Genomic DNA, 56,453 nt, shown 5'->3' on the forward strand with positions numbered 1-56,453 from the left:
GGTAACGACGTCCTCACCGGCGGTGGTGGTAACGACGTGATGAGTGGTGTCGTCGGCAACGATACGTTCGTGTTTGCTGCCGCGGGTTTCGGCAACGATACGATCCTGAACTTCGGAGCCAATCCGGCCGGGCAGGACTTGCTCAATATCGCGGCACTGGGGATCACCAGCGCGACGTTCGCTGCCAACGTGACCATAGCGGCTAACGGGGCGGACACGGTGGTAGGGATCGGGGCGGACACGATTCACCTTGTCGGTGTCAGCAGTGCGACCGTTGATCAGACGGACTTCATTCTGGCGGGATAAGGAGGCCTTCTCGACAACGTTGAGCTCAAAGCAATATGAGGTGTGTGGCGGTTGCCACACACCTTTTTTTTGGGGCTTCCACTGGTTTGAGCGTGGGCACGACCCCTTGCAGGAGCCAGCCTGCTGGCGATGGTCGTTAACGATAACGCGTATGAACTGGATAAACGCGGCGCACTTGAGCCCATCGCCAGCAATCGAGCGTCGACCGGCTGCTCCTACAGTTTCCCGGGAATGTGTGAAGAACCTTTTTTTTGTGCGCGTAAAAAACCGGATCAACCGCTGAGGCTCTGTACCAGGCTTTCGAGCGCTTCAATGGTTTTGTCATCCTGCACCGGTTGCGTAACTGCAGCCGCGTTGAGTTGCCGTGCCAGGCGGTATTCGCTGGGTGTGCAGTTGGCGAACTGCTTGAAGGCACGAGCGAAGTAGGAAGGATCCTTGAAGCCGGCCTCATAGCCGATGCTGGTAATCGGCATCTGGCTATTGTCGAGCAGATCTTTGGCGAAGTTCATGCGCTTGTCCAGGATGTAATCCGTGAAGCCAAGCCCATTGGCTTCCTTGAACAGGCGGCTGAAGCGAAATGTCGTCATGCCGCAGCGTTGCGCCAGATCCCGCTGATCGATGCTGTCTCGAAAGTGCTGCTCGATGTACAGCATGACATTGCTCAGCGCCTGGTGTTTCTGGTGTCCTGAGGTCCGCCGGATGCTGTCCGGCAGGGTCGGGGAGTGGTCGATCTGCGATGTCTTGTCCTGGCCGCTGGCATTTCGGCGCAACTCGCAGAGCTGCGCCACCGCTGTCAGGTAACGCTTCTTCTCGGTGGTCGAGAGCGGGAGCACCATGTATTCCCAGACGCTGGAGCGCATGGCCCATACAGCCAGATCCTCCGAGTGCTGCACGGTGAACATGGTGATCGGGATGCTGGGGGTGGTGCGTTTGATCTCCAGCAATAGCCTCAAGCCTGGAGTGTCGGGGCGATCAAAATGGACGCAGATCATGTCTGCCTGTTCCCTGATGGGCAACACGGAGTTTTTCGCCAGTTTGCAGTCGCAGGTACCCACGAACTGCGCGACGAGTTCTTTCGTGGACCGATCATGAGTCAGATCGAACCATAGGAGCGATGGCCTTTTGGTCAAGTTGGACGTCATGTCTCTACTCAGGGGTTCTTGGTGACTCTCTTCGCTAAGGAGTATTGCCAACGTGCCATCACTTTGCAGATTAAATCCTGATAGGAAAAACGATTTTTAGTTCTATTCGCTCTATGGATTGCCTGGAGGGCAGCCCCGGGCGAGTGTTTGTTGGTGTGTTTCGACGAGCCCGGGATTAACCGCTTGTCGCTTGTGAATCATTGACAACCGCCTTTGCCTTGCCGCGCCTGGTTTACCCCTCCCGTTACTTTGCAAAGGCCAATGCCCAGTATTTGGCCGCCCCGCAAAAAAGTCCTAACGATGTGCAAAATCTTCCTAACGCTAATGCCTTGCTCCTGACTAGTGTTGAACTCAGGCAGCGCAGAACGTACTGCCTCAGAAAAAACAACATTCAAGTGAGGTGGGCAAAATGATCATGCAAACAATCAAGGCTTCGGTAGTGAAGTTCATCCAGGACGAAGATGGCCTGACCGTTGTGGAGTACGCGGTAGCCGGCGGGTTGGTTACGGCACTTGTCGTCGGATTGTTCACGGTCCTTGGAACTGAGGTAAAAACCAAAATTCAGGCGCTGTGCGATGCGCTCAAGGGGTCCGCTTGCGTCCCAGCCGCATAGTAATTCCCGCTGGGGGACGCGTCGATGTCCATGGAACAGCCGGTTGCCGCTATTTCTGATAGGGCGCCGGCAACTTTCTTAATGGACATCGCGTGTCCTTGTCAATTTGCTTAGGGAGCGCGAATCACTGCGCTGTTCAAGGCCGCCAACAGCAATATTGCGTGCTAACGATTAATACCCGCAGGGAGACAAGCCATGTCTACGGAACTGCTCTCGATGGTTTTACTGATAGGACTTTTGGGCGTGGCGGTGGTGAGCGATCTGCTTCGCCACCGTATTCCCAACATGCTCGTCCTGGTGGGTCTTGCCTTGGGATTGATCGGTCAAATGCATTCAGGCGGTGTCAGTGGATTGGGTGACAGCCTGCTGGGCACCCTGATCTGTTTTGCGCTGTTTCTGCCGATGTACGCCTTCGGTGGCATGGCTGCCGGTGACGTCAAGTTGATGGCCATGGTCGGCAGTTTTCTACCGTTCCATTACGCATTGTGGGCTGCAATGTTCAGCCTGATGGCCGGTGCTATATGCGGTTTATTGATAGTGCTGTTTCGCGGCCAATTGCGTCAGACCCTGGGGCGCTATTTGCTGATTCTTCGGGCGCAGGCTTATCTGGCGCCAACTTCAGATGAAGTAGCCGGCAAGCCTTTCCCCTATTCGATTGCAATATTGATCGGCACTTTGAACAGCATCTACTGGCAAGTTGCCATTGGATTCGGAGGTTAGACATGCACGTCATCGTCGATAGTGATGCCTACCCCAGCAGTCAGAGCGCGGTGCAACGCCTGGCTCCTCAGCCCTGCACTATCCGTGAAACCGGCCTGACCGACAGTTTTCTCGGCGAGTTGGTGTGCAAGCATTTGTTTGATGCCGGTGTGCTGGACATGTCGCGGCTGGTGGACCGCCTGGCGCTGACCGGCGCGGTACTTGAAGAGGTCCTGGCGTTTCTGCGCAAGGATGGCCGTGTCGAAGTGCTTGGCCAGGTGAGTCAAACGGGCGGGCAGATGCTGCGTTATGGCCTGACCGAACGTGGTCGCAGTGTCGCCCGCGATGCCCTGTCGCGCAGCGGCTATATAGGAGCGGCCCCCTTCCCGGTGAGTACCTACCGGTCCCTGATCAAACTGCAGACCATTCACCATGGTCGCATCAACGCCAACGATATGCGCAATGCCCTGGCTGGCGTAGTGCTCACGGAGGAGATGCTCGATCAGTTGGGTGTGGCGCTGAACTCCGGGCGCGCGATCATGATTTATGGCCCCGCGGGGACCGGCAAGACCTATGTCAGCAGTCGGCTGATCCGTCTGTTCGCCGAGGCCATCTGGGTCCCTCATGCCATCGTCATCAACGAGTCGGTGATCGAGATCTATGACCCGCAGGTGCATCAGCGGCTTGATGAAAATGCTCAACAGAACAATCTGATGCTCAACGAAGGGATCGACCGTCGACTGCTGTGCTGCAAACGCCCGATCGTCATCACGGGCGGTGAGTTGAGCATGGAGCAGCTGGACGTTCGTTATGACCCCTTCACCCGTCAATACCAGGCCGCCTTGCAGCTCAAGGCCAGCAATGGCCTGTTCATCATCGACGACATGGGACGCCAGCGCATGGCACCCGCCGAGCTGTTCAATCGCTGGATCGTGCCGATGGAAGAGAAACGCGATTTCCTCAACCTGGGCGGCGGTCGGCATTGCGAGTTGCCGTTCGATCTGATTCTGGTGTTTTCCACCAACCTCAATCCCCTGGAACTGGCCGATGAGGCCTTCCTTCGCCGGATTGGCTACAAGCTGCAATTCGGTTACCTGAAGCCCGAGCAGTACGAAAAGATCTGGCGTCAGGAAAGCGAGCGTCTGGGCATTTCCTATGACCCGCTGCTGGTGCGTTATGTGCTGCAAAGGCTTTATGCAAGTGAAGGCATGCCCCTGGTGCCTTGCCATCCCCGCGATCTCCTGAACATGGCACTCGATCGCCAGCGTTATATCGGCGGTTCCGGACCACTGTCACCGAAAGAGTTGGAATGGGCCTGGCACAACTACTTCGTCCAGCTCGACTTTCTTTGATACGGAGATACTGACATGAGCTCTCGTACTCTTACCTTGATAGGCGTTTCTCTGGCCATGGGCCTTGGGGCTGCATGGATGGCCGACTCCTGGCTGAGTGCGCGGCTCAATGCCAGCCCGGATGACCACCTTCGAAACGTGGTGGTCGCCACGGTAGAGATTCCATTCGGGCAGATGGTCGAGGCCCAGCAGGTCACGACCGTACGCATGCCTATGGATACGATCCCGGACGATGCCTTCGATGCCAGCGAAAAAACCGTGGGCAAGATCGCAACGTTCGACATTCTGCGCGGCGACATCGTGCGCGGTGCGCGTCTGAGCGAGCACCTGGGTGGCAGCACCCTGGCTTCTTTGATTGCGCCTGACAAACGCGCCATATCGGTACGCGTGGACGATGTGGTCGGCGTGGGCGGATTCCTGTTGCCGGGTAACCGGGTCGATGTACTGGCGACCAAAACCACCAATTCCGGCAGTAACAGCGCCACGTCCAGGACCATCCTCGAGAACTTGCGAGTGTTGGCGGTGGATCAGACCGCGGGTACCGACAAGACCCAACCGGTCGTGGTGCGCGCAGTGACGCTGGAGATGACGACTGCCGAGGCTGAAACCCTTGTCACGGCGCAAACGGAAGGGAAGTTGCAATTGACCTTGCGCAACCCGCTGAACGCCGAGAAAAAAATTGCGGCCGTTGCGCCTGCCACACCGCTCATGGCGGTGGCTACCGCCACAGAGCCAAAACGCGTAGTGCTGCGTGGTAATGGAGAGAGTGGCAGAGCCGTCACCATTATCCGCGGGATCGAGGCCAATGTAGTCAGAATTCGCTGACAGGGCGCAACAGGTGCCCGGGCACCACGGTATTGGCGCAGCCGATCCGGATCGGAATCGGCAATCGAGGGCTTGATGATGAATCTTCGTATTCAGCGGCCGTTCACTTCGACGCCAAGGCGCCAGGACGGATCGGTGAGCGTATTGATGGTGATCGCGTTGGCGGCGATGGCCATGATGGCAGCGTTGGCTTTGGACGGCGGGCATATGCAGCTGAACAAAACGCGCCTGCAGAATGCGGTGGACGCCGCCGCCCTGAGTGGCGCTAAAACCCTGAGTCAGGCGGCGGGGGGCGTCAACAGTGCCAGCACGACGCGGACTGCCGCGCTCAATACGCTAACGCAAAATGCCAATGCTACGGGCAACAACGAATTGGCCACGGCTGTCGGCGGCAACGCCGGCGCATTTGCAGTGGTGGAATTGGCAAGTAGCGTCTATGGCCCGTTCTCCTATCCAGGGCCGGCGAATGCCAAGTATGTTCGGGTATCGGTACCGAGCTATAACCTGACGGGGTTTTTCTGGAACTTCGCACAGGCATTCGGCGCTGGCGGCCCGGGAGCCAAAGCGGTGGCGGCGATCGCCACCGCTGGCCCCAGCCCTACCAGCCCGTGCGATCTCGCACCGTTGATGGTCTGTGGCGACCCGACTAAATACAACCCGGGCGCCGGCCTGTTCTGGGGCTTCCAGTTTGGTGATTTGAATGTATTGAAGACAGCTTCCGGCAACAAGTCGCCCATTGGTCCAGGCAACTTTCAGTTGCTCGATTTTGGCTCGGGCGGCAATGCGGTCAGGGAGGAGATGGCCGGAGGCGGCACGGTCTGCCGCAATGTGGGAGACAACGTCGCGACTGAGCCTGGCAACAAGGTTGGCCCTGCGTCTCAAGGCCTGAATACGCGCTTCGGCATCTATCAGGGGCCGGTCAGTGCTTCGGACTATCCGCCGGACCTGGTGACCACGTCCAGTAACCCCGCAATCACTGACGACGGCACAGGCCCGAAGTACCAGGGGCAAACCATTACCTCGAGCAATGGCAACCTCACAGCGGGTGGCAACGCGATACTGGACTATAACGACTGGCGTGCGAGCGTTGCCGGGTGTGTGGCAGGGGGCAGTGGCTGTCAGAGCAATGGGGTGTTCGAGCGCCGGATACTGAAAATCGTGGTGGGCGACTGCGCCGGGAAAAATAATGGTTCAACCTCGATCCCCGTCCTCGGTTTTGGCTGCTATTTCGTGGTGCAGCCCATGGATGGCGGCGGCGGGGAAGCGGAGATCTTCGGACAGTTCGTGAAGGAGTGCGAAGGCGACAACGTGGCCGGCCCCTCGCCGTCAACCGATTCCGGCCCGCAGATCATTCAGCTCTACAAAACCTATCTCAACGGCAGCGGTACTCCGAGCACTGACTCGTAGGGGGCGTCATGAGACTTCACGGATTTAAACATCCGCAGCGCCAGCAAGGCCTGGCCATGGTGGAATTCACCCTGGTCCTGCCGGTGTTGCTGTTGCTGTTGCTGGCCTTCGGTGAGTTCGGCCGCATGCTCTATCAGTACAACGTGCTGCTGCAGGCCAGCCGCGATGCCGACCGTTTCGTCGCCAACAATGCCTGGAACTCGACGCTGGGTGCGGTCTCTCTGAACAATACGCTACTGACCCAGACGAAAAACGTTGCGGTGTATGGCGTGCCGGCCAACACCGGGACCGCTGTGGTGTCAGGCCTGACGACTGGCAACGTGGACGTTGCCGCGGTGGGCATCGACCATGTGCGGGTCACCATTACTTACACGTTCTGCCCGGTGATTGGCGCTGGCAATTGCACCGGATCGCTTCCCGGTTTTTTTGGCAGTCAGATTGCACTGGGCATTCCGCTGGTCGCCACTACCGTGATGAGGGCCCTGTGATGAACAGAAAACACATGCGCGGCACCTATACGGTGGAGTTCGCCATCGTTGGTCTGCTGGTGTTCACACTGTTGTTCGGCGTGGTGGAAATAGGTCGCTTGAGCTTCACGGTCAATGCGCTCGATGAAGCCGTGCGGCGTGGTACGCGCCTGGCCGCGGTGTGCAATATCAGCGATCCGGTGGTGTTGCGGCGGGCGATCTTCAATGCTGCGACCGACGCAGGTACGAGCCAGCTGATCAGCAATCTGGCCACCACCAACCTGACGCTGACCTATCTGGACGTCAACGGTGCTGTGGTGGCCAATCCCGGCGACCTGGTCAGCGTCAACGGTTTTCGTGCCATCCGTTATGTCCAGTTGAGTCTGCAAAATTTCGTTTTCAACCTGTTTATTCCCGGGTTCGGCGTGCCCATTACCCTGCCCACATTCAGGGCAACCTTGCCACGTGAAAGCCTAGGGCGTCATTCCGATTCCGGGGAGATCACGCCATGCTGAATACCAAGGACACTCCACTCTCCAGTTCGACCGGCAAAGCCGGGCTCAGGTTGCTGATCAGCAGCCGTGATGCCACGTCGTTGCGCGACCTGCAGAGCGTCTGCCAACGCATGCCCAGCCTGGAGGTGAGCACTCGCCTGGTCAGCAATGGGCATGTCGACCCGCTCTACGGCCTGGACCGGATGCCCGATCTGCTGCTGTTGCGCGTCAGCCACCTGTGGCGCGAGGAGCTGGCGGCACTGTTGCAGCGCCCGGCCCATGAGCGTCCGCCGATGTTGGTGTGCGGATTGCTGAGCGAACAGGAAGGCATGCGTCTGGCGATGCAGGCCGGCGCCCGGGACTTACTGCCGGAGCCTGTCGCCGAGACGGAACTGGTCGCCGCCTTGAATCGGCTGATCATGGAGGTTCGGACCGGCAGCGGGACAGTAGGGAAATTGATCGCCGTGATCAGCTCCAAGGGCGGATCCGGCGGCACCATGCTGGCCTGCAACCTGGCTCAGCAGCTCAGCATGAAGGGCGGCAGTACCCTGTTGCTGGACATGGACCTGCAATTTGGCAGCGTGACGCATTACCTGGATGTGGCGCAAACACACAGCCATCTGGAGGTGTTGCATCAGATCGACGGCATGGACAGCGTCGCGTTACGCGGTTTTTGCAGCCACTTCAGCCCGACCTTGCATGTGCTGGGTGGCCGGGCCGGTGAGCTGTGTCTGTCGCAGGATGCCCAACCCGAGCAACTTGACACCCTGATGCAGTTGGCCCGCGCCAGCTTTGACTGGGTAGTGATCGATCTGCCACGGCAAATCGACCACCTCACCGGCTCCGTACTGGAACAGGTGGATCGGGTGTACGTGGTGGTGCAGCAGAGCGTCAGTCATCTGCGCGATGCCAGCTCCCTGGTGCGGATTCTTCGCGAAGACCTCGGCGTGCGTGGGGATCAGTTGCAGATAGTGGTCAACCGCTATGACAAGACGGCAGCGGTCAGCCTCAAGGATATCGGCGAGGCGCTGCGCTGCACGAACCTGTCGAAATTACCCAATGACTTCAACCTGGTCAGCCAGAGTCAGAACACTGGCGTGCCGTTGGAGCTGCATGCGCCGAAGGCGGCGATCACCGTTGCCCTGCGCAACGTGGCCGATGACCTGGTCGGCAATCAGATGGCTGGAAAAAAAGGCGTGTTCAAACGCGCCTTCAACCGTTTTTTCGGGGGGTGACCCATGATCAGCGACTTTCGTAACCGCTTGCGCAAACAGTCCGGTAAACCCGCCCCATCGTCAGCTGGCCAGTCGGGTGACGATCTGCTGGATCCTGTAGAGGAAGTAATGGCGTGGGAGCGTGCAGCGCCGGACATTCTTTATGAAACCAAAAGTCAGGTCACCCCGGTGGAAGCCGAGTGGCGAGAAAAGATCTACCAGCAATTGCTCAAGGTCATGGACCTGTCCCTGCTGGACTCCCTTGAACAGGCAGAAGCCTCGCGGCAGATTCGCGATATTTGCCAGCGCCTGCTCGATGAACACTCGGCACCGGTGAGTACTTCCAGCCGGCAGTTGATCATCAAGCAGATTACTGACGAGGTGCTCGGTCTGGGGCCTCTGGAACCGCTGCTGGCCGATCACAGTGTGTCCGACATTTTGGTCAACCGGCATGACTCAGTGTATGTCGAGCGCTTCGGCAAGCTGCAACGCACCGATGTGCGTTTTCGCGATGATCGGCATTTACTGAACATCATCGACCGCATCGTCTCCAGCCTGGGTCGGCGTATCGACGAGTCTTCGCCGTTGGTGGATGCGCGGCTCAAGGACGGTTCGCGGGTCAACGCGATTATTCCGCCGCTGGCCATCGACGGCCCGAGCATGTCGATTCGGCGCTTTGCGGTGGACCTGCTCAATACCGACAGCCTGATCCAGGTGGGGGCGTTGACCCCGGCCATTGCCCTGCTGCTCAAGGCGATTGTCCGTGGGCGCTTGAACGTGCTGATTTCCGGCGGTACCGGTTGCGGCAAGACCACCATGCTCAATGTGCTTTCCAGTTTCATTCCGCACAACGAGCGGATCGTCACCATCGAAGACTCGGCCGAACTGCAACTGCAGCAACCCCATGTGGTGCGTCTGGAAACCCGGCCTTCGAATATCGAGGGGCGCGGCGAGGTGAGCCAGCGGGAGTTGGTGCGTAACAGCCTGCGGATGCGGCCGGACCGCATCGTGATCGGCGAAGTACGCGGTGCCGAGGCGCTGGACATGTTGACGGCGATGAACACCGGCCACGACGGCTCGTTGACCACGATCCACGCCAACACCGCGCGCGATGCGTTGGGGCGGATCGAGAACATGGTGTCGATGACCGGGGCGACCTTCCCGATCAAGGCCATGCGCCAACAGATCGCTTCGGCCATCGGGGTGGTCATCCAGCTGGAACGCCAGGAGGACGGCAAGCGCCGCCTGGTCAGCGTGCAGGAGATCAACGGCATGGAGGGCGAGATCATCACCATGACCGAAATCTTCTCCTTCGTGCGCCACGGCGTGGGCGAAAACGGCGAAGTACTCGGTGATTTTCGGCCCAGCGGCATGATCCCCGCTTTCCGTGATGTGCTGGCCAAGCGTGGCATCGTGTTGCCGCTTGAGATGTTCAGGCCTGAGTGGATGGAGGCACGGCAGTCATGAGCAATATTCCCGGTGAATTCATTCTGATGTTCCTCGGTATGGTGTTTATCGCCGTTTTTCTCCTGTCCCAGAGCGTTGCAGTGCCGGTGTTTGGCGAGGCCGGCAAAATGCGCAAGCGCATCCGCGGCCGTTTGCATGTACTGGAGAGAGCCAACAATCAGCCCAACATGCAGACGGTATTACGACAAAAATACCTGACGCGTTTGTCGCCTCTGGAGGCCAGGCTTGAACAGCTGCCTTTTATGGAGGCACTGACGCAAATGATTGAGCAGTCCGGGCACGAATACCGGGCCTATCGGGTATTGCTGCTCGGGCTGGTGCTGGGAGGGGCGGCGGGTATCCTGATCTGGATGGTCTCGTCAGTCTGGTGGATGGCGCTGGTCGCGGGCTTCGCGGTCTTCTGGTTACCCATACTGAAAATCTCTCGCGACCGTGGCAAGCGTTTCGCTGAGTTCGAGGAAGGCCTGCCGGATGCGCTGGATGCCATGTGCCGCGCTTTGCGCGCCGGGCATCCATTCAACGAAACCCTGCGCCTGGTGGCCGAGGAGCACAGGGGGCCGGTCGCTCATGAGTTCGGCCTGACCTTTGCCGATATCAACTTTGGCAACGATGTGCGCCGGGCCATGCTCGGCCTGCTGGAGAGGATGCCGAGCATGACGGTGATGATGCTGGTGACCTCGATCCTCATCCATCGCGAGACCGGCGGTAATCTGACCGAAGTTCTGGAGCGTCTGAGTCGACTGATTCGCGGGCGCTTCCGCTTTCAGCGCAAAGTCAAAACCCTGTCGGCGGAAGGGCGCATGTCGGCCTGGGTGCTGGTGGCGGTTCCTTTTGTGCTGGCGATCGTGATCGTGCTCACCACCCCGCAGTACTTGCCGATGCTGATCAATGATCCCATGGGCCGCAAGATGATCATCGGGGCGTTCTTCGCCATGTTGGTCGGGATTTTCTGGATTCGCAAAATCATCCGGATTCAGGTTTAAGCGGTATTCGCTACCGGGAGGTACAGGTCATGGACTTTTTACTCGGGTTGTTCAGCCGGGTCACGGGGAACGAGGAGATGGCGYGCCTGTTGTTCCTTGGCGCGATCGGTTTGAGTACGGTGCTTGCGGTTGTCGCCATGATTTTGCTGATCATGGGGCTTCAGGACCCGGTGCAGCGTCGTCTGGCGCTGATCAAGCGTGGTCATTTGGGCAACACGGCCGGGCAGGAAGCTCCGGGTAACCTGCAACTGTTGCTGGAGCGGGTCGGCCAGCGCTTTGCTTCGAGCGAATCGCCTCAGACGTCCGTCACCCAGACCCTGTTGATACATGCGGGGTACCGCTCCTCGTCGGCGGTGCAGATGTACTGGGCGGTACGCTTGATATTGCCGTTGTTATTGATCGGAATTGCGTTGCTGCTGTTGCCGATGATTCCCAAGGTGTCCCTGACCATGGGGCTGCTGTTGGTGGCCATGGTGGGCGCTATCGGATGGTTGTTGCCAGGGATGTATGTCGCCAAGCGCAAGCAGTTGCGACAACGTCGGCTGCGTGCTGCGTTTCCGGATGCACTGGACCTGATGGTGGTGTGCGTGGAGTCGGGCCTGGCCCTGCCCACGACCATCGAACGGGTGGCTGAGGAGATGTCGGTCAGTCAGGTCGAACTGGCTGAAGAGCTGGCCCTGGTCAATGCGCAAATCCGCGCGGGCATTTCCAGTACCGAGGCGCTCAAGCAACTGGCCTTACGCACTGGCCTGGATGACGTACAAGGACTGGTCAGCCTGTTGGCGCAGAGTATCCGCTTTGGTACCAGCGTGGCCGACACCTTGCGCATCTATGCTGATGAATTCCGTGACCGGCGCACACAAGCCGCCGAAGAGATGGGGGCGAAAGTCGGTACCAAGCTGGTGTTTCCGCTGATTTTCTGTCTATGGCCGAGCTTCTTTCTGGTCGCTATCGGCCCAGCCATGATCGGGGTACTCAGAGCATTCGGTAAGTGAGCAGGAGTGGTTTGCTGTCGAACCAGGTGGCTATGCAGCATAAGAACGCGGTGGAGCAGGCGATTGGAGTGTATTCACTCCAATCGCCTGCTCCACTATTCAGTACCTGGGCTGTATTTTCCTGCACACATGATTGAGCCTGGCTGTTTAGCCAGGCTACTCTGGACTACGCCAGAGGCTGATCACCCATCGATATGCCTCAGTTGCCGATGGTCATTTGTCCCGGTGTACTCTGGTCAAAATACTGCGGAATCGGGTAGTTGAAGCTATTCAGCCAGCGCTGCATGGCCAGGTCACGTTCGGTGGCCGAAGCGGTTTGCACTATACGGGAGGCAACCACACCGCGAATCTGCRGCTGCAACCACTGTTCGGTGCTTTGTTGATACGGCGAAGCGGGGCCCGGCTCAATAGCCCAGGCAGTGGTGGACAGGCAAGCCATGCACACGATCAACAGCCTTTTGGTATTCATCTCGACTCCTCGTACGTTCTACTTGTTCGCACTGGAAGAGGCATCGGCTACCTCAGTCTTGCGATTGCCATCGGCAGCCACCACTTTTTTGGCGGAGGCCTTGAGTTTTTCCGCGCGGGTTTGGGCCTCTACGACTTGCTTGGGGCTCAAGTCGGCACGGGTCACGAGGTCGGCAGCCGCCTTCCAGTTATCCTGGTAGATCAGCAGCGTCACCATATTGAGTGCCGCCAGTGTGTTTGCCTGCTTGAGCTCCATGGCGGTCATGAACTCAAAGCGTGCTTCTGGGATCCGTCGCTGATTGAGGTAGACCACCCCCAGGTCATTGCGCATCCTGTCGTCGGTGGGGGCCATCTTCACCGCACGTTCAAGGTGAGTGGCAGCGCTGGCGTTATCATTTTTGGCGGCGGCCAACTGGCCCAGACCATGCTCCCCTTCAGCCGTCAGACAGGTGCCGAGCAAGCTTTCGTACAACGGCTGCGCGTCGCCGCTACGCCCCATCATGCGCAGCACCCGAGCCTTGCGCAGGCGAACCTGGACCAGGTTGTCGGGTAAACCTTCCAGATTCGCCAGGCTGGCATACAAACGGCCTTCGTCGGCCATGCTGTCGGCCAGGTTCAGGGCCAGTTCCTGCTCCGAATCGGGCTTGGCACAGCTGGCCGGTCGCGCAGACAGGCCATTGCTGGCACAACCTGCGAGCATTAACGTCGCCGCTATTGCAAAGACTGCTTTCATTGAAGGTCCTCTGGCTACAACAGGTTGAACGCCTGGCCAATGGCAATACAGCTGGCCCGGCAAGCGTTCAACGTCACCGTTACGAGTGAGGGCGAGGCACGTCTGGTTCAGGCTTCGGTTCATTGCGAGAGCCCGCTGCGACTGTCGAAGTCGCCATTTTCCAGGAAGAACATGCGGTAGAAGTTCGGGTCGTAATTGCGCAGCTGTTCGCCAGGCAATGACGGTAGTTGTGCATTGGCCGCCAGTGGCTGGACCAGATGCGGGGTAACGATCATCAGCAGTTCGCGCTCTTCACGGTTGATGGTGTTGTCGCGGAAAAACGCACCCAGAACCGGGATATCGCCCAGCCCCGGAAACTTGTTCACCTGGGAATTGTTGCGGGAGCTGATCAGGCCGCTGATGACGAAGCTTTCGCCGTCGGCCAGGGAGATGCTGGTATCGGTACGGCGTACGGTCAGAGCCGGGACTGTCGTGCCGGCGATGCTTACTGCGTTGGTGAAATCCAGTTCACTGACTTCCGGCGCCACCTTCAGCGCGATACGGTTTTTCCCGACGATGGTCGGCGTCAGGGTCAGGCGGATACCGAATTCCTTGTACTCGATAGACACGCTATCGCTGCCTGAACTGGGCACCGGAATCGGTATTTCACCGCCGGCCAGGAAGCTCGCGCTCTGTCCGCTGAGCGCTACCAGGCTTGGCCGCGCCAGGGTGTAGGCGAAACCACTGCCTTCCAGCGCGTTGAGCGCCACCAGGGTATTGCCGGTAGCAAAAGTGAGGTTGAAGTTGTTGTTGTTCACGGGTATCGACGGCGTGACAATGCCGCCGATGGTGGGCAAGGTTCTCGGCGAGCCGAACAGGAAGTTGCCACGGATGCCGAAAATCGAGGCGGAGGCTTCCTTGAGCTTGGTCCGGCTGACTTCAACGAAGCGGATATCGGTCTGCACCTGGCTCGGCAGCAGCGCGTCGTCGGAAAGCACCGACGGCACGCTGGTCAGCGCCGCTGTGGCTCTACCCTTGACGAACACCATGCTTTGGCGTGGCGTTTTCGAACAGGCGGTCCATACCATCAGGCTGGTGGTCCCCGGCGCGATGCCCGTGAGTATGAACGCGTTGCTGCCGCTGGGTTGCACGTCGGCAATTTTCGGGTCACCCACCGCCAGTTGCGTTACCGGAACGGGGCTGCGCAGTTCATTTTGCATCCCCTGACCGACCTCGTACGTTGTCGGCCAATTGTCCAGTTGCGGGCAATTGGCCGGCGCGGCCTGAGCCGCATCCACGCTGAGGCCCATCCAGAACAGGCCATGGATAATTCGCTTGAAAGCGGGCTCGGTACGAAAGCTCATTAAGTACATCCTCACTGGATAGGCCGTCTCTAGGCGGACTGAGTTGTCTCGGATCACTTCACGGGGATCGGGCTATCCCCCATGCGCCAGACCCGTTATCCATGGCCTTGGCGTTACTCCTTGCGTGCGACACACGAGCGGGCGCAATTCGCTGATCTGGCTGGACAGCGAACGACCTTTGCTGAAACGGTTTTTAGTGATCCGGTTACCTGGACTGCCCGCCAGAGCGATACTTGCGGCCATGGACGGCGTTGTCCGACGACCTGGTTCCCCCGGAAAGTAATCGGCAATGCAGGTACAGAGCCGGAAAACGCCTGCCAGGATCATGGTGAGGTAACTCCTTTTGCCAATCCGCTGTCTGATCACTGAAGCTGACGTGGAAAATCGAGCCGTCATGACTTCTTATTGTTTGAAGGTAGTTCAATCAAACCAAAGTGCCATGAGTTAAACGAAAACTATTGGTGCAAAGGCTGGAGACAGGCGGGTGGCAGGGTCGCATAGCAGTGCGTTTGCCTGATGTCGACGGGGTGTGCCGAGGCAAAAAAAGGCCCGCCAGTCTGACTGAGCGGGCCTTTTGCGTTCCGGGCAATGCTGCATAGATAAAATCAGGTGTCTCACCAACGCCCTGTGCTCAGTCGACCAGGTAGTGGACGGACAGCGTGCCTTTCTTTTGCGAAAGGGTGTTTATCGTGACCGCGCCCAAATCTTTCAGGCTACGTACATGGGTGCCGCCGCAACCGTAGGCGGGCAGTTCTCCGAAGCCGATTTCCCGGACGCCTTCGCGCAGCGAGGTCAGGCGCGGCAGGTCGTGGGTGATCCACTGCCCGATGCCATGCTCAATGGTCTGGGCCTCAACGTCCTGTGCGCAATTACCCGGCTTGAATTGCACACGGCCTTCACCCGGCCAGTGATGCGCCTTGATCGGCATCCAGCCCATGGCTTGTACAAAGTGGCCGATCAAATGACCGGCCGAATGCATGCGCGTGTTGAACAACCGGCACTGCTCGTCGACGCGGATTTGCGTCATGCCGGTTTTTACCGGTCGGTCGACAAAATGAATGATTCGCTCGGGATCCTGGATCACGCGCAGCACCTGGCTTTCGCCGATCCAGCCAGTGTCAGAAGGCTGTCCGCCGCCTTGAGGGTGGAACAGGGTCGCTCGCAAGACCACGGCAAACTCGTTTTCGTGGGGTGTGCATTCCAGGACTTCCACGTTGGCCTTGAGCTCATCACTATGGAAAAAAAGGCGCAGCGTCATATTTCAGGCTCGAATTGAATTTCTGTTTTTTATTATAGGAAACCTGTAAATACGTGATAATCAGGCCAAACATCAAAGGACTGTTGCGCTGTGAGCATAAATCTTCTGCTGCCGCTGCTGGGTGAAATGGCGATTTTCGTCAAGGTTGTCGAGATGGGCAGTTTCTCCGAGGCGGCTCGTCAGCTGGGTTCTTCGCCCTCGGCGGTCAGTCGCAGCATTTCGCGTCTGGAGAAGGCGCTCGCCACCCGGCTGCTGCAACGAACCACGCGCAAGTTGCGCCTGAGTGACGGTGGCGAGGAGGTGTTCAAGCGCTGCCAGGAAATGGTCAATGCCGCCCGGACAGTGATGGAAGTCAGTGGTCAGTTCACGGATGAGCCCGAGGGGCTGGTGCGTATCAGCGTGCCGAAAGCAGTAGGCCGAATCGTGATTCACCCGCACATGCCGGAGTTTTTGCGCCGTTATCCCAAGGTGGATGTGGAGCTGTTGCTTGAGGACCGCCAGGTCGATCTGATCGACGATCACGTCGACCTGGCGATTCGTATCACCGACCGGCCGCCTGCGGGGCTGGTGGGACGGCGGTTGCTGACCATCGATCATTTGCTCTGCGCCACTCCGCAGTATCTGGCCGAGCACGGTACGCCGACTCACCCCCATGACTTGCTCAATCACAGTTGCATTTACCTGGGCGAAACCCCGAGCGATGCGCGCTGGAAATTCAAGAAGGGTAGCCAGTCGGTCACCGTCGGTGTGCGTGGGCGATATGCCGCCAATCACACCGGCGTACGTTATGGCGCGGTGTTGCAGCACATCGGGATTGGCAGCCTGCCGTATTTCACGGCGCGCCATGCCCTGGAGAAAGGGCTGATGGTGCRAGTGCTGCCGGACTGGACCTTTCTGGCGTCCTACCACGGAGGTGCCTGGTTGCTGCATTCGCCAACCCGATACCTGCCGCCAAAGCTTCGGGTGTTGATCGATTACCTGGTGGAGTGCCTGGAGAAGGAGCCGACGCTGGGCAAGCCGGGTAAGTCGAATGGTCCGGGTTGGTCCCCATCGGAATATGAACTGCCGGAGAGTGACGGCCTGTTCTGAGCGCAAAAAAAAGGCCCGCATGTTCAACCATGCGGGCCTTTGCATGACCAGTCGAGGATCAGTGCTTGCTGTCCTGGTTCGACATCGCCAGCAGTTGTTTTTCCTGGTTCCAGTCGAAAGGTTCGTCGTTCTGTTCGGCTTCGAAGCGGCGTTCTTCCAGTGCCTGATACAGGTCGATTTCTTCATCGGACAAGTAGTGCAGGCAGTCACCGGCGAAATACCACAGCAGATCCCGCGGAATCAGGTGGGCGATTTGCGGATAACGGGAAATGACTTGAGTCAGGATGTCCTGGCCCAGGTATTGGCTTTCGATCGGATCGATCGGAAGTGACGCAAGCAGTTCGTCGAAGCGCTCAAGGAACAAGGCATGGCTTTCTTCGGGAACCTGCTCGGCCTCACCTACGGCGACCAGGATACTGCGCAGGTGGTCGAGTAAAACGAGATGATCGGCAACGATGTTGGACACGAGATAAGTCCTCAAGAGCAAAACGGGCGCGGGAGTATAAAGCGCCCGCGCCCGTTTTTACATGTCTGGAGGGATCAGCGGACTTTTCCCTTGGCCAGTGCCAAAGCCTTTTTGTCAAAGTCATCGACATCGATCACCTTGCGCCGGGCCGCTTCGGCTTCACGCAGGGTTTGGGCCTCCACCGGCTGCAACACGCCAGCCTCGAGCGCGGTATCGATCACCGACTCACCGGCCAGCGGTTTGACCTGGCCACTCTTGAGTGCCACGTGCAGCTTTTTCTGCAGTGGCTGTGCGGCGCTCAACAGATTGCAAGCGTGTTGCAATGCCCCGACCGGATCGTCGCTCGCTTGTGGGCGATAGCAACCCTGGAGCAATTCCTCCAGAGCAGGGTCGCCCTTGGCGCGGCCAATCAATGCAGCGACTTCGGCACCCAGTTTGTCCGATGGCCCTTTGTGCCGGCGACCGAACGGGAACACGATCACCCGCAACAGGCAACCCACGACTTTGTTCGGGAAGTTGCTCAGCAGTTCATCCATGGCCCGTTCCGCCTGCCCCAGGCTTTCCTCCATGGCCCAGGCCAGCAGCGGCGTCATGTACGGCGGTGAGTCGAGATCGTGGTAGCGCTTGAGTGCGGCCGAGGCCAGGTAAAGGTTGCTCAGCACGTCACCCAGCCGTGCGGACAGACGTTCCCGGCGTTTCAACTCACCACCCAGCAGCATCATGCTGAGGTCGGCGAGCATGGCGAAAGCAGCGGCCTGACGATTGAGTGCGCGGAAGTAACCCTGGCTGAGTTTGTCGCCCGGGGTGTGTTCCAGGTGCCCGAAACCAAGATTCAACACTAGCGTACTGGCGGCGTTGCCCACGGCAAAACCGATGTGCTTGAGCAGCAGGTCATCGAATTCTCTGAGCGCCTGATCCTTGTCTTCACGGCCGGTGAGGGCCATTTCCTTGAGGACGAAGGGATGGCAGCGAATCGCGCCCTGGCCGAAGATCATCAGGTTGCGCGAGAGAATGTTTGCGCCTTCCACGGTGATGAAGATCGGCACGCAGTTCCATTTGCGACCGAGGTAATTATTCGGCCCCTGGATGATCGCCTTGCCGCCGTGCACGTCCATCGCATCGTTGATGCAGTCGCGGCCGCGCTCGGTCAGGTGGTACTTGAGAATCGCCGACAGTACCGACGGTTTCTCGCCCAGGTCGACCGCATTGGCGGTCAGCATGCGGGCGGCGTCCATCATCCAGGTGTTGCCGCCAATGCGCGCCATGGCTTCCTGAATGCCTTCGAAAGCGGCAATCGGCACATTAAACTGCTCGCGAACCTGAGCGTATTGGCCCGTCACCAGGCTGGTGAACTTGGCCATGCCGGTGCCCACCGCCGGCAGGGAAATCGAACGCCCGACCGACAGGCAATTCATCAGCATCATCCAGCCTTTGCCGAGCATCTCCTGGCCGCCGATGAGGAACTCCAGCGGGACGAACACGTCCTTGCCTGAGTTCGGGCCATTCATGAATGCGGCGCCCAACGGCAGATGGCGGCGGCCGATCTCGACGCCTGCGGTGTCGGTCGGAATCAGCACCAGGCTGATGCCCAGGTCTTCCTTGTCGCCCAGCAGGTGATCAGGGTCGTAAGCCTTGAAGGCCAGGCCGAGGAGGGTGGCCACCGGGCCGAGGGTGATGTAACGCTTTTCCCAGTTCAGGCGCAGGCCGAGGACCTCCTGACCCTGCCATTCACCTTGGCAGATCACTCCGGAGTCCGGCATGCCGCCGGCGTCGGAGCCGGCCAGCGGGCCGGTAAGGGCAAAGCACGGGATGTCGTCGCCGCGTGCCAGACGTGGCAGGTAATGATTGCGTTGTTCGTCGGTGCCGTAGTGCAGCAGCAATTCGGCCGGGCCGAGGGAGTTGGGGACCATCACGGTAGTTGCGAGGTCGCCGCTGTGGCTCGCCAGTTTCATCGCCACTTGGGAGTGGGCATAGGCAGAGAAACCTTTGCCGCCAAACTCCTTGGGGATGATCAGGGCGAAAAATCCGTTGTCCTTGATGAATGTCCAGGCTTCGGGCGGCAGGTCCATGGATTGACCGAGCTGCCATTCACTGACCATAGTGCAGAGTGTTTCGGTCGGCCCGTCGATGAAAGCCTGTTCCTCTTCATTCAATTGCGCTTTGGGATAGGACAGCAGTTTGCTCCAGTCCGGACGGCCACTGAACAGTTCGCCGTCCCACCAGACCGTGCCGGCGTCGATGGCATCGCGTTCGGTTTGCGACATGGGCGGCAGGGTTTTCTGGAACCAGTTGAACATCGGCGCGCTGAGCAATTTGCGGCGCAGGTCGGGCAGCAGCAAGGGCGCGGCGACGGCGGCGATCAATACCCAGTAAACCAGCAGCAACCAGCCCGGCGCACGGCTGAAAGCGCCCATTGCCACGACATAGACGGCCACGATGGCCAGGGCGGGCAGCGGAGCGATGCGGCGGTGGGCCAAATAAGCAATCCCGACCAGCAGAACCAGTATCCACAACAGCAGCATATTCATTCCTCCGTGAAACCAGGGCGAACCAGCCCACAGAGCTTAGACCGCATCCGCGAAACAGGCTGGTTGGAGCGATGTGATTGGAATCGTGGGAAACCCCGGATGATTTTCGTTCGACAGATGGGCCGCAAACGTGGAAAAAACGTTCATTGAGCGAGCGGCAAAGCGCCCATGTTTGGCCGAAATGTCGTTATCTCTGTGCTGAAGCTCTCGCTAGACTCGGGGCTTCCCCAGGAGATTATTCTCATGCACGAGTATCTGAGCCCCGGCCGCTTCATTGATAGTGACCATCCGTCCGTGGTGGAGTTCGCTGAAAAACACCGCGGCGCCAGTCGCGATCCGCTTGAACAGGCGATCAGTCTCTATTACGCCGTGCGCGAAGCGGTGCGCTACAACCCGTACACATTCAGTCGCGATCCGCAGACCCTGCGCGGCAGTTATGCATTGGCGGCCGGGGAGAGTTACTGCGTGCCCAAGGCCACGTTGCTGGCCGGTGCCGCGCGGCATTGTGCGATTCCCGCGCGGATCGGCCTGGCGGATGTGCGCAATCATTTGTCGACGCCACGGCTGCTTGAATTGCTCAAGAGCGACATGTTCGCCATGCACGGCTACACCGAGTTTTATTTGCAGGATCGCTGGGTCAAGGCGACACCAGCGTTCAACCGCAAACTCTGCGACCTGTTCAATGTGGCGCCGCTGGAATTCGACGGGATCAACGACAGCGTTTTTCATCCCTTCAACCGCGATGGCGCGAAGCTGATGGAGTACCTCGTCGATCACGGCCAGTTCGCTGACGTACCTGAAGCGTTCTTTTTCGAGCACCTGGAAAAATGCTATCCGCACCTGTTCGGTGAGCAACAGCAACCGCTGTCGGGCGACATGCGGAGCGATTTGAGTCGCGCCTGATCCGGCGTATGCTGCCTRCCCACTTACCGAAAAAGAGGCGGTCATGCTGAAGATCTGGGGTCGGAAAAACTCATCGAATGTCAGAAAGCCATTGTGGGCCGCCGAAGAGCTGGGACTGGCCTACGAGGCTATCGATGCCGGTGGCGCCTTTGGTGTCGTCGATACACCCGAGTACCGCGCGATGAACCCCAACGGTCGGGTGCCGGTGCTGGATGACGATGGTTTTGTGTTGTGGGAATCCAACGCCATCGTGCGTTACCTGATGGCCCGTCACGCCGACGGCACGGCCTGGTATCCGGCGGATCTGCAAGCCCGCGCCAGCGCCGACAAATGGATGGACTGGACCACCTCAAGCTTTGCCGGCCCGTTCCGTACCGTGTTCTGGGGTGTGCTGCGTACCCCGGCAGACCAGCAGGACTGGCCCGCCATCAAGGCGGCGATCAAGGAGTGCGACACGCTGCTGGCGATGGCCGATCAGGCGTTGGCGAGCAAGCCCTATCTGTCCGGAGACGAGATCGGCATGGGCGATATTCCCCTGGGCAGTTTCATTTATGCCTGGTTCGAGATGCCGATCGAGCGTGCGCCACAACCGCATCTGCAGGCCTGGTACGCGCGGTTGAAACAGCGTCCGGCGTATCAAAAGGCGGTCATGACCGCGTTGACTTAATACTCACTATCGACACGCTTGACTGTACTTGTGTGGCGGCGACAAGCACCATTGTGCCAAGTTGTTGCGGTTGTATTGTTCGCCGCCGCCCATACTTATCCTTTTCTTCCCTTCTTGGTGCGTAAATCAGATATGAGTTCCGCTCTGTCCATCCGGCAGCTAACCAAAACCTACGGCAACGGTTTCCAGGCCCTGAGTGGTATCGATCTGGAAGTCGCCGAAGGTGACTTTTTCGCCTTGCTCGGCCCGAACGGTGCCGGCAAATCCACGACCATCGGCATTCTCTCGACCCTGGTGAACAAGACCAGCGGCACGGTGAATATCTTCGGTCACGACCTGGACAGGAATCCTGCGCAGCTCAAACGCTCCATTGGCGTGGTGCCTCAGGAATTCAACTTCAACCAGTTCGAAAAGACCTTCGACATCGTCGTGACCCAGGCCGGCTACTACGGCATCCCGGCGAAAATCGCCAAGGAACGCGCCGAGCAGTACCTGACCCAGCTGGGCCTGTGGGACAAGAAGGACGTGCCGTCGCGTTCACTGTCCGGCGGCATGAAGCGGCGCCTGATGATCGCCCGCGCGCTGGTTCATGAACCGCGCCTGCTGATCCTCGACGAACCGACTGCCGGGGTGGACATCGAGCTGCGTCGCTCGATGTGGAGCTTCCTCACCGAGCTGAACCAGAAAGGCATCACCATCATCCTCACCACCCACTACCTGGAAGAGGCTGAGCAGTTGTGCCGTAACATCGGCATCATCGACCATGGCACCATCGTCGAGAACACCAGCATGCGTCAGTTGCTCAGCCAACTGCATGTCGAAACCTTCCTGCTGGACCTCAAGGGCGTCCTGCCAGCCGCGCCTCAGTTGCTCGGCTACCCGTCCCGGCTGATCGACAGCCACACCCTGGAAGTCCAGGTGGACAAGTCCATGGGCATCACCGCGCTGTTCACCCAGCTGGCGCAGCAGAACATCGAAGTGTTGAGCCTGCGTAACAAAACCAATCGCCTCGAGGAGTTGTTCGTGTCCCTGGTGGAGAAAAATCTGTCGAAGGTGGCGGTATGAGTTCCGAGCTGCGCCCCAACCTCGTTGCCCTCAACACCATCGTTTACCGTGAAGTCCGGCGTTTCACCCGGATCTGGCCGCAGACCTTGCTGCCGCCGGCCATCACCATGGTCCTGTACTTCGTGATCTTCGGTAATCTGATCGGTCGGCAAATCGGTGACATGGGTGGCTTCACTTACATGGAGTACATCGTGCCGGGGCTGATCATGATGTCGGTGATCACCAACTCCTACGGCAACGTGGTGTCGAGTTTCTTCGGCAGCAAGTTCCAGCGGTCCATTGAAGAACTGATGGTCTCGCCGTTGTCGCCGCACACCATTCTGATCGGCTACACCCTGGGCGGCGTACTGCGCGGGTTGATGGTGGGGATCATCGTGACCCTGCTGTCGCTGTTCTTCACCCATTTGCAGGTGCATCACCTGGGCGTGACCATTCTGGTGGTGGTGCTGACCGCGACGATCTTCTCGTTGCTGGGTTTCATCAATGCGGTGTTTGCGCGCAATTTCGATGACATCTCGATCATTCCGACTTTCGTGCTGACGCCACTGACCTACCTGGGCGGGGTCTTCTACTCGATCACCTTGCTGCCGCCGTTCTGGCAGACCGTGTCCCTGGCCAACCCGGTGCTGCACATGGTCAACGCATTCCGCTACGGCATCCTCGGTGTATCGGATATCCGCATCAGCGTGGCGATCGCCTTCATGCTGGTGGCGACCGTGGTGCTGTATCTCGGTTGTGCACGGTTGCTGGTCAGCGGGCGCGGGATGCGTACCTGAGAAATACCGAGTCGTCTGTTTCGCGAGCAAGCCCGCTCCCACACTGGATCTATGTAGCACTGAAGATCCCCGTGGGAGCGGGCTTGCCCGCGAAAGCGTCAGCCCAGACACCACAAAAACGGCCTCCCAAAGTGGAGGCCGTTTTGCATTCTCACATCCGGCTCTTCTTGCGCCGCTTCCATTGCCGGGCCACCCACCAGCGCCAATACGCCATCACCATGAAGTAGGCCAGTGCCCCGAGTACCAGCCCCGTCACGACCGAGCCCAACAGAAACGGCTGCCACAAGGTCGAGATTTCTCCCCTGATCCATTCCCAGGTCAGCGAGTCCGGCAACTGCCGGGCGGGAACGTCCATCAGCCAGGCGCCGGCCTGGTAGGTGCAGAAGAATACGGCGGGCATGGTGATCGGGTTGGTCAGCCAGACCAGGCTCACGGCAATCGGCATGTTGCCGCGCACGATGATGGCGAGGATTGCCGCCAGCAGCATCTGTAGCGGGATCGGCAGGAATGCCGCGAACAGACCCACCGCCATGGCGCGGGCAACGGAGTGGCGGTTGAGGTGCCACAGGTTCGGGTCATGCAACAGCGTGCCGAGAAAGCGTAAGGACTTGTGTTCCCTGATGCTCATCGGGTCTGGCATGTAACGTTTGAATAAGCGCCGGGGCATAAGGCTTCTCGGTCGGTCAAGGCGGCAAGTATGTCTGGATTCTATGAGCTGCCCATTCAGACTTTGTGACAATTATTGACGACGCCCATCCGGCGGGCGGGCTAAGCCTTGTAGGGTACTCTCAAGGACGGGCTTATGCGCACAGGGATGATGGCGCTGGCGTTGGGTCTGCTGACCTTGCGCTTTTTACCGGTATTGCCGCCGGTCTGGTTGTGGCTGGCGATGCCGGTGGCGGGTTTGATGTTGCTGCCGTTCAGGACCTATCCGGCGGCGTTTTTTCTGTTTGGCTTGAGTTGGGCCTGCGCGAATGCGCAGTGGGCGCTGGATGACCGGTTGCCTCCGGCCCTGGACGGAGAAACCCGCTGGGTCGAAGGGCGGGTCACAGGTTTGCCCAGGCATGACGACGGTGTCGTGCGTTTCGAATTGACCGACATCCAGTCCCGACGTACCCGGCTGCCGCGGCAAATGCGTCTGGCCTGGTATGGCGGGCCGCCGGTGAACAGTGGCGAGCGCTGGCGCCTGGCCGTCAAGTTGAAGCGCCCGGTCGGGCTCCTCAATCCGCAGGCCTTCGACTACCAGGCCTGGTTGCTGACACAACATATCGGGGCGACCGGGACGGTCAAGGACGGCGAACGCCTTGCGCCAGCCCAATGGGTCTGGCGTGATGCAATCCGTCAGCGTTTGCTGGCGGTGGATGCCCAAGGGCGAAGCGGCGCGCTGACGGCATTGGTACTCGGGGACGGCGCCGGGCTGAGTCGCGAAGACTGGCAGGTATTGCAGGACACCGGTACGGTGCATCTGTTGGTGATTTCCGGGCAGCACATCGGATTGCTGGCGGGCGTCGTGTATCTGCTGATCGCCGGCCTGGCCCGCTTTGGGCTATGGCCGAACCGTCTGCCATGGTTGCCCTGGGCGTGTGGCCTGGCATTCGCCGCTGCGCTCGGTTACGGGATGCTGGCCGGTTTCGGGGTGCCGGTGCGACGGGCCTGCCTGATGATTGGAATGGTGTTGTTGTGGCGTCTACGGTTCCGTCATCTCGGAGCATGGTGGCCACTGTTGTTGGCACTCAACGGCATTTTGCTGCTGGAGCCGCTGGCGAGTCTTCAGCCTGGTTTCTGGCTGTCTTTCGCGGCCGTGGCCGTCTTGATATTGACCTTTGGCGGCCGGTTGGGGCCGTGGCGTTGGTGGCAGACCTGGACCCGTGCCCAATGGCTGATTGCAATCGGACTGTGCCCGTTGTTGCTGGCAATGGGGTTGCCAATCAGTCTCAGCGGGCCGCTGGCCAATTTGTTCGCGGTGCCCTGGATCAGTCTGGTGGTCCTGCCGCCGGCGTTGCTCGGGACGCTGTTGCTGCCGGTGCCTTATGTGGGGGAGAAACTGCTTTGGCTGGCTGGCGGCCTGATCGACGGGTGGTTCAGGGGATTGGGGCTCGTCTCCGGTCAGGTTCCCGCATGGGTGCCCGCGGCAGTTCCGCTATGGGCCTGGCTAATCGGTGCCATTGGCACCTTTTTGCTCTTGCTGCCGCGGGGCGTACCGATGCGCCCGTTAGGGTGGCCCCTGCTGTTGATGCTGGTTTTTTCGCCCAGGCCGATGTTGCAGGAAGGCATGGCCGAAGTCTGGCAACTGGATGTCGGTCAGGGTCTGGCGATCCTGGTGCGCACTCGGCATCACACGTTGCTGTATGACGCCGGACCGCGTTTCGGTGAGCTCGACCAGGGGGAACGGGTGGTGCTGCCGGCATTGCGCATACTGGGGGTGAAGGGGATCGACCTGATGCTGATCAGTCACGCCCATGCCGATCATGCCGGCGGTGCCCCGGCGATTGCCAAGGGCTTGCCGGTGAAACAGGTGGTCAGTGGTGAACCGTCAGACTTGCCTGTGGAGTTGCAGGCCGAGCGTTGTGAGAGCGGTCGGCAATGGACCTGGGATGAAGTCGACTTCCAGCTGTGGCATTGGCCATTGGCCGGCGACAGCAACCAGAACTCCTGTGTCTTGCTGATCGAGGCCAATGGCGAACGGTTGCTGTTGAGTGGCGACATCGATGCCGCCGCCGAGAGAGCCCTGCTGGACAGTCCGTTGGCCCTGCCCACCGATTGGCTGCAGGCGCCTCACCACGGCAGTCGCAGTTCGTCGTCCATGGCCCTGCTGGATGTCCTGCAACCTAAGGGTGCGCTGATCTCTCGCGGGCAGGGCAACTCGTTTGGCCATCCGCATCCCACGGTCATCGCGCGTTATCAAAAACGTGGAATGGCGATCTACGACAGCGCCGAACACGGTGCCATTCGTCTGCAACTGGGGCGCTTCGAGCCGCCGTGGTCAATGCGTCAGGAACGGCGTTTCTGGCGCGATCCGCCGCCCTTGAAGCAATAACCGAGTGTTATCAAAGCCCGACCGGATGCGACATCACGGTCTTCGGTGCGTCCACCCCCTATGTTAGAGTGGCGCACTTTTTCGAGGGGACTGTCACTGTGTGGGAATTGGTCAAATCCGGCGGCTGGATGATGCTGCCGATCATTCTGAGTTCCATCGCGGCCATGGCGATCGTCGCCGAGCGTCTCTGGACCCTGCGCGCCAGCCGCGTGACCCCGGAGCACTTGCTCGGGCAGGTCTGGGTCTGGATCAAGGACAAACAGCTCAATAAAGAAAAACTCAAGGAACTGCGTGCCAATTCGCCTTTGGGCGAGATCCTGGCGGCCGGCCTGGCCAACTCCAGGCATGGTCGCGAGATCATGAAGGAGTGCATCGAAGAGGCCGCTGCCCGGGTGATCCACGAGCTGGAGCGCTACATCAACGCGCTGGGCACCATCGCCGCCATGGCGCCGTTGCTGGGTCTGCTGGGTACCGTGTTGGGCATGATCGAGATCTTCAGTTCGTTCATGGGCACGGGCATGACGACCAACGCCGCAGTGCTGGCCGGCGGTATTTCCAAAGCCTTGATTACCACGGCTTCGGGCCTGATCGTCGGTATCCCGTCGGTGTTCTTCCACCGGTTTCTGCAACGGCGCATTGATGAGCTCGTCGTGGGCATGGAGCAGGAAGCCATCAAGCTGGTTGAAGTGGTGCAGGGCGACCGTGACGTTGATCTGGCTGAGGGCAAAGCGTGAAATTCCGCCGCAAGCAACGGGAGAACGTGGACATCAACCTCGTGTCGCTGATCGACGTGGTGTTTGTCCTGCTGCTGTTTTTCGTGGTGACCACCACCTTTACCCGTGAAACCCAGTTGCGCGTTGAGCTGCCGGAAGCGGTCAGTGGCGCATCTGCCGACGACCAGACCCGGCAGCTCGATATCGCCATCAGTGCCGACGGTGTGTTCTCGGTGAACAACCATGTATTGCCGAAAAGCGACCTGGCCACGTTGATGGAAGCGCTGCAGAAAGAATCCAATGGTGATACCAACCTGCCGTTGTCCATCAGCGCCGACGGCAAATCCCGGCATCAGTCGGTCATCACTGCGATGGACGCCGCCGGCAAACTCGGTTTCAGCCACTTGCGCATGACCACCATCGAGGCGGCGCCCCCCGCGCCCTGATGGCCATGTCCAATCGATTGCTCGCCGCGTGGTATGACGGTCATCCGGCCCTGAAGCTGTTACAGCCGCTGGAATGGCTGTACCGGCGCGTGGTCGTGAACAAGCGCAAGCGCTTTCTGGCGGGTGAGGGCGAGATCTATCAGCCGCCGGTGCCGTTGATCGTCGTTGGCAACATCACCGTTGGCGGTACCGGCAAGACGCCGCTGATTCTGTGGATGATCCAGCATTGTCAGCGCAGCGGCCTGCGGGTCGGCGTGGTCAGCCGCGGCTACGGCGCCAAGCCGCCGCAGCTGCCGTGGCGGGTCGAGGCCGATCAGAGTGCCGATTTCGCCGGTGACGAGCCGTTGCTGATCGTCCAGCGCACGGGCGTGCCGTTGATGATCGACCCCAATCGCAGCAACGCCGTCAAAGCGTTGCTGGCCAGTGAGCCGCTGGACCTGATCCTGTCCGACGACGGCATGCAGCACTACCGCCTGGCCCGCGACCTGGAGCTGGTGTTGATCGACGCCGCCCGCGGCCTGGGCAATCGTCGTTGCCTGCCTGCCGGGCCGTTGCGTGAACCGGTCGAGCGCCTGCAAAGCGTCGACGCGGTCCTCTACAACGGTGCCGCGGCTGACCGCGAGGATGGTTTTGCCTTTCAATTGCAACCCACCGCGCTGGTCAATCTGCGCAGCGGCGAACGGCGTCCCCTCGACCATTTCCCCGGCGGCCAGGCCCTGCACGCGGTGGCCGGCATCGGCAATCCGCAACGTTTCTTCAAGACCCTCGAAACGCTACACTGGCAGCCGGTTCCACATGCGTTTGCCGACCACGCCGAATACAGCGTGGAGGCTTTGAATTTCACACCGTCGTTGCCGTTGGTGATGACGGAAAAGGACGCGGTGAAATGCCGTGCCTTTGCCGCCGCCGATTGGTGGTACCTGGCGGTCGATGCTGTGCCGTCGCCGGCCTTCGTGGCCTGGTTCGACACCCAGCTGATGCGCCTGCTGCCGGATCGTTTGTTGCCTTAACTCCGTATTTTCCAGGGAATGCTCATGGACACCAAATTGCTCGATATCCTCGCTTGCCCGGTCTGCAAAGGCCCGCTCAAACTCAGCGCCGACAAGACCGAGCTGATCAGCAAGGGTGCAGGTCTGGCCTACCCGATTCGCGACGGCATCCCGGTGATGCTCGAATCCGAAGCGCGCACCCTGACCACCGACGAGCGCCTGGATAAATGACCACAGCCTTTACCGTCGTCATTCCATCGCGTTACGCCTCCACCCGCCTGCCGGGCAAGCCGCTGCTGCTGATCGCCGGCAAGCCGATGATCCAGCACGTCTGGGAACAGGCAAGCAAAAGCAGCGCCGAGCGGGTGGTGGTTGCCACCGACGACGCGCGCATCATCGAGGCCTGCAACAGCTTTGGTGCCGAAGTGGTGCTGACCCGTGAAGATCACAACTCCGGTACCGATCGCCTGGCCGAAGTCGCGATGAAGCTGGGCCTGGCGCCCGACGCCATCGTGGTCAACGTCCAGGGTGACGAGCCGCTGATCCCGCCGAGCGTGATCGATCAGGTCGCCGCCAACCTGGCAGCCCACGCCGAAGCGCGCATGGCCACCCTGGCCGAGCCGATCGAAGACGCGGACACCCTGTTCAATCCCAACGTGGTCAAGGTCGTCAGCGACCTCAATGGCCTGGCGCTGACGTTCAGTCGCTCCACCTTGCCCTGGGCGCGGGATGCGTTCGCCGTGAACCGTGAGCAGTTGCCCGAAGGTGTGCCGTATCGCCGCCATATCGGCATCTATGCCTACCGCGCCGGTTTCCTGCAGGATTTTGTCAGCTGGGGTCCATGCTGGCTGGAAAACACCGAATGCCTGGAACAGCTGCGAGCCCTGTGGCACGGTGTGCGGATCCATGTCGCCGACGCACTGATCGCGCCGCCAGCCGGCGTCGATACCGTTGAAGACCTTGAGCGCGTTCGTCGCCTGCTGGAGGCGTGATGCGGGTCCTGTTTGTCTGCCTGGGCAACATCTGCCGCTCTCCCACGGCCGAAGGCGTGCTGCGGCACAAGTTGCGTGAAGCGGGGCTGGCCGACCACGTCGAAGTCGCTTCCGCCGGTACCGGTGACTGGCATGTCGGCAAGGCGCCGGACAAGCGCAGTCAGGCCGCGGCGAAGTTGCGCGGTTATGACTTGTCCGCCCAGCGTGCCCAGCAAGTCACCCGGGCCGATTTCGCCACCTACGACCTGATCCTGGCGATGGACAACAGCAACCTGCGCAACCTCAAGGCCTTGCAGCCCACCAAGGGCAAGGCCGAGCTGGACCTGTTCCTGCGTCGTTACCAGTCGCAAATCGATGAAGTGCCGGACCCGTATTACGACGGCGAACAAGGCTTCGAGCAGGTGCTGGACCTGATCGAGCGCGCCAGCGATTTGCTGGTGATCGAATTGAAGGGACGGTTATGAGTTTGCAGGTTCAATCGCAGGTTTCGCTCAAGCCGTTCAACAGCTTTGGCGTGGATGTTCAGGCCCGGCTGTTTGCCGAGGCCCATAGTGACGCCGATGTGCGTGAAGCCCTGGCCTATGGGCTGGAACACAAGGTGCCGGTGCTGGTGATCGGCGGTGGCAGCAACCTGCTACTGACGGCGGACATCGATTCGCTGGTACTGCGCATGGCCACTCGCGGGATTCGCGTGCTGAGCGATGACGGTAGCCAGGTGGTGATTGAAGCCGAGGCGGGTGAGCCCTGGCATCCCTTTGTGCAACACACACTGTCCGTGGGACTGTCCGGCCTGGAAAACCTCAGCCTGATTCCCGGCACGGTCGGTGCGGCACCGATGCAGAACATCGGCGCTTATGGCGTCGAGATCAAGGACGTGTTCGCCGGCCTGACCGCCCTCGATCGCCAGACCGGCGAACTGCGCGACTTCACGCTGCAAGAGTGCAACTTCGCTTACCGCGACAGCCTGTTCAAGCAGGAGCCGGGGCGTTGGTTGATCCTGCGTGTGCGTTTCGCTCTCGACCGTGCCGCGCACTTGCACCTCGAGTACGGACCGGTGCGTCAGCGCCTGACCGAACAAGGCATCGACCATCCGACCGCCAGCGATGTCAGCCAGGCCATTTGCAGCATCCGCAACGAAAAACTCCCGGACCCGGCCGTACTCGGCAATGCCGGCAGCTTCTTCAAGAATCCCTTGGTGTCGGCGGCGCTGGCTGCACGGCTCAAGGGCGAATACCCGGACCTGGTGGCCTATGCGCAGCCTGATGGCCAGATGAAACTGGCCGCCGGTTGGTTGATCGAGCGGGCAGGGTGGAAAGGTTTCCGTGAGGCTGATGCTGGCGTGCATAAATTGCAGGCGCTGGTGCTGGTCAACTATGGCGGCGCAACGGGCCTGCAATTGCTGAACCTGGCGCAGCGCATCCAGAAAGACATTTCAGAACGTTTCCATGTCGACCTGGAAATGGAACCGAACCGCTATTGAGCTAAGCTTTCAGGACGGATCAAAAAGCCCTGCACGATGTTTATTGTGCAGGGCTTTTTTGTTAATACTCGGTTAACTTAGTCAGCTAACGATGCACTCTCTTGCTCCACCAAAGGCCCGGTGCAGGCGTCTGTGTCCGCATAAGAGAGCCTATTAGCCTGAGTCGATCTGCGTGCGACCCACCGAGATCCAGCGGCAGATTGCTCGACCCCATAACTCGAGAACTATGCGGGCGTGCCCATGATTACCCTGAAGCTCAATGGTCAAGACCATCAACTCGACGTCACCGAGGACATGCCGCTGCTCTGGGCGATCCGCGACGTGGCCGGTTATAACGGCACCAAATTCGGCTGCGGCCTGGGCCTGTGCGGGGCTTGCACCATCCATATCGAAGGGGCTCCGGCACGCAGTTGCATCACGCCCATCGGTTCAGTCGTCGGACAGAACGTCAGCACCATCGACAACCTGCACACCGATCCGATCGGCAAAGTCGTGCAGCAAGCCTGGCTCGACACGGCGGTCGCCCAATGCGGTTTCTGCCAGGGCGGGCAAATCATGTCGGCGACGGCGCTGCTCAAGACCAACCCGAACCCGAGCGACGAGCAGATCGAAGAGGCGATGGTCGGCAACATCTGCCGCTGCGGCACCTATAACCGCATCAAGACTGCCATCCGCCAGGCCACCACTCACCTGAAGGAGGCCAAGGCATGAACCGGTTACCGAATGATTTCACCCTGAGCAACCTCAGTCGCCGTGGTTTTCTCAAGGGCGTGGGGGCGACCGGGGCGCTGGTGATCGCCGCGAGTTGGGGCTGGCAGGACGCTTTTGCCGAAGAAAAAGACAAGAAGTTCGGCGCCGACGGCATGCCCCACGGCTGGGTTGATGATCCCAAGGTCTATGTGAGCATCGCCGCGGATGGCACGGTGACCGTGATCTGTAACCGCTCGGAGATGGGCCAGGGTGTGCGCACCAGTTTGACCATGGTGGTGGCCGATGAACTGGAAGCCGACTGGGCGATGGTCAAGGTGCAGCAGGCCCCAGGCGATGAAGTGCGCTTCGGCAACCAGGACACCGACGGCTCGCGCAGCATGCGTCACTGGTACGAGCCGATGCGTCGCTGCGGTGCCGCCGCGCGGACCATGCTCGAACAGGCTGCCGCCGCACAATGGAAAGTGCCGGTCGACGAATGCCATGCGCTACTGCACAAGGTCGTCCATGAGCCTTCTGGCCGCGAGTTCGGATATGGCGCCCTGGCCTCCGCCGCAAGCGCCTTGCCGGTTCCGGCCCGCGACAGCCTGAAGCTCAAGCAACCCGCGCAATTCCGTTACATCGGCAAGGAAGGCACCAAGGCCATCGACGGTGAAGATATCGTCAACGGTCGTGCGGTGTACGGCGCCGACGTGCATTTCGACGGCATGCTCTATGCGACCATTGCGCGGCCGACAGTGTATGGCGGCAAAGTCAAAAGCTTCGATGACAGTGCGGCGATGAAAGTCCCCGGTGTGGTCAAGGTGCTGCAGATCGAAAGCCGTCCGTTGCCCTCGGAGTTTCAACCCCTGGGTGGTATCGCCGTGGTGGCGAGTAATACCTGGGCGGCGATCAAGGGGCGCGAGGCGCTGAAAATCGAGTGGGACGACGGCCCCAACGCCCGCTACGACTCGATCGCCTATCGCAAGGAAATTGAAGCGGCCTCGCTCAAGCCCGGCAAGGTGGTGCGCAATACCGGCAACATCGAAAAGGCCATGGCCAACGCCGACAGCACGCTGGAAGCCTCCTACTACTTGCCGCATCTGTCACAGTCGCCAATGGAACCGATGGTCGCCATTGCGCGGTTCAAGGACGGTGCGTGCGAAGCCTGGGGGCCAAGCCAGGCGCCGCAGGTCACCCGGACACGGATCGGTGAACGCCTGGGCCTGCCGTTCGACAACGTCACCTTCAACGTGACCCTGCTGGGTGGCGGGTTCGGGCGCAAGTCCAAGCCTGACTTCATCATCGAAGCCGCCATCCTCGCCAAGGAATTTCCCGGTAAAGCGGTGCGGGTGCAATGGACCCGCGAAGACGACATCCATTGTTCCTATTTCCACACCGTGTCGGCCGAATACCTCAAGGCCAGCCTGAACAAGGATGGCCTGCCGTCCGGCTGGTTGCACCGTACGGTGGCGCCGAGCATCACTGCGTTGTTTGCGCCGGGCATGAACCATGAGGCGGCGTTCGAACTGGGCATGGGATTCACCAACATGGCGTATGCGATCCCCAACATTCGCCTGGAAAACCCCGAGGCAACGGTGCATACCCGGGTGGGTTGGTATCGCTCGGTGTCGAACATTCCCCATGGCTTCGCGATCCAGAGTTTTATCGATGAGCTGGCGCACAAGGCCGGGGAAGATCCGCTGAAGTACCAGATCAGATTGCTCGGACCGGACCGTCAGATCGATCCGCGCACCTTGAGTGAAGAGTGGAACTACGGCGAATCCCCCGAGCGTTATCCGATCGACACCGCGCGCTTGCGCACGGTGCTGGAGACTGCCGCCAAAGCCGCCGGTTGGGGGCGTGAGTTGCCCAAGGGGCGCGGTCTGGGCCTGGCGGTGCATTACAGCTTCGTGACGTATGTGGCGGCGGTGATCGAGGTGGAGGTGAAAGACGACGGTACGCTGGTGGTGCACAAGGCCGACATCGCCGTCGATTGCGGGCCGCAGATCAATCCCGAGCGGATTCGCGCGCAATTCGAAGGTGCCTGCGTCATGGGCCTGGGTAATGCGGTGCTCGGGGAAATCAGCTTCAAGGACGGCAAGGTCCAGCAGGATAACTTCCACATGTACGAAGTGGCGCGCATGTCCCTGGCGCCGAAAGAAGTGGCCGTGCATCTGGTGACGCCGCCGGGCGACGTCCCGTTGGGTGGTGTCGGTGAACCGGGCGTGCCACCGATTGCGCCGGCGTTGTGCAACGCGATCTTCGCTGCCACCGGCAAACGCATCCGCAGCCTGCCGGTTCGTTATCAACTGTCGGGCTGGCAGAAGGCTGGAGCCTGATGGACAGCGCCGATCTGAACGTCCTGCACAGCGTGTTGCAGTGGCATCGCGCCGGTCAGCGGGTGGTGTTGTACAGCGTGGTCGAAACCTGGGGCACTGCGCCCCGGGCACCCGGCGCCATGCTGGCCCTGCGTGAAGACGGTGTGGTGATTGGTTCGGTTTCCGGTGGATGTGTCGAAGATGACTTGATCGCCCGGTTGCACGACGGTCGCCTTGCGCTTGATGGGCCACCGGTGCAACTGATCACGTACGGCGTGACCCGCGAGGAAGCCGCCCGTTTCGGCCTGCCCTGCGGTGGCACCTTGCGCTTGACCGAAGAGCGCATCGACGATGGGGATTGGGTCGAGCAGTTGCTCGTTCGTTGCGAGGCCCATGAAATCGTTGCGCGTGAACTGAACCTGGCCACCGGCAAAGTGCTTTTGCGGCCGGCCAATAAAGCTGACGTGTTGACGTTCGACGGACAGACCTTGCGTGCGATCTATGGCCCGCGCTGGCGCTTGCTGCTGATCGGCGCGGGGCAGCTGTCGCGCTATGTGGCGGAAATGGCCCGGCTGCTGGATTTCGAGGTATTGATTTGCGATCCGCGTACCGAGTTTGTCTACGGCTGGGAAGAGCAGCACGGACGATTCGTTTCGGGTATGCCGGATGAGGCGGTATTGAATATCCAGACCGATGAACGCACGGCCATCGTGGCCTTGACCCATGATCCGCGTCTGGACGACATGGCGCTGCTCACGGCCCTGGACTCCAGGGCTTTTTACGTCGGGGCGCTGGGGTCGCGGGTCAACAGCCAGAAGCGCCGGGAAAACCTGGCTCAACTGGGGTTGTCGAAATCGGCGATTGACCGCTTGCATGGTCCGATCGGTTTGCACATCGGCAGTCATAATCCAGCGGAAATTGCCTTGTCGCTCATGGCAGAAATCGTGGCGGTCAAAAATGGCGTCGAACTGAAACAGAAGAAAATCCTGCAGGAGAGCGTATGAGCGAGTCCATCGGCGTCATCGTGTTGGCGGCGGGGCAGGGCAGCCGGTTTCGTCAGGTGGCGGGCGCCGAAAAGGACAAGTTAGTGGCCGATTGCACCGGGCGTGATGGCGCGGTGCGGTCCGTCATCGAGCACACATTGGTCAACCTGCCGGCGGCGCTGGACAAGCGCGTACTGGTCACCACTGCTGACCGCCCGCAAGTGATTCGCATGGCTCAGGCCTATGGTTGCGAGATTGTACTGATCGAGTCGACGGGAATGGGGGACAGCATTGCCGCTGGCGTCGCGGCCTGCAAGCAACTCGATGGTTGGCTGATGGTGCTGGGGGATATGCCGTTCATCCTGCCTTCCAGTATCGAGCAAGTGGTGGCGGGTATCAGCGATGACAGTATCAGTGTACCCGTGCAGGACGGTAAGTACGGGCATCCGGTCGGCTTCGGGCGGGACCTTGCTGCGGGGTTGATGGCGCTATCGGGGGATCGTGGCGCCAAACCGCTGTTTGCCCAAGGGCGGGTGGTTGAAGTGACCGTGGATGATCCCGGCGTGTTGTGGGATGTGGATTTGCCTGAGGCACTAACCTTCAGGCCAGCCTAGATCCTCTGTAGGAGCGAGYCTGCTCGCGATAGCGATCTGGCATTCAACATCGATGCAATCTGATCCACCGCAATCGCGAGCAGGCTCGCTCCCACAAGGGATTGCCGTGAAGACACGGATATAAAAAAAGCCCCGCCTGGGTTACCAGGCGGGGCTTTTTAGTGGCCGATGGAATCAGACGAGAGGTTTAGGCTCGTGCTCTTTTTCCTGGGCTTGCTCGTGTTGCTCTACCGCTTCCTGTACGGAGCGCGGTGCTTCGTGGATCACCGACTCAGCCGGCTCGGCAGCCACTTCAGCGGCCGGGGCAGGCGCTGCCTCAACTACTTCAGCAGCAACCGGTGCAGGCTCGGCAGCGACAACCGCTTCAGCCGGAGCAGCAGCGGCAGCCAGTTCAGCTTCCTTTTGCAGACGCTCGGCTTCACGCTTGCGACGACGCACTTCACGTGGGTCGTTAGGCGCACGGCCACTTGGCGTCAGGGCGCTGACAGGAGCGGCCTCGACTACCGCTGCAGGCGCAGGCGCTTCGGCAATTACCGGTGCTTCAACGACTGGCGCTTCAACCACCGGCGCTGGAGCCGGTTCTGCGGCGGCAACCACCGGCTCGGAAACCGTGGCTTCAACCACTTGGGTTTCAGCGGCTGGTGCCGGTGTTTCAGCAACGGCTGGCTCGGCCACCCAGTTGAACGCCGTTTGCTCTTCACGTACTTCGCGAACGGTTTCAGTCACGGTTTCGACAACCGCTTCTGCAACCACGGCAGGTGCTTCAATCTCTGGAGCCGGCTCGGCAGYCGCTTCAACGGCAGGCTGTGCCTCAGGCGCTGGTGCCACTTCGATTTCCGGCGCCGCAGTGACTTCGATCGGCGTGGTCGCTTCAACGACTGGCGCTTCAACCGGAGCGGTTTCCAGGGTCGCGGCAGTGGCGCGTTCGGCTTGCTCGTTGGCCTGTGCTTCGGCTGGAGCGCTGATCACGCTGCTGGCGACGGCTGCGGTAACAGCCAGGCCGGCGGCCAGATCGGCAACGCTCGGTGCTTCGGCGTTTTCGCCGGACTCGGACTCATCCGAACCTTCGATCACGTTGCCGTTGGCGTCACGCTGACGCTCGCGACGGTTGCTGCGACGACGCTGGCCACGGGAGCGGCGACGAGGACGATCGCCTTCGGCGCTTTCCTGGCCGTCTTCCTGCAGTTGCTCTTCGCTGGTGGTCAGTTCTTCTTCGGCTGCGGCAGCGGCTTGCTCGGCACGTGGCTGGCGCTCTTCACGCGGTGGGCGTGGAGCACGTTCTTCACGTGGCTGGCGAGCTGGACGCTCTTCAGCGGTAGCAGCAGCGGCTGGAGCGGCTGGAGCGGCATCCAGAGGCTCGCGCAGTTCACGAACGCGCTCTTCGCGCTCACCACGTGGCTTGCGATCTTCACGCGGTGCACGCGGTGCACGTTCTTCACGAGGAGCGCGTGGTGCGCGTTCTTCGCGGGCTACTGCCGGAGTCTCTTCACGGGATTCACGTGGCTCACGGACTTCGCGAGGCTGACGCTCTTCACGTGGCTCACGTGGTGCGCGTTCTTCACGCGGTGCACGCTCCTCGCGAGGCTTGCGCTCTTCATCGCGGCGAACGTTACGGTTGCGGCTCTGCTGGCGACCGTTGCGACGCTCTTCGTTGCGGGCCGGACGCTCGGCGGCAGGCTTTTCAACCACAACCGGCGCGACAGGCTCTTCCTTGGTGGCGAACAGGCTCACCAGCGACTTCACCAGGCCCTTGAACAGGCTTGGCTCTGGCACGGCAGCCGGAGCCGGGGCTGGCGCGGCAACTTCGGTCGGAACCGGAGCGTTGGCGCGGGCCGGCGCCGTCTTGACCGCTGCTTCCTGGCGAACCAGGGTGCGGGTCGCAGCGGCAGGCTGGACTTCTTCCACTTCAGCAGCGGCAGCGGCGATTTCGTAGCTGGACTGGTTGGTGGCCGCTTCCGGGCTGTCATCACGCAGGCGCTGCACTTCGAAGTGCGGCGTCTCGAGGTGATCGTTCGGCAGGATGACGATGCGGGCGCGGGTGCGCAGTTCGATCTTGGTGATCGAGTTGCGTTTTTCATTGAGCAGGAACGCGGCCACCGGGATCGGCACTTGTGCACGAACTTCGGCGGTGCGGTCTTTCAGGGCTTCTTCTTCGATCAGGCGCAGGATCGCCAGGGACAGCGATTCAACGTCACGGATGATGCCGGTGCCGTTGCAACGCGGGCAGACGATGCCGCTGCTTTCGCCCAGGGATGGACGCAGGCGCTGACGGGACATTTCCAGCAGGCCGAAGCGCGAGATGCGACCGACTTGCACGCGGGCGCGGTCGGCTTCCAGGCATTCGCGGACTTTCTCTTCCACGGCGCGCTGGTTCTTGGCAGGGGTCATGTCGATGAAGTCGATGACGATCAGGCCGCCGATGTCGCGCAGGCGCAACTGACGGGCGATTTCTTCGGCGGCTTCAAGGTTGGTTTGCAGCGCGGTTTCTTCGATGTCGCTGCCTTTGGTGGCGCGCGCCGAGTTGATGTCGATGGACACCAGGGCTTCGGTCGGATCGATCACGATGGAACCGCCGGAAGGCAGTTCGACGACGCGCTGGAATGCGGTTTCGATCTGGCTTTCGATCTGGAAGCGGTTGAACAGCGGAACGCTGTCTTCGTACAGCTTGATCTTGCTGGCGTACTGCGGCATTACCTGGCGGATGAAGGTCAGGGCTTCGTCCTGGGCTTCAACGCTGTCGATCAGCACTTCGCCGATGTCCTGGCGCAGGTAGTCGCGGATCGCGCGGATGATCACGTTGCTTTCCTGGTAGATCAGGAATGGCGCGGCGCGATCCAGCGAGGCTTCCTTGATGGCGGTCCACAGTTGCAGCAGGTAGTCGAGGTCCCACTGCATTTCTTCGCTGCTGCGGCCCAGGCCGGCAGTGCGCACGATCAGGCCCATGTCGGCCGGGGCAACCAGGCCGTTCAGGGCTTCACGCAGTTCGTTGCGCTCTTCGCCTTCGATGCGACGGGAGATACCGCCGGCACGCGGGTTGTTCGGCATCAGCACGAGGTAACGACCGGCCAGGCTGATGAAGGTGGTCAGGGCGGCGCCCTTGTTGCCACGTTCTTCTTTTTCGACCTGAACGATGACTTCCTGGCCTTCGCTCAGGACGTCCTTGATGTTGAYGCGACCTTCCGGGGCTTTCTTGAAGTATTCGCGGGAGATTTCTTTGAGGGGCAGGAAGCCGTGGCGCTCAGAGCCGAAATCGACAAAGGCAGCCTCGAGGCTTGGTTCGATGCGAGTAATCCGGCCTTTATAGATGTTGGCCTTCTTCTGCTCGCGTGCACCGGATTCGATGTCCAGGTCGTAGAGGCGCTGGCCATCTACCAGTGCAACACGCAACTCTTCGGGTTGAGTTGCGTTAATCAGCATTCTTTTCATGTAGTACCGTCGGTTTCCGGGCTGCCGGAAACGGCGTTCGGCACACACGACTTCTCACGGTCGGTGTCAGGTGCGTCGGGAGTGGTTGGCCATTTCCCGTGTCCAGCGAAGTCCGGCCAATGTGGGCCTTCATCGCGACGTACGCGTCCTGCTTGCTGTGGCTACTTAAGCACTCAGTCAGGAGGAGGAATCAACCAGCGGCTGTGGACGAGATGAAGCGTCTTGAGAAAGCCTGTTGCTACACAGTCCGGCGGTTGTGCATCTCCACCCTACACGTATCCCTGATAATTCGGGTGCTGCCGCGCGCAGAATCCGCAGCGGGTTGGCATTTACCGTGAGCTCCGAAAGGGGAGGTCACGCATCATGGCTAATTTAGGCGTTGTTTCCGATGCCTTCGCTCGGGGTCATTTGCAACTGACTGCACTTTGTGAACTGGCCGTGAATATGGCTCGCAAAACGAGTGAAAAACTCTGCTTTGTGGCGTGATTCAGGCCTCATGTCACCTGCGCTCGTTACACCTGCAAACTCCACCGTTACGTAGCGAAAGCCCCGTAGGACGGCCTCGCGTCCTGGTGAATTGCGTTGGTCAGGGCCGGTTTTTGACCGTTGGTCCGCTGTCCAGGCCGCTTTTGGCGACGTTCGCGACTATAGCAGCAATGATTAAGTGCTTCAATTCCATAAAAAATTGTTATCATCCGCAGCATGACGACGACTACCCCCCCGACTCCAGGCGTACAACTGCTTGAGGTCTCGCCGGAATATGCCGGCCAACGTATTGATAATTTCCTTCTCGCCCGACTCAAAGGCGTGCCCAAGACCTTGATTTATCGCATTTTGCGCAAGGGCGAAGTGCGTGTGAACAAAGGTCGGATCAAGCCCGAGTACAAGCTGCAGGCGGGCGATATCGTGCGCGTGCCGCCGGTTCGCGTGCCCGAACGCGACGAGCCGGTGCCGCTGGCGCAAGGGCTGTTGCAGCGGCTCGAGGCTTCGATTGTCTTCGAAGACAAGGCGCTGATCGTGATCAACAAGCCTGCGGGCATTGCGGTGCACGGCGGCAGCGGCCTGACTTTCGGGGTGATCGAAGCCTTTCGTCAGTTGCGCCCCGATTGCAAAGAGCTCGAACTGGTTCACCGTCTCGACCGTGATACGTCCGGCCTGTTGATGATCGCGAAGAAGCGCAGCATGTTGCGCCACTTGCACACCGCGTTGCGCGGTGATGGCGTCGACAAGCGCTACATGGCGCTGGTCCGCGGTAACTGGGCGAGCTCGATCAAGCAAGTCCGTGCGTCGCTGGGCAAGAGCAATCTGCGCTCCGGCGAGCGCATGGTCGAGGTCGACGAGGAGGAGGGGAAGGAGTCCGTGACCGTGTTCAAGGTCCTGCGCCGCTTCGGCGACTTTGCCACCCTGATCGAAGCCAAGCCGATTACCGGCCGGACTCACCAGATCCGCGTCCATACCTTGCACGCCGGGCATTGCATCGCTGGCGACACCAAGTATGGCGAGGAGGGTTTCAGCAAGGAAATCCGCGATCTGGGCGGCAAGCGGCTGTTCCTGCATGCCTACATGCTGACCGTGCCGCTTCCAGATGGTGGTGAGCTCAAGCTGCAAGCGCCGGTTGACGAAATGTGGGCCAAAACCGTGGAGCGATTGAGTGCGCCCATCTGATTACAAGCTGCTGATCTTCGATTGGGACGGCACGCTGGCCGATTCCATTGGCCGGATTGTCGAGGCGATGCATGTTGCCTCCCGGCGCTCCGGTTTTGAACAGCGCGACGATTTTGCCGTCAAGGGCATCATCGGTCTGGGCTTGCCGGAAGCGATCCGCACCCTGTACCCCGAAATCGGCGACGCCGACCTGATCGCGTTCCGCGAGCACTATGCCGAACATTATATTGCGTCGGAGGCTGTGCCTTCGCCGCTGTTCGAGGGTGTGGTCGAGTCGCTCGAGGCGTTTCGTGCCGAGGGCTATCATCTGGCTGTGGCGACCGGCAAGGCCCGTCGCGGGCTGGATCGGGTGTTGAAGTCCCATGGCTGGGAGAATTACTTCGATATCACCCGTGCCGCTGACGAGACCGCCAGCAAGCCCCATCCGTTGATGCTCGAGCAAATTCTCGCCCATTGCGAGGTTCGCCCGGAGCAGGCGCTGATGGTCGGTGATTCGTCCTTTGATTTGCAGATGGCGCGCAATGCCGGCATGGGCTCGGTGGCCGTCAGTTATGGTGCTCAATCGATCGATGCGTTGAGGTTGTATGAGCCGCGACTGGCCATCGACCGTTTTTCAGAATTGCATGCCTGGCTGAGTCAGCGGGCTTAACCGGTTGTTTTTGGGGTGGATGGCATGACCGACGAATGGAAAGCGCCCGCCAAGGCGAGCGCAGAGAGCGGTGACGACAGAAGCTGGAAGCTGCTGGAAAAGACGCTGCTGGCCGGCGTTCAGGAGCAGCGCCGGTCCCGTCGTTGGGGGATATTCTTCAAGTTGCTGACTTTTGTGTATCTGTTTGGCGCAATTGTCCTGTTTTCGCCGCTGATGGATATGGAAAAAGCCGCTACTCGCAGCGCCCACTACACGGCGCTGATCGATGTGACAGGCATGATCGCCGACAAGGAATCGGCCAGCGCAGACAATATCGTTGGCAGCCTGCGCGCGGCTTTCGAGGATGAGAAGGTCAAGGGCGTCATTCTGCGCATCAACAGCCCGGGCGGCAGCCCGGTGCAGTCGGGTTATGTCTATGACGAGATCCGTCGTCTGCGCGGCCTGCACCCGGACATCAAGCTGTATGCGGTCATTTCCGATCTGGGGGCTTCCGGTGCTTACTACATCGCCAGCGCGGCGGACCAGATCTACGCCGACAAGGCGAGCCTGGTCGGCTCCATCGGTGTGACGGCGGCAGGTTATGGCTTTGTCGGCACCATGGAGAAGCTGGGAGTCGAGCGTCGCACTTACACCTCTGGCGAGCACAAGTCGTTCCTTGATCCGTTTCAGCCACAAAAACCGGAAGAAACTGCCTTCTGGCAGGGTGTGCTCGATACGACTCACAAGCAGTTCATTAACAGCGTCAAGCAAGGGCGTGGCGATCGCCTGAAGGACAAGGAGCATCCGGAGCTGTTTTCCGGTCTGGTCTGGTCTGGCGAGCAGGCTCTGCCACTGGGGTTGATCGATGGGCTGGGCAATGCCAGTTCGGTCGCGCGAGATGTGATCGGCGAGAAAGAACTGGTGGACTTTACCGTTCAGGAGTCGACATTCGATCGCTTCTCGAAAAAACTCGGCGCCAGCGTGGCTGAGCATTTGGCGATGTGGATGGGTTTCAGCGGTCCGTCGTTGCGCTGATTTTCATCGTGTAGAGAAGCCGGCCCAAGTGGCCGGTTTCTTTCGTTTGAACGCAGTCTCTGTAGCAGCTGGCGAAGCCTGCGTTCGGCTTGGTCCGCGCTCGGGCGCAGCAGTCGTAAAATCAGGGTTCGCGGTACGTCAGAGAGGTCGTGCAAGCCGGATTTACGACTGCTGCGCAGCCAAAGGGTGTCGCGGCTGAAATTGCTTAACTGACCGGCATTAGCCCAGGTGGCCGGTTTCTTTCGTTTGAGCGCAGTCTCTGTAGCAGCTGGCGAAGCCTGCGTTCGAGTGCGCAGCGCTCGCCGGGACATCCACCGCGACCTTACAGGCAAGTCGCGCACCGGAATTGCGAGCGCTACGCACTCGAACGCAGGCTTCGCCAGCTGCTACATGCTTGTCCTAATCAGGGGATTCGTACGCCTTCGGCGAGCAGCATGTCCACGAGGCGAATCAAGGGCAGGCCGACGAGGCTGGTAGCGTCCGGGCCTTCGGTGCTTTGAAACAGGCTTACCCCCAGGCCCTCGGCCTTGAAGCTGCCAGCGCAGTCGTAGGGTTGTTCTGCGCGCAGGTAGCGTTCGATGCATGCGGCGTCGAGTGTGCGCATGTGTACGGTGAACGGCACGCAATCGACCTGGCAGTGCCCGGTCTGGCTGTTGAGCAGGGCCAGGCCGGTCAGAAACGTCACGCTGGCACCGCTGGCGGCCAGCAGTTGTTCGCGGGCTTTTTCGAACGTGTGGGGCTTGCCGATAATCCGCTCTCCCAGCACGGCGACCTGGTCGGAACCGATTATCAGATGAGCGGTATGGCTGTCGGCCAGGGCGCGCGCTTTCTCTTCGGCGAGGCGCTTGACCAGCTCAATGGCGGATTCGCCCGGGCGATGGCTTTCGTCGATATCCGGCGAGCTGCAAGTGAAAGGCAGTTGCAGGCGGGTCAGCAATTCCCGGCGATAGACCGAGCCAGAAGCGAGTAATAAAGGCAGCATGCGCATCTCCAGAAGGCAGGTGCGAATTCTAGCGAGGCTTCCAAGTGACGGACAGGGCTGAATTTCCTTTGACATGGGCGGGTGCATCCCTATAATGCTGCGCCTATGTTGAATGACCCGATTCCACCTCACGTTGACCCGCGCAAATTGGCTGATCGTGGCACCACCCTTCAAGGTGAAATGCTGCTGGCCGATTTGGAGAGACTCTGCGACCCGCTTTCCGACAATGTCGGTACGGTGCAGGCTAAATTCGTTTTTGAACGAGATGAACGTAAATCTGTGGTCATCCACAGCTTTATCGACACTGAAGTCAAAATGGTTTGCCAGCGTTGTCTTGAGCTGGTCACCCTGCCGATCCATAGCGAATGCAGTTACGCTGTGGTGAAGGAGGGTGCGAATACCCAGTCGTTGCCGAAAGGTTATGACGTGCTGGAACTGGGCGAAGATCCTTTGGATCTGCAGTCACTGATCGAGGAGGAGCTTCTGCTCGCCTTGCCCATTGTGCCTGCTCATCATCCGGAAGAATGCCAGCAGCCGGCGGGAGCAGATGAGCCCGAACCGAGCGAGGACGAGGTAACGCGGTCCAACCCGTTCAGTGTATTGGCGCAGTTAAAGCGTGACCCAAACGTTTAGGAGTTAATCAATTATGGCTGTTCAGCAGAACAAAAAATCCCGCTCTGCCCGTGACATGCGCCGTTCGCACGACGCTCTCGAGGCTAGCACCCTGTCTGTAGAAAAAACCACCGGTGAAGTTCACCTGCGTCACCACGTATCGCCAGAAGGCGTATACCGTGGCCGTAAAGTGATCGACAAGGGCGCTGACGAGTAATCACTTGTCCGCTCAAGTCATCGCGATTGACGCAATGGGCGGGGACTTCGGTCCCCGCAGCATTGTTCAGGCCAGCCTTGCTTGCCTGTCTGCCACACCCTCGCTGCACCTGACCCTCGTCGGTCACCCCTCCCTTCTTGAAGAATTGATCGCTGGCCATTCGGCGGTGGATCGCGCGCGCCTGTCGATTGTCCCGGCGAGCGAAGTCATTACCATGGACGAAAAACCCGCCCAGGCCCTTCGTGGCAAGCCCGACTCATCCATGCGCGTGGCGCTTGAGCTTTTGCGTGATGGCAAGGTTCAGGCCTGTGTCAGTGCCGGCAACACCGGTGCATTGATGGCGTTGTCGCGATTCGTGCTCAAGACCTTGCCGGGCATTGACCGGCCGGCCATGGTCGCGGCGATCCCTACGCAGAAAGGTTACTGCCAGTTGCTCGACCTCGGTGCCAATGTCGATTGCAGCGCCGAGCATCTGCTGCAATTTGCGGTAATGGGGTCCGTTGCAGCGGAAACCCTGGGCATCGTCCGTCCACGTGTGGCTTTGCTGAACATCGGCACCGAAGACATCAAAGGCAATCAGCAGGTCAAGCTGGCTGCAACCTTGTTGCAAAGTGCCCGTGGTATCAACTACATCGGTTTTGTCGAAGGTGACGGTTTGTACCGTGGCGAAGCGGATGTGGTGGTGTGTGACGGTTTTGTCGGCAACATCCTGCTCAAGTCCAGCGAAGGTCTGGCGACCATGATTGCCGGGCGTATCGAGGCTTTGTTCAGAAAGAGCGTGGCCTCTCGTGTGGTCGGTGCGCTGGCGCTGCCGTTGATGAAGCGTCTGCAGGCTGATCTGGCGCCGGCCCGGCACAACGGTGCGAGCTTTCTCGGATTGCAGGGAATTGTGGTGAAAAGCCACGGTTCTGCAGGGGTCCAGGGTTTTCAAAGTGCCATCCAGCGCGCCGTGATCGAGATTCAGGAGAATCTTCCCGAGCGCCTGCACGGTCGTCTGGAGGATTTGTTGCCTTAGGCGTTTTCGTCGGACAATGCTTAAATGTGACCGCTTGGTTCGATAGGCCATCCAACTGTCAGTTTCTTGCGTCCCCCAAGCGGGACGCCAACTCTCCGACGACAAGATCATTAGGGGCTTGTTACATGTCTGCTTCCCTCGCATTCGTCTTCCCGGGACAGGGTTCGCAGTCCCTCGGCATGCTCGCCGAGTTGGGCGCACAACATCCGGTTGTCCTTGAAACATTCAAAGAAGCTTCCGATGCACTGGGTTACGACCTGTGGGCACTGACCCAGCAAGGGCCGGAAGAGCAACTCAATCAAACCGATAAAACCCAACCGGCCATTCTGACCGCCTCTATCGCCTTGTGGCGTCTGTGGCTGGCGGAAGGTGGCGCGCGCCCGGCTTACGTTGCCGGGCACAGCCTGGGTGAATACAGTGCGCTGGTCGCGGCAGGCAGTCTGAGCCTGGGCGACGCGGTGAAGCTCGTCGAACGTCGTGGCCAACTGATGCAGGAAGCCGTGCCGGCCGGACAGGGCGGCATGGCCGCCATTCTGGGCCTGGACGATGCGGACGTACTGGCAGCCTGTGCCGAAGCGGCGCAAGGCGAAGTGGTCAGTGCAGTCAATTTCAACTCGCCGGGCCAGGTGGTCATCGCCGGTGCCAAGGCAGCCGTCGAGCGCGCCATCGAAGGCTGCAAGGCGCGTGGCGCCAAGCGCGCCATGCCGTTGCCGGTCAGCGTGCCGTCCCACTGCGAGCTGATGCGTCCGGCTGCCGAACGTTTCGCCGAATCGATCGCGGCAATCGACTGGCAGGCACCGCAGATTCCTGTGGTCCAGAACGTCAGTGCCGAAGTGCCGGCCGATCTGGAAACCCTCAAGCGTGATCTGCTAGAACAGCTGTACAAGCCAGTACGCTGGGTTGAATCGGTCCAGGCGCTAGCCGCCAAGGGCGCGACCCAACTGGTCGAATGCGGTCCGGGCAAAGTGCTGGCCGGTCTGAACAAGCGTTGCGCCGAAGGTGTGTCGACATCCAACCTCAATACCCCAGACGCTTTCGCTGCCGCTCGTGCAGCGTTGGCCTGAATCAGGAGAAGCTTGCATGAGTCTGCAAGGTAAAGTTGCACTGGTCACCGGTGCAAGTCGTGGCATTGGCCAGGCTATCGCCCTGGAACTGGGTCGTCAGGGCGCCATCGTTGTGGGTACCGCGACCTCCGCGTCGGGTGCCGAGCGCATTGCCGCCACCCTGAAGGAAAACGGCATTCAGGGCACCGGCCTTGAGCTCAACGTCACCAGCGACGAGTCCGTGGCCGCGGTCCTGGCGAGCATTCAGGAGCAGTTCGGTGCGCCGGCGATCCTGGTCAACAATGCCGGTATCACCCGCGATAACCTGATGATGCGCATGAAAGACGACGAGTGGCACGACGTTGTCGATACCAATCTGAACAGTCTGTTCCGCCTGTCCAAGGGCGTTTTGCGTGGCATGACCAAGGCGCGTTGGGGCCGAATTATCAGTATTGGTTCGGTTGTGGGTGCCATGGGCAACGCAGGCCAAGTAAACTACGCAGCCGCCAAGGCCGGTCTGGAAGGTTTCAGCCGTGCACTGGCGCGTGAAGTCGGTTCGCGTTCGATTACGGTAAACTCGGTGGCCCCAGGGTTCATCGATACCGATATGACCCGTGAACTGCCCGAGGCGCAGCGTGAAGCCTTGCAGACGCAGATTCCGTTGGGTCGTCTGGGACAAGCTCAAGAGATCGCGTCCGTGGTCGCTTTTCTTGCGTCGGACGGTGCGGCTTACGTTACCGGAGCTACAATCCCGGTGAACGGCGGGATGTACATGTAATTCAAATGTGACGGATTGCTTCAAAAAAATGTCATACGAGCTGTCTAAAATCCGTTATAAAGCTGCAATCTATTTTATAGGCATAGGGTCACCGGGTTTGAGGAGTGAAGCTTTCAGTTGAAAAGCTGAAAAGCCTTTCTATACACTTACCCACTGGCCAGCTGCCTGAATTTGTCCATTAGGAGTGAAAACAAGGTATGAGCACCATCGAAGAGCGCGTCAAGAAAATCGTTGCTGAGCAACTGGGCGTTAAAGAAGAAGAAGTGGTCAACACTGCTTCCTTCGTAGAAGACCTGGGTGCCGACTCCCTTGACACCGTTGAGCTGGTGATGGCTCTGGAAGAGGAATTCGAGACCGAAATCCCTGACGAAGAAGCCGAGAAGATCACTACTGTACAAGCCGCAATCGACTACGTTACTGCCCACCAGGCGTAATAGTTTGTAATCGTTGCTCGCTGTCATGGAAAAACCGCACTGCTATCACGGCGTGCGGTTTTTTCTTTAGGCCTGATGCAAAGTCGTCATTTGAAAAAGGAGAGTGCTGTGTCGCGTAGACGCGTCGTAGTCACCGGTATGGGTATGTTGTCGCCACTGGGCACGGATGTGCCGAGCAGCTGGCAGGGTATTCTGGCTGGCCGCAGTGGCATTGGTCTGATCGAACACACCGACCTTTCTGCCTATTCCACCCGTTTTGGCGGCTCGGTAAAGGGTTTCAATGTCGAGGAATACCTGTCGGTCAAGGAAGCCCGCAAGCTCGACCTGTTCATTCAATACGGTCTGGCCGCAGGTTTTCAGGCGGTACGCAACGCCGGCCTGGAAGTCACCGACGCCAACCGTGAGCGCATCGGCGTGGCCATGGGCTCGGGTATTGGCGGACTGACCAATATCGAAGAAACCAGCCGCACCCTGCACGAGACCGGCCCACGACGGATTTCCCCGTTCTTCGTGCCAGGCTCGATCATCAATATGATTTCCGGCTTCCTGTCGATCCATCTGGGGGCACAGGGACCYAACTACGCCATCGCCACGGCSTGTACCACCGGTACGCACTGCATYGGCATGGCWGCMCGYAACATCATGTACGACGAAGCCGACGTGATGATTGCCGGCGGCGCCGAGATGGCGGCCTGCGGTCTGGGCATGGGCGGCTTCGGTGCTTCCCGCGCGCTGTCGACCCGCAACGACGAGCCGACCCGCGCCAGCCGTCCATGGGACAAGGGCCGCGATGGCTTCGTGCTGTCCAATGGTGCCGGTGCGCTGGTTCTGGAAGAGCTGGAACACGCCAAGGCCCGTGGTGCAACCATCTACGCCGAACTCATTGGCTTCGGTACCAGCGGTGACGCCTACCACATGACTTCACCACCCGCCGATGGCGCGGGTGCTGCTCGCTGCATCACCAATGCGCTGCGCGATGCGAAGATCAATGGCGATCAAGTGCAGTACATCAACGCCCACGGCACGTCGACTCCCGCAGGCGACCTGGCCGAAGTCAATGCGATCAAGTCGGTGTTCGGCGAGCATGCCTACAAGCTGGCCGTCAGTTCCACCAAGTCCATGACCGGCCACCTGCTGGGTGCGGCGGGCGCGGTCGAGGCGATCTTCAGCGTGCTGGCGATCAACAGCCAGGTAGCGCCGCCGACCATCAACCTCGATGAGCCGGACGAAGGCTGCGACCTCGATTTCGTGCCGCACACGGCGCGCAATATGGATATCGATGTGGTGGTGTCCAACTCCTTCGGGTTTGGCGGTACCAACGGCTCGCTGGTGTTCCGCCGGTTCGCAGGCTGATGGACAGCTGGGTCGACGGTCAGCCGGCTGACGCTCTGTCGCTGAAGGATCGCGGCCTGGCTTATGGCGATGGTCTGTTCGAGACCATCGCCGTGCGTAACGGACAGCCCGTGTTGCTGGAGCGACATCTGTCGCGTCTGGCGGACGGCTGTTCACGTCTGGCGCTTGCCGCCGATCAGACGTTGATCCGCAGCGAATTGCAGGCCTATGCCGCGGCATTGGGTGACGGGGTGCTCAAGCTGATCCTCACTCGCGGCGACGGCCTGCGCGGTTACGCCCCCGATACTTCGGCTCAGGCCCGACGCATTCTGCAAGGCAATCCTCCTGCGGCTTACCCGGCCGCGCATGGCGAGCAAGGTGTTCGTTTGTTTCCTTGCGCCACGCGATTGTCCAGACAGCCATTACTTGCTGGCCTCAAGCACCTGAACCGTCTTGAACAAGTCCTCGCCCGTGCCGAATGGCAGGACACCGAGCATGCCGAAGGCTTGATGCTCGATCAGGCCGGGCGCGTGATTGAAGGGGTATTCAGCAATTTGTTCCTGGTGCGTGATGGCGCACTCATCACCGCTGACCTCAAACGCTGCGGCGTGGCCGGCGTGATGCGTGGCGAAATATTGTTTCAGGCCAGGTCGCTGGGAATCCCCACGCAAATCACCGATATCCCCCTCGAACAGCTGCAATGGGCTGATGAAGTCTTTGTCTGCAACAGCGTGTATGGTATCTGGCCGGTGCGCGCCTGTGCTGCTCTTCACTGGCCGGTTGGGCCGCTCACCCGTAAACTCCAAACCATTGCCCGTGCGCTACTGGATGCTTGATACGTGAGACGTAAACTCTTGCTGCTGCTGGAAACCGGAGTGGTTCTGGCGGGGCTGCTGTTGGGTGCTTCAGCCTGGAAAATTCATTCGGCGCTGGTACAGCCGTTGAACATTGCCCAGGAACAATTGCTGGATGTGCCCAAGGGCACTACGCCGACCCGCACCTTCTACCGACTCGAAGCCAATGGCGTCATCAAGGACGCGTTCTGGCTGCGCGTGTATTGGCGCTTCAATCTTCCCAAACAACCCCTGCACAGCGGCGAATATCGCCTGCAACCGGGCATGACCGTCGAAGGCCTGATCGACCTGTGGAAACGCGGGGAAATGGTTCAGTACAGCCTGACCCTGGTCGAAGGCTGGAATTTCCGTCAGGTCCGCGCAGCGCTGGCCAAGGAAGAGAAGCTCGATCACAGCCTCAACGGTTTGAGCGATAGCCAGGTCATGGACAAGCTCGGTCACACCGGGATTTTTCCGGAAGGGCGCTTCTTCCCTGACACCTACCGTTACGTGCGCGGCATGTCCGATATCGAACTGCTGAAAACCGCTTACGACCGCCTTGACGAAGTGCTCGCCAAGGAATGGGAACAACGCGCTGTGGATGCGCCGTACACCGAACCCTACCAGGCGCTGATCATGGCCTCGCTGGTGGAAAAGGAAACCGGAGTGCCACAGGAACGCGGGCAAATTGCAGGTGTGTTCGTACGGCGCATGGCGATGGGCATGCTGCTGCAGACCGATCCTACGGTGATCTACGGTCTCGGCGACCGCTACAGCGGCAAGCTGACCCGGGCTCACCTCAAGGAAGCGACGCCCTATAACACCTACATGAATGCGGGCCTGCCACCGACCCCGATTTCGATGGTCGGTCGCGAAGCCATTCATGCGGCGCTCAACCCGGTGGAGGGCAACAGCCTTTACTTCGTGGCGCGCGGTGATGGCACTCACGTGTTCTCCGATGATCTGGATGCCCACAACAATGCTGTGAAGGAGTTCCAGCTCAAGCGTCGCGCCGATTACCGTTCCAGCCCGGCGCCTGCTTCCATGCCTGAGACACCGCCGACCCAGACTGAACAAACTGGGACTCAGGAGGCCAAGGCTGCGCAAGAGTTGGCCCCGATCCCGGACTCTTCACCCAACACGGCTCCCGAGGCGCTGCCWCAGGTGGCGCCGCAAGATCCTGCGCCGGTTCCTGAAACGCCGGCCCTCGATGCCAACGCGTCGAAAAGCCCGCAATGACTCTGACTAAGGACTGCCTGTGACTGGCTTGTTTATTACTCTGGAAGGCCCGGAAGGCGCCGGCAAGAGCACCAATCGCGAATACCTGGCCGAGCGCTTGCGCGCCGCCGGCATCGAGGTGGTGCTGACCCGCGAGCCAGGTGGCACGCCGTTGGCCGAGCGCATCCGTGAAGTGCTGCTGGCCCCGGCCGACGAAGTCATGAACCCGGATACCGAGTTGCTGCTGGTGTTCGCGGCGCGTGCCCAGCACCTGGCCGAAGTGATTCGCCCGGCGATGGCCCGCGGTGCCGTGGTCTTGTGTGATCGTTTTACCGATTCGACTTACGCCTACCAAGGCGGCGGCCGTGGCTTGTCGCTGGAGCGCATCGCGACCCTGGAAACTTTCGTTCAGGGCGGTCTGCGTCCGGACCTGACGCTGATTTTCGATCTGCCTGTCGAAGTCGGCCTGGCCCGCGCCAGCGCCCGCGGCCGCCTGGATCGCTTCGAACTCGAAGGCCGGACCTTCTTCGATGCCGTACGCAATGCGTTCCTCAAGCGAGCCAAGGCGGATCCGGCGCGTTATGTGCTGGTCGATGCGGCCCAACCGTTGGCACAGGTACAGCAATCGCTGGATGCCTTGCTGCCGCGCCTGCTGGAGTTGAGCCGTGGCTGAGGCCTATCCGTGGCAGGAAAGCCTCTGGCAGCAACTGGCCGGTCGCGCCCAGCATGCTCACGCCTACCTGCTGCATGGCCCGGCCGGGATCGGCAAGCGGGCACTGGCCGAGCGCTTGATGGCCAGTTTACTGTGCCAGCGCCCGACCGCGCTGGACGCCTGCGGCGAATGCAAATCCTGCCTGTTGCTCAAGGCTGGCAGTCACCCGGATAACTACATCCTGGAACCGGAAGAAGCCGACAAGGCGATCAAGGTCGATCAGGTTCGCGACTTGGTCGGTTTCGTGGTGCAGACCGCGCAGTTGGGCGGGCGCAAAGTGGTGCTGATCGAGCCGGCCGAGTCGATGAACATCAACGCCGCCAACGCCTTGCTCAAAAGCCTTGAAGAGCCGTCCGGCGACACCGTTCTGTTGCTGGTCAGTCACCAGCCGAGCCGCTTGTTGCCAACCATCAAGAGTCGCTGCGTGCAGCAGGCCTGTCCGCTGCCGGGCGAGGCCATGAGCTTGAAATGGCTGGCTCAGGCGTTGCCGGAATGTTCCGAAGAGGAGCGCATCGAGCTGCTGACGCTGGCCGCCGGTTCGCCACTGGCGGCGGTCAATCTTCAGGCCCAGGGCGTGCGTGAACAGCGCACGCAAGTGGTGGAAGGGGTGAAAAAACTCCTCAAGCAACAGCAGTCGCCGACGCAACTGGCCGAAGAATGGAAAAACATTCCGATGTTGCGCCTGTTCGATTGGTTCTGCGATTGGTCGAGCCTGGTCCTGCGCTATCAGTTGACCCAGGACGAAGCCGGCCTCGGCCTGGCCGACATGCGCAAGGTCGTGCAATACCTGGCGCAGAAAAGTGCTCAAGGCAAAGTCCTCGATATTCAGGACTGGATCCTCGCCCAGCGACAGAAAGTCTTGAGCAAGGCCAACCTCAATCCGGCCTTGCTGCTGGAGGCATTGCTGGTGCAATGGGTGTCGTTGCCTGCCCAAAGATGACTGTCTGCGCCTAGACTCTGAGTATCGGAACACCCGACCGTCCCACCCATTCGATGTAAGTTGCAGCCCTTTATGCTCGTAGATTCCCATTGTCACCTTGATCGCCTCGACCTGGCCGCCCACGACGGCTCCCTGGATGCCGCCCTGGAGGCTGCCCGGCAACGCGGGGTAGGGCACTTTCTGTGTATCGGTGTCAGCGCGGACAACGCGGCCGATGTCAAAGCCCTGGCCGAACGTTATGACGATGTCGACTGCTCGGTGGGCGTGCACCCTCTGGATGTGCAGCCGGGCGCCGCGCCAGCGCTGGACTGGCTGTTGCAGGAGCTCAATCACCCGCGTGTGGTCGCCATCGGCGAAACCGGCCTGGACTACCACTACGAGCCGGAAGCGGCGCAGTTACAGCAGGAATCGTTTCGCCTGCACCTGCAAGCGGCGCAGCAGACCGGCAAACCGGTGATCATCCACACCCGTGGCGCCCGCACCGATACCCTGGACTTGTTGCGTGAAGCGGCGCTGCCCCAGGCGGGCGTATTGCATTGCTTTACCGAAGACTGGGAGATGGCGAAGGCCGCGCTGGACATGGGCTATTACATTTCCCTTTCCGGGATTGTCACTTTTCGCAATGCCGACGCGTTGCGCGATGTTGCCAGCAAGGTGCCGGCCGACCGGTTGCTGGTGGAAACCGACTCGCCGTACCTGGCGCCGATTCCCTATCGCGGCAAGCCAAACCTGCCGCAGTACGTGCGTGAGGTAGCGGAATTTCTGGCAATGTTGCGTGGTGAACCCTACGAGCGATTTGCCGAGCAGACCACTGAGAACTTCAAGCGGTTGTTTCCGTTGGCGCATGTGAAATCAGTTTAGGGTTCAAAGCCGCTTTCGCGAGCAGGCTCGCTCCCACAAGGTTAAATCGCAGGCAAAAAAAACCCGGGTTCTGGGGGGTGAATCCGGGTTAAGACCATTAGGAGTAAAACAATGGCACGCGGTCCGTTGGTACCAATATCGGCGTGACACTTGGGGGAGATGCCCCGCCGACAGTTCAAGTATTGATCAGGATTGCGCCTAGTCCAGTTTGCTGGTCAGGGTTTTTAAACAAATTTGGAATACGTGCGCTTCGGAAGAGTTCTCATCAACCTCTAAACGTACGCAAAATGACCAGAAAGCGCAGATGTGGTCGGATGATCCGTGCATTTTTGCGCAAGTTAGGCATAATACGCGGCTTCGAATTTTGACCCCGACAGACCTTTTCTTATGCATAAAGAACCTCGTAAGGTCCGTGAGTTTCGTCGCCGCGAGCAGGAAATTCTCGATACCGCGCTCAAGCTGTTCCTCGAACAAGGTGAAGACAGTGTCACCGTCGAGATGATTGCTGATGCCGTCGGTATCGGCAAAGGCACGATCTACAAGCACTTCAAATCCAAGGCGGAAATCTATCTGCGCCTGATGCTCGACTACGAGCGCGATTTGAACGCTCTGCTGCATTCGGCCGATGTCGACAAGGACAAGGAAGCCCTGTCCCGGGCGTACTTCGAATTCCGCATGCGCGATCCACAACGCTATCGCCTGTTCGACCGCCTCGAAGAGAAAGTGGTCAAGGGCAACCAGGTGCCGGAGATGATCGAGGAGCTGCACAAGATCCGTGCCTCGAACTTCGAACGCTTGACCCTGCTGATCAAGGGCCGGATCAGCGAAGGCAAGCTGGAAGATGTGCCACCTTACTTCCATTACTGCGCGTCCTGGGCGCTGGTGCACGGTGCCGTCGCGCTGTATCACTCGCCGTTCTGGAGCAATGTGCTGGAAGATCAGGAAGGCTTCTTCCAGTTCTTGATGGATATCGGCGTGCGCATGGGTAACAAGCGCAAGCGCGACACCGACACGCCCAGCAGCTGAGCCATTCAGTTGCCTTATTGCGCCATGATTTCGCTACTTGGCGCAGTGCCGCAGGAATATACTCAGGTAGAGGACTTGCTAAAACTTGATTTCTGAGTCAAGTTTTAGCGGCCCGATATTCTTCCGCCGGAGTGACCATGATCGTTGACCGTCAAGGCAGGCGTTTTCGCAACTTGCGAATCAGTCTGACCTCAGCCTGCAATTACGCCTGTACCTACTGCGTGCCCAATGGCAAGCGGCTGGTGGCTGCGCAGGATGAATTGTCGGCCGAAGCCATGGCGCGCGGTGTGGCTTATCTGATTGAAGCGGCGGGGATAGAGCGTCTGCGCATTACTGGCGGCGAGCCGCTGGTCAGCCCGAAACTCGAAGCGTTCATGACGGCGGTCGGGCAGATGGGCCTGGAAGACATCAGCCTGACCACCAATGGCCAGTTGCTGGCGAAGAAACTGCCGCTGCTGGTGTACGCCGGCATTCGGCGCCTCAACGTTTCCCTCGATACCCTCGATGCGAGTGCGTTCCGCAGCATTGCCCGGGGCGGCGATCTGGCCACTGTGCTCAACGGCATGAGCGAGGCAAGTGCGGCCGGCATGAAGATCAAGGTCAACATGGTGCCGCTGCGCGGGCAGAACCTTGACCAAGTGATGCCGCTGCTCGACTACTGCCTGGAGCGCGGTTATGAACTGCGCTTCATCGAGCTGATGCGCATGGGCCACCTGGCCAACGATTCCAACGCCTTTCTGCAACAGTTCGTCAGCCTCCAGCAGTTGCTGAGCCTGATCGGCGAGCGCTACGAATACCTGCAGGCCGATGCTCCGGTCGATGCGACGGCCGTTCGTTATGAAATTCCCGGCCAGGGTTATTTCGGCGTGATCGCCAACGAGAGCGTGCCTTTCTGCCGGACCTGTTCTCGCTTGCGCTTATCTTCCACCGGGTGGCTGCATGGCTGCCTGTCATCGAGCAATCGCCATTACATCGGCGACCTGCTGGACAAGCCGCGCCACCAGGCGCTGCCGGCGCTACAGAGACTCTTGGTGAAAGCCTTGGGGGACAAGCAGGAAGTGGCGTTCTCCGGTGGCGCGACGGTCATGAAAATTATCGGCGGCTGATCCGGCCTCATCGCGGGCAAGCCACGCTCCCACAAGAATTTGCGCAAATCCTGTGGGAGCGTGGCTTGCCCGCGATTGCGTTTGATCAGGCAACGATCAACTTGAGCTGGCGCAAAAGCTGCATCCTACGGCCATTCGCCGGTTTTCCGACACCGGCCTCTGGAGGATAGGATGCGTAGCCTGGTTTTGCTGCTGGCCGTTTTGGCACTTGGTGGCTGCATGAACGTCAGCGATATGGCCGAAGGGACTCGTTACCATATGAGCGATGCGGGGTTGCTCGATCACAGTGACAGCCGTCGCGTAAACAACCTGCGCATCCAGCCGGACTCGTTCGTCTACATCGCTCAAGGCGCTTTCATGCCGCCGGGCAGCGCGGTTTATCCACGGCCCAACGTGATTGCCGAAGTCGCGTTCGATGGCTTCGTCGAATACTTCCCGATGGTCCGCCGTGCCCCTGCGCCGGAAGGCCTCGACCAGGCCATGGTCGAAGCCCGTGCCGCCGGTGCGCACTATCTGCTCTACACCCGATTTGCCAAGTCTGACGACCGTATCGGCAACTCGGACGAGTGGCTGGATCAGGAGGCCCTGGATCGTCTCGGCATCGACAGCGGTATGATTCAGATCATGTTGATCGAGACCAGCACCCAGTATTTGATTGATACTGCGACCATCAAGAGTCGTGGCGGTTTACTGACGTTCCACGATAAAAAAACCGAAGACCTGATGGGCCCGCCGCTGGAACAATACGCGCGCAGCCTGTTGGGGCTCAGCGACCAGTAATCCCGAGGAGAACGTCATGAGTGGCCCGCAAAAAGCCAACGACTTGCTGGGGCAAATCCCCAAGACCAAAGGCTTGCCGCCGGTGCACCTGTGGAATCCCGATTTCTGCGGCGACATCGACATGCGCATCGCCCGGGACGGCACCTGGTATTACCTGGGCACCCCGATCGGGCGCAAGCCGATGGTCAAACTGTTCTCCACCATCATTCGCCGTGATGGCGATGATTACTTCCTGATCACTCCGGTCGAAAAGGTCGGCATCAAGGTCGACGATGCGCCGTTCGTGGC

The 56,453-nt window shown here is 60.1% G+C and carries 58 protein-coding genes (1 of these 58 running past the window's edge); 48 read left to right on the plus strand and 10 right to left on the minus strand.

The annotated features are described in order from the left end of the window. Nucleotides 1-306 (plus strand): calcium-binding protein (locus tag AB4Z35_RS18370; protein ID WP_442098513.1); only part of this gene is annotated, 306 nt, incomplete at its 5' end. 272 nt (nt 307-578) lie between these two features. Here the strand turns inward: AB4Z35_RS18370 and AB4Z35_RS18375 are convergent. Further along, nucleotides 579-1,448 (minus strand): response regulator transcription factor, encoded by an 870-nt coding sequence (locus tag AB4Z35_RS18375; RefSeq protein WP_442098514.1) that lies wholly within the window; start codon nt 1,446-1,448, stop codon nt 579-581. A 409-nt stretch (nt 1,449-1,857) separates the two neighbouring features. Between AB4Z35_RS18375 and AB4Z35_RS18380 the strand changes: the two genes are divergently transcribed. From AB4Z35_RS18380 to AB4Z35_RS18430, 11 genes are all read left to right on the plus strand, one after another. Beyond that, complete coding sequence (locus tag AB4Z35_RS18380) at nt 1,858-2,061, plus strand: Flp family type IVb pilin (RefSeq protein ID WP_442098516.1); 204 nt, start codon at nt 1,858-1,860, stop codon at nt 2,059-2,061. A 195-nt stretch (nt 2,062-2,256) separates the two neighbouring features. Then, nucleotides 2,257-2,781, plus strand: a complete 525-nt coding sequence (locus AB4Z35_RS18385) for an A24 family peptidase (RefSeq protein WP_442098517.1) — start codon at nt 2,257-2,259, stop codon at nt 2,779-2,781. Nucleotides 2,782-2,783: 2 nt separating this feature from the next. After that, on the plus strand, nt 2,784-4,112 hold the full coding sequence (locus AB4Z35_RS18390; protein ID WP_442098519.1) for an AAA family ATPase: 1,329 nt from the start codon (nt 2,784-2,786) through the stop codon (nt 4,110-4,112). A 15-nt stretch (nt 4,113-4,127) separates the two neighbouring features. Next, nucleotides 4,128-4,937 carry a Flp pilus assembly protein CpaB gene (gene cpaB / locus AB4Z35_RS18395; protein WP_442098521.1) on the plus strand — a complete coding sequence of 270 codons (810 nt, stop codon included), beginning with the start codon at nt 4,128-4,130 and terminating at the stop codon, nt 4,935-4,937. Between the two features lie 75 nt (nt 4,938-5,012). Continuing rightward, entirely contained in the window at nt 5,013-6,344 is a 1,332-nt protein-coding gene (locus AB4Z35_RS18400; RefSeq protein ID WP_442098523.1) for a TadE/TadG family type IV pilus assembly protein, read from the plus strand. Nucleotides 6,345-6,352: 8 nt separating this feature from the next. After that, nucleotides 6,353-6,832 (plus strand): TadE/TadG family type IV pilus assembly protein, encoded by a 480-nt coding sequence (locus AB4Z35_RS18405; RefSeq protein WP_442098525.1) that lies wholly within the window; start codon nt 6,353-6,355, stop codon nt 6,830-6,832. After that, nucleotides 6,832-7,326: a TadE/TadG family type IV pilus assembly protein gene (locus AB4Z35_RS18410; protein WP_442098526.1), complete on the plus strand. Its 495-nt coding sequence runs from the start codon at nt 6,832-6,834 to the stop codon at nt 7,324-7,326. The genes AB4Z35_RS18405 and AB4Z35_RS18410 overlap by 1 nt, the downstream gene beginning before the upstream one ends. Continuing rightward, complete coding sequence (locus tag AB4Z35_RS18415; protein ID WP_442098528.1) at nt 7,320-8,540, plus strand: AAA family ATPase; 1,221 nt, start codon at nt 7,320-7,322, stop codon at nt 8,538-8,540. The genes AB4Z35_RS18410 and AB4Z35_RS18415 overlap by 7 nt, the downstream gene beginning before the upstream one ends. Before the next feature lie 3 nt (nt 8,541-8,543). Next, nucleotides 8,544-9,986 (plus strand): CpaF family protein, encoded by a 1,443-nt coding sequence (locus tag AB4Z35_RS18420; RefSeq protein WP_442098530.1) that lies wholly within the window; start codon nt 8,544-8,546, stop codon nt 9,984-9,986. Then, complete coding sequence (locus tag AB4Z35_RS18425) at nt 9,983-10,969, plus strand: type II secretion system F family protein (protein ID WP_007994958.1); 987 nt, start codon at nt 9,983-9,985, stop codon at nt 10,967-10,969. The genes AB4Z35_RS18420 and AB4Z35_RS18425 overlap by 4 nt, the downstream gene beginning before the upstream one ends. A gap of 29 nt (nt 10,970-10,998) precedes the next feature. Then, on the plus strand, nt 10,999-11,964 hold the full coding sequence (locus AB4Z35_RS18430) for a type II secretion system F family protein (protein ID WP_442098532.1): 966 nt from the start codon (nt 10,999-11,001) through the stop codon (nt 11,962-11,964). A 199-nt stretch (nt 11,965-12,163) separates the two neighbouring features. Here the strand turns inward: AB4Z35_RS18430 and AB4Z35_RS18435 are convergent, their stop codons facing one another. The 4 genes from AB4Z35_RS18435 to AB4Z35_RS18450 form a co-directional block, all read right to left on the minus strand. Next, nucleotides 12,164-12,433, minus strand: coding sequence for a DUF3613 domain-containing protein (locus AB4Z35_RS18435; protein ID WP_442098534.1), 270 nt, complete (start codon nt 12,431-12,433; stop codon nt 12,164-12,166). Between the two features lie 18 nt (nt 12,434-12,451). After that, nucleotides 12,452-13,165, minus strand: coding sequence for a tetratricopeptide repeat protein (locus AB4Z35_RS18440; RefSeq protein ID WP_442098536.1), 714 nt, complete (start codon nt 13,163-13,165; stop codon nt 12,452-12,454). A 119-nt stretch (nt 13,166-13,284) separates the two neighbouring features. Beyond that, a complete protein-coding gene (locus tag AB4Z35_RS18445; protein ID WP_007994950.1) occupies nt 13,285-14,508 on the minus strand; it encodes a type II and III secretion system protein family protein in 1,224 nt (407 codons plus the stop codon). A gap of 631 nt (nt 14,509-15,139) precedes the next feature. Then, nucleotides 15,140-15,766: an alanyl-tRNA editing protein gene (locus AB4Z35_RS18450; RefSeq protein ID WP_442098538.1), complete on the minus strand. Its 627-nt coding sequence runs from the start codon at nt 15,764-15,766 to the stop codon at nt 15,140-15,142. 90 nt (nt 15,767-15,856) lie between these two features. Between AB4Z35_RS18450 and AB4Z35_RS18455 the strand changes: the two genes are divergently transcribed. Next, nucleotides 15,857-16,855, plus strand: a complete 999-nt coding sequence (locus tag AB4Z35_RS18455) for a LysR substrate-binding domain-containing protein (protein ID WP_442098539.1) — start codon at nt 15,857-15,859, stop codon at nt 16,853-16,855. A gap of 58 nt (nt 16,856-16,913) precedes the next feature. Here the strand turns inward: AB4Z35_RS18455 and AB4Z35_RS18460 are convergent, their stop codons facing one another. Further along, a complete protein-coding gene (locus tag AB4Z35_RS18460; protein WP_442098541.1) occupies nt 16,914-17,321 on the minus strand; it encodes a PA2817 family protein in 408 nt (135 codons plus the stop codon). 74 nt (nt 17,322-17,395) lie between these two features. Further along, entirely contained in the window at nt 17,396-19,843 is a 2,448-nt protein-coding gene (locus AB4Z35_RS18465) for an acyl-CoA dehydrogenase (protein WP_442098543.1), read from the minus strand. A gap of 249 nt (nt 19,844-20,092) precedes the next feature. On the opposite strand from AB4Z35_RS18465, the gene AB4Z35_RS18470 reads away from it, so the two are divergent. From AB4Z35_RS18470 to AB4Z35_RS18485, 4 genes are all read left to right on the plus strand, one after another. Then, nucleotides 20,093-20,752, plus strand: coding sequence for a transglutaminase-like domain-containing protein (locus tag AB4Z35_RS18470; RefSeq protein WP_442098544.1), 660 nt, complete (start codon nt 20,093-20,095; stop codon nt 20,750-20,752). 43 nt (nt 20,753-20,795) lie between these two features. After that, nucleotides 20,796-21,419 (plus strand): glutathione S-transferase, encoded by a 624-nt coding sequence (locus AB4Z35_RS18475; RefSeq protein WP_108229768.1) that lies wholly within the window; start codon nt 20,796-20,798, stop codon nt 21,417-21,419. 132 nt (nt 21,420-21,551) lie between these two features. After that, entirely contained in the window at nt 21,552-22,484 is a 933-nt protein-coding gene (locus tag AB4Z35_RS18480) for an ABC transporter ATP-binding protein (RefSeq protein WP_108229769.1), read from the plus strand. Continuing rightward, nucleotides 22,481-23,260, plus strand: coding sequence for an ABC transporter permease (locus AB4Z35_RS18485; RefSeq protein ID WP_007996641.1), 780 nt, complete (start codon nt 22,481-22,483; stop codon nt 23,258-23,260). The genes AB4Z35_RS18480 and AB4Z35_RS18485 overlap by 4 nt, the downstream gene beginning before the upstream one ends. A gap of 151 nt (nt 23,261-23,411) precedes the next feature. Here the strand turns inward: AB4Z35_RS18485 and AB4Z35_RS18490 are convergent, their stop codons facing one another. After that, on the minus strand, nt 23,412-23,927 hold the full coding sequence (locus tag AB4Z35_RS18490; protein ID WP_442098546.1) for a DUF2062 domain-containing protein: 516 nt from the start codon (nt 23,925-23,927) through the stop codon (nt 23,412-23,414). 135 nt (nt 23,928-24,062) lie between these two features. Here AB4Z35_RS18490 and AB4Z35_RS18495 point away from each other — a divergent pair, with 135 nt between their 5' ends. The 12 genes from AB4Z35_RS18495 to AB4Z35_RS18550 all read left to right on the plus strand — a co-directional run bounded on the left by AB4Z35_RS18495 (nt 24,063) and on the right by AB4Z35_RS18550 (nt 35,522). Beyond that, nucleotides 24,063-26,297 carry a DNA internalization-related competence protein ComEC/Rec2 gene (locus tag AB4Z35_RS18495; protein WP_442098547.1) on the plus strand — a complete coding sequence of 745 codons (2,235 nt, stop codon included), beginning with the start codon at nt 24,063-24,065 and terminating at the stop codon, nt 26,295-26,297. Nucleotides 26,298-26,395: 98 nt separating this feature from the next. After that, entirely contained in the window at nt 26,396-27,031 is a 636-nt protein-coding gene (locus AB4Z35_RS18500; protein WP_033052763.1) for a MotA/TolQ/ExbB proton channel family protein, read from the plus strand. Next, nucleotides 27,028-27,456: a biopolymer transporter ExbD gene (locus tag AB4Z35_RS18505; protein ID WP_116263332.1), complete on the plus strand. Its 429-nt coding sequence runs from the start codon at nt 27,028-27,030 to the stop codon at nt 27,454-27,456. Before AB4Z35_RS18500 ends, AB4Z35_RS18505 begins: the two co-directional genes overlap by 4 nt. Then, a complete protein-coding gene (gene lpxK, locus AB4Z35_RS18510; protein ID WP_442098550.1) occupies nt 27,456-28,466 on the plus strand; it encodes a tetraacyldisaccharide 4'-kinase in 1,011 nt (336 codons plus the stop codon). Before AB4Z35_RS18505 ends, lpxK begins: the two co-directional genes overlap by 1 nt. Nucleotides 28,467-28,490: 24 nt before the next feature. Next, the gene (locus AB4Z35_RS18515; RefSeq protein WP_003179363.1) at nt 28,491-28,676 is read left to right on the plus strand and encodes a Trm112 family protein; all 186 of its coding nucleotides are present in this window, start codon (nt 28,491-28,493) and stop codon (nt 28,674-28,676) included. After that, nucleotides 28,673-29,437 (plus strand): 3-deoxy-manno-octulosonate cytidylyltransferase, encoded by a 765-nt coding sequence (kdsB, locus tag AB4Z35_RS18520; protein ID WP_442098552.1) that lies wholly within the window; start codon nt 28,673-28,675, stop codon nt 29,435-29,437. The genes AB4Z35_RS18515 and kdsB overlap by 4 nt, the downstream gene beginning before the upstream one ends. Beyond that, complete coding sequence (locus AB4Z35_RS18525) at nt 29,437-29,901, plus strand: low molecular weight protein-tyrosine-phosphatase (protein WP_442098554.1); 465 nt, start codon at nt 29,437-29,439, stop codon at nt 29,899-29,901. Before kdsB ends, AB4Z35_RS18525 begins: the two co-directional genes overlap by 1 nt. Next, nucleotides 29,898-30,917: a UDP-N-acetylmuramate dehydrogenase gene (murB, locus tag AB4Z35_RS18530; RefSeq protein WP_442098556.1), complete on the plus strand. Its 1,020-nt coding sequence runs from the start codon at nt 29,898-29,900 to the stop codon at nt 30,915-30,917. Before AB4Z35_RS18525 ends, murB begins: the two co-directional genes overlap by 4 nt. 240 nt (nt 30,918-31,157) lie before the next feature. Further along, entirely contained in the window at nt 31,158-31,628 is a 471-nt protein-coding gene (locus tag AB4Z35_RS18535) for a (2Fe-2S)-binding protein (RefSeq protein WP_442098558.1), read from the plus strand. Further along, a complete protein-coding gene (locus AB4Z35_RS18540; protein ID WP_442098560.1) occupies nt 31,625-33,946 on the plus strand; it encodes a molybdopterin cofactor-binding domain-containing protein in 2,322 nt (773 codons plus the stop codon). The genes AB4Z35_RS18535 and AB4Z35_RS18540 overlap by 4 nt, the downstream gene beginning before the upstream one ends. Further along, nucleotides 33,946-34,929 (plus strand): XdhC family protein, encoded by a 984-nt coding sequence (locus tag AB4Z35_RS18545; RefSeq protein ID WP_442098561.1) that lies wholly within the window; start codon nt 33,946-33,948, stop codon nt 34,927-34,929. The genes AB4Z35_RS18540 and AB4Z35_RS18545 overlap by 1 nt, the downstream gene beginning before the upstream one ends. Then, on the plus strand, nt 34,926-35,522 hold the full coding sequence (locus AB4Z35_RS18550; RefSeq protein WP_442098563.1) for a nucleotidyltransferase family protein: 597 nt from the start codon (nt 34,926-34,928) through the stop codon (nt 35,520-35,522). The genes AB4Z35_RS18545 and AB4Z35_RS18550 overlap by 4 nt, the downstream gene beginning before the upstream one ends. 174 nt (nt 35,523-35,696) lie before the next feature. Here AB4Z35_RS18550 and rne read toward each other — a convergent pair whose 3' ends face one another. Beyond that, on the minus strand, nt 35,697-38,948 hold the full coding sequence (gene rne / locus AB4Z35_RS18555; protein WP_442098564.1) for a ribonuclease E: 3,252 nt from the start codon (nt 38,946-38,948) through the stop codon (nt 35,697-35,699). A 702-nt stretch (nt 38,949-39,650) separates the two neighbouring features. On the opposite strand from rne, the gene rluC reads away from it, so the two are divergent. The 3 genes from rluC to AB4Z35_RS18570 are packed head-to-tail and all read left to right on the plus strand — an operon-like array spanning nt 39,651 to nt 42,276. Next, nucleotides 39,651-40,613, plus strand: a complete 963-nt coding sequence (gene rluC, locus AB4Z35_RS18560; RefSeq protein ID WP_095963753.1) for a 23S rRNA pseudouridine(955/2504/2580) synthase RluC — start codon at nt 39,651-39,653, stop codon at nt 40,611-40,613. Further along, nucleotides 40,600-41,262 (plus strand): HAD-IA family hydrolase, encoded by a 663-nt coding sequence (locus tag AB4Z35_RS18565; protein ID WP_442098566.1) that lies wholly within the window; start codon nt 40,600-40,602, stop codon nt 41,260-41,262. The genes rluC and AB4Z35_RS18565 overlap by 14 nt, the downstream gene beginning before the upstream one ends. Before the next feature lie 24 nt (nt 41,263-41,286). Beyond that, nucleotides 41,287-42,276 (plus strand): S49 family peptidase, encoded by a 990-nt coding sequence (locus AB4Z35_RS18570; RefSeq protein WP_442098567.1) that lies wholly within the window; start codon nt 41,287-41,289, stop codon nt 42,274-42,276. 403 nt (nt 42,277-42,679) lie between these two features. On the opposite strand, the gene AB4Z35_RS18575 is transcribed toward AB4Z35_RS18570, so the two are convergent. Beyond that, nucleotides 42,680-43,258, minus strand: a complete 579-nt coding sequence (locus AB4Z35_RS18575) for a Maf-like protein (RefSeq protein WP_116263318.1) — start codon at nt 43,256-43,258, stop codon at nt 42,680-42,682. Nucleotides 43,259-43,363: 105 nt separating this feature from the next. Between AB4Z35_RS18575 and AB4Z35_RS18580 the strand changes: the two genes are divergently transcribed. The 16 genes from AB4Z35_RS18580 to AB4Z35_RS18655 all read left to right on the plus strand — a co-directional run. Further along, complete coding sequence (locus AB4Z35_RS18580; RefSeq protein ID WP_007942001.1) at nt 43,364-43,891, plus strand: YceD family protein; 528 nt, start codon at nt 43,364-43,366, stop codon at nt 43,889-43,891. A 13-nt stretch (nt 43,892-43,904) separates the two neighbouring features. Continuing rightward, nucleotides 43,905-44,087: a 50S ribosomal protein L32 gene (gene rpmF / locus AB4Z35_RS18585; RefSeq protein WP_003179396.1), complete on the plus strand. Its 183-nt coding sequence runs from the start codon at nt 43,905-43,907 to the stop codon at nt 44,085-44,087. Between the two features lie 4 nt (nt 44,088-44,091). Further along, the gene (gene plsX, locus AB4Z35_RS18590) at nt 44,092-45,102 is read left to right on the plus strand and encodes a phosphate acyltransferase PlsX (protein WP_442098569.1); all 1,011 of its coding nucleotides are present in this window, start codon (nt 44,092-44,094) and stop codon (nt 45,100-45,102) included. 125 nt (nt 45,103-45,227) lie between these two features. Next, on the plus strand, nt 45,228-46,166 hold the full coding sequence (fabD, locus tag AB4Z35_RS18595) for an ACP S-malonyltransferase (protein ID WP_442098570.1): 939 nt from the start codon (nt 45,228-45,230) through the stop codon (nt 46,164-46,166). Between the two features lie 16 nt (nt 46,167-46,182). After that, nucleotides 46,183-46,923 carry a 3-oxoacyl-ACP reductase FabG gene (fabG, locus tag AB4Z35_RS18600; RefSeq protein WP_007997043.1) on the plus strand — a complete coding sequence of 247 codons (741 nt, stop codon included), beginning with the start codon at nt 46,183-46,185 and terminating at the stop codon, nt 46,921-46,923. A gap of 197 nt (nt 46,924-47,120) precedes the next feature. Continuing rightward, complete coding sequence (gene acpP, locus AB4Z35_RS18605; protein WP_007987170.1) at nt 47,121-47,357, plus strand: acyl carrier protein; 237 nt, start codon at nt 47,121-47,123, stop codon at nt 47,355-47,357. Between the two features lie 108 nt (nt 47,358-47,465). Beyond that, a complete protein-coding gene (fabF, locus tag AB4Z35_RS18610; protein ID WP_007997045.1) occupies nt 47,466-48,710 on the plus strand; it encodes a beta-ketoacyl-ACP synthase II in 1,245 nt (414 codons plus the stop codon). Beyond that, a complete protein-coding gene (gene pabC, locus AB4Z35_RS18615; protein WP_442098571.1) occupies nt 48,710-49,525 on the plus strand; it encodes an aminodeoxychorismate lyase in 816 nt (271 codons plus the stop codon). Before fabF ends, pabC begins: the two co-directional genes overlap by 1 nt. Before the next feature lie 3 nt (nt 49,526-49,528). Further along, complete coding sequence (gene mltG / locus AB4Z35_RS18620) at nt 49,529-50,761, plus strand: endolytic transglycosylase MltG (protein ID WP_442098573.1); 1,233 nt, start codon at nt 49,529-49,531, stop codon at nt 50,759-50,761. 19 nt (nt 50,762-50,780) lie between these two features. Then, nucleotides 50,781-51,413 carry a dTMP kinase gene (gene tmk, locus AB4Z35_RS18625; RefSeq protein WP_442098574.1) on the plus strand — a complete coding sequence of 211 codons (633 nt, stop codon included), beginning with the start codon at nt 50,781-50,783 and terminating at the stop codon, nt 51,411-51,413. Beyond that, the gene (locus tag AB4Z35_RS18630) at nt 51,406-52,392 is read left to right on the plus strand and encodes a DNA polymerase III subunit delta' (RefSeq protein ID WP_442098575.1); all 987 of its coding nucleotides are present in this window, start codon (nt 51,406-51,408) and stop codon (nt 52,390-52,392) included. The genes tmk and AB4Z35_RS18630 overlap by 8 nt, the downstream gene beginning before the upstream one ends. Before the next feature lie 72 nt (nt 52,393-52,464). Then, the gene (locus AB4Z35_RS18635; RefSeq protein ID WP_442098576.1) at nt 52,465-53,253 is read left to right on the plus strand and encodes a TatD family hydrolase; all 789 of its coding nucleotides are present in this window, start codon (nt 52,465-52,467) and stop codon (nt 53,251-53,253) included. 387 nt (nt 53,254-53,640) lie between these two features. Then, complete coding sequence (locus AB4Z35_RS18640; protein WP_007997056.1) at nt 53,641-54,279, plus strand: TetR/AcrR family transcriptional regulator; 639 nt, start codon at nt 53,641-53,643, stop codon at nt 54,277-54,279. A 137-nt stretch (nt 54,280-54,416) separates the two neighbouring features. Continuing rightward, entirely contained in the window at nt 54,417-55,385 is a 969-nt protein-coding gene (locus tag AB4Z35_RS18645) for a GTP 3',8-cyclase MoaA (RefSeq protein WP_442098577.1), read from the plus strand. Between the two features lie 171 nt (nt 55,386-55,556). Continuing rightward, entirely contained in the window at nt 55,557-56,165 is a 609-nt protein-coding gene (locus AB4Z35_RS18650) for a DUF4823 domain-containing protein (RefSeq protein ID WP_442098578.1), read from the plus strand. Between the two features lie 16 nt (nt 56,166-56,181). Then, nucleotides 56,182-56,453, plus strand: the beginning of a protein-coding gene (locus AB4Z35_RS18655; RefSeq protein WP_007997386.1) for a DUF1285 domain-containing protein. It continues 289 nt past the right edge of the window; 272 of the gene's 561 nt are visible here — the first part of the coding sequence; it begins with the start codon at nt 56,182-56,184; its stop codon lies off the right edge, out of view.

The sequence above is a fragment of the Pseudomonas sp. KB_15 genome (assembly GCF_052114525.1).
Lineage (GTDB): Bacteria > Pseudomonadota > Gammaproteobacteria > Pseudomonadales > Pseudomonadaceae > Aquipseudomonas.

Excerpts from the sequence above, each read along its gene's own strand:
- AB4Z35_RS18465 (WP_442098543.1), bottom strand. The coding sequence starts at position 19,843 with ATGCTGCTGTTGTGGATACTGGTTCTGCTGGTCGGGATTGCTTATTTG.
- AB4Z35_RS18375 (WP_442098514.1), bottom strand. The coding sequence starts at position 1,448 with ATGACGTCCAACTTGACCAAAAGGCCATCGCTCCTATGGTTCGATCTG.
- AB4Z35_RS18475 (WP_108229768.1), top strand. The coding sequence starts at position 20,796 with ATGCTGAAGATCTGGGGTCGGAAAAACTCATCGAATGTCAGAAAGCCA.
- rluC (WP_095963753.1), top strand. The coding sequence starts at position 39,651 with ATGACGACGACTACCCCCCCGACTCCAGGCGTACAACTGCTTGAGGTC.
- AB4Z35_RS18525 (WP_442098554.1), top strand. The coding sequence starts at position 29,437 with ATGCGGGTCCTGTTTGTCTGCCTGGGCAACATCTGCCGCTCTCCCACG.
- AB4Z35_RS18535 (WP_442098558.1), top strand. The coding sequence starts at position 31,158 with ATGATTACCCTGAAGCTCAATGGTCAAGACCATCAACTCGACGTCACC.
- AB4Z35_RS18545 (WP_442098561.1), top strand. The coding sequence starts at position 33,946 with ATGGACAGCGCCGATCTGAACGTCCTGCACAGCGTGTTGCAGTGGCAT.
- AB4Z35_RS18405 (WP_442098525.1), top strand. The coding sequence starts at position 6,353 with ATGAGACTTCACGGATTTAAACATCCGCAGCGCCAGCAAGGCCTGGCC.
- AB4Z35_RS18445 (WP_007994950.1), bottom strand. The coding sequence starts at position 14,508 with ATGAGCTTTCGTACCGAGCCCGCTTTCAAGCGAATTATCCATGGCCTG.
- AB4Z35_RS18650 (WP_442098578.1), top strand. The coding sequence starts at position 55,557 with ATGCGTAGCCTGGTTTTGCTGCTGGCCGTTTTGGCACTTGGTGGCTGC.
- fabG (WP_007997043.1), top strand. The coding sequence starts at position 46,183 with ATGAGTCTGCAAGGTAAAGTTGCACTGGTCACCGGTGCAAGTCGTGGC.
- pabC (WP_442098571.1), top strand. The coding sequence starts at position 48,710 with ATGGACAGCTGGGTCGACGGTCAGCCGGCTGACGCTCTGTCGCTGAAG.
- AB4Z35_RS18415 (WP_442098528.1), top strand. The coding sequence starts at position 7,320 with ATGCTGAATACCAAGGACACTCCACTCTCCAGTTCGACCGGCAAAGCC.
- AB4Z35_RS18575 (WP_116263318.1), bottom strand. The coding sequence starts at position 43,258 with ATGCTGCCTTTATTACTCGCTTCTGGCTCGGTCTATCGCCGGGAATTG.
- AB4Z35_RS18570 (WP_442098567.1), top strand. The coding sequence starts at position 41,287 with ATGACCGACGAATGGAAAGCGCCCGCCAAGGCGAGCGCAGAGAGCGGT.
- AB4Z35_RS18550 (WP_442098563.1), top strand. The coding sequence starts at position 34,926 with ATGAGCGAGTCCATCGGCGTCATCGTGTTGGCGGCGGGGCAGGGCAGC.
- cpaB (WP_442098521.1), top strand. The coding sequence starts at position 4,128 with ATGAGCTCTCGTACTCTTACCTTGATAGGCGTTTCTCTGGCCATGGGC.
- AB4Z35_RS18390 (WP_442098519.1), top strand. The coding sequence starts at position 2,784 with ATGCACGTCATCGTCGATAGTGATGCCTACCCCAGCAGTCAGAGCGCG.
- fabD (WP_442098570.1), top strand. The coding sequence starts at position 45,228 with ATGTCTGCTTCCCTCGCATTCGTCTTCCCGGGACAGGGTTCGCAGTCC.
- murB (WP_442098556.1), top strand. The coding sequence starts at position 29,898 with ATGAGTTTGCAGGTTCAATCGCAGGTTTCGCTCAAGCCGTTCAACAGC.
- kdsB (WP_442098552.1), top strand. The coding sequence starts at position 28,673 with ATGACCACAGCCTTTACCGTCGTCATTCCATCGCGTTACGCCTCCACC.
- AB4Z35_RS18380 (WP_442098516.1), top strand. The coding sequence starts at position 1,858 with ATGATCATGCAAACAATCAAGGCTTCGGTAGTGAAGTTCATCCAGGAC.
- rpmF (WP_003179396.1), top strand. The coding sequence starts at position 43,905 with ATGGCTGTTCAGCAGAACAAAAAATCCCGCTCTGCCCGTGACATGCGC.
- AB4Z35_RS18410 (WP_442098526.1), top strand. The coding sequence starts at position 6,832 with ATGAACAGAAAACACATGCGCGGCACCTATACGGTGGAGTTCGCCATC.
- AB4Z35_RS18385 (WP_442098517.1), top strand. The coding sequence starts at position 2,257 with ATGTCTACGGAACTGCTCTCGATGGTTTTACTGATAGGACTTTTGGGC.
- AB4Z35_RS18645 (WP_442098577.1), top strand. The coding sequence starts at position 54,417 with ATGATCGTTGACCGTCAAGGCAGGCGTTTTCGCAACTTGCGAATCAGT.
- AB4Z35_RS18480 (WP_108229769.1), top strand. The coding sequence starts at position 21,552 with ATGAGTTCCGCTCTGTCCATCCGGCAGCTAACCAAAACCTACGGCAAC.
- AB4Z35_RS18400 (WP_442098523.1), top strand. The coding sequence starts at position 5,013 with ATGATGAATCTTCGTATTCAGCGGCCGTTCACTTCGACGCCAAGGCGC.
- AB4Z35_RS18470 (WP_442098544.1), top strand. The coding sequence starts at position 20,093 with ATGCACGAGTATCTGAGCCCCGGCCGCTTCATTGATAGTGACCATCCG.
- lpxK (WP_442098550.1), top strand. The coding sequence starts at position 27,456 with ATGGCCATGTCCAATCGATTGCTCGCCGCGTGGTATGACGGTCATCCG.
- AB4Z35_RS18580 (WP_007942001.1), top strand. The coding sequence starts at position 43,364 with ATGTTGAATGACCCGATTCCACCTCACGTTGACCCGCGCAAATTGGCT.
- AB4Z35_RS18515 (WP_003179363.1), top strand. The coding sequence starts at position 28,491 with ATGGACACCAAATTGCTCGATATCCTCGCTTGCCCGGTCTGCAAAGGC.
- AB4Z35_RS18490 (WP_442098546.1), bottom strand. The coding sequence starts at position 23,927 with ATGCCCCGGCGCTTATTCAAACGTTACATGCCAGACCCGATGAGCATC.
- AB4Z35_RS18635 (WP_442098576.1), top strand. The coding sequence starts at position 52,465 with ATGCTCGTAGATTCCCATTGTCACCTTGATCGCCTCGACCTGGCCGCC.
- AB4Z35_RS18485 (WP_007996641.1), top strand. The coding sequence starts at position 22,481 with ATGAGTTCCGAGCTGCGCCCCAACCTCGTTGCCCTCAACACCATCGTT.
- AB4Z35_RS18425 (WP_007994958.1), top strand. The coding sequence starts at position 9,983 with ATGAGCAATATTCCCGGTGAATTCATTCTGATGTTCCTCGGTATGGTG.
- AB4Z35_RS18540 (WP_442098560.1), top strand. The coding sequence starts at position 31,625 with ATGAACCGGTTACCGAATGATTTCACCCTGAGCAACCTCAGTCGCCGT.
- AB4Z35_RS18640 (WP_007997056.1), top strand. The coding sequence starts at position 53,641 with ATGCATAAAGAACCTCGTAAGGTCCGTGAGTTTCGTCGCCGCGAGCAG.
- acpP (WP_007987170.1), top strand. The coding sequence starts at position 47,121 with ATGAGCACCATCGAAGAGCGCGTCAAGAAAATCGTTGCTGAGCAACTG.
- AB4Z35_RS18450 (WP_442098538.1), bottom strand. The coding sequence starts at position 15,766 with ATGACGCTGCGCCTTTTTTTCCATAGTGATGAGCTCAAGGCCAACGTG.
- AB4Z35_RS18440 (WP_442098536.1), bottom strand. The coding sequence starts at position 13,165 with ATGAAAGCAGTCTTTGCAATAGCGGCGACGTTAATGCTCGCAGGTTGT.
- AB4Z35_RS18420 (WP_442098530.1), top strand. The coding sequence starts at position 8,544 with ATGATCAGCGACTTTCGTAACCGCTTGCGCAAACAGTCCGGTAAACCC.
- AB4Z35_RS18495 (WP_442098547.1), top strand. The coding sequence starts at position 24,063 with ATGCGCACAGGGATGATGGCGCTGGCGTTGGGTCTGCTGACCTTGCGC.